Origin of the sequence: Streptococcus sp. Marseille-Q4154 (genome assembly GCF_916700545.1) — a bacterium.
Lineage (GTDB): Bacteria > Bacillota > Bacilli > Lactobacillales > Streptococcaceae > Streptococcus > Streptococcus infantis_I.
The window spans coordinates 1-57,671 of record NZ_CAKAKN010000003.1; the positions used below are offsets into that span (position 1 = coordinate 1).

At 36.3% G+C, this 57,671-nt stretch carries 51 protein-coding genes and 4 tRNA genes (1 of these 55 running past the window's edge); 31 read left to right on the forward strand and 24 right to left on the reverse strand.

The features are described 5' to 3' along the window. Positions 1–54 precede the first annotated feature (54 nt). The 16 genes from LG369_RS07540 to LG369_RS07610 all read right to left on the reverse strand — a co-directional run bounded on the left by LG369_RS07540 (position 55) and on the right by LG369_RS07610 (position 16,637). Positions 55–126 (reverse strand) — tRNA-Glu (locus tag LG369_RS07540). A 164-nt stretch (positions 127–290) separates the two neighbouring features. Beyond that, positions 291–2,249: an ATP-dependent zinc metalloprotease FtsH gene (ftsH, locus tag LG369_RS07545; protein ID WP_070677781.1), complete on the reverse strand. Its 1,959-nt coding sequence runs from the start codon at positions 2,247–2,249 to the stop codon at positions 291–293. 16 nt (positions 2,250–2,265) lie between these two features. Continuing rightward, positions 2,266–2,808, reverse strand: a complete 543-nt coding sequence (gene hpt / locus LG369_RS07550) for a hypoxanthine phosphoribosyltransferase (protein WP_004250918.1) — start codon at positions 2,806–2,808, stop codon at positions 2,266–2,268. A 4-nt stretch (positions 2,809–2,812) separates the two neighbouring features. Further along, complete coding sequence (tilS, locus tag LG369_RS07555) at positions 2,813–4,090, reverse strand: tRNA lysidine(34) synthetase TilS (protein WP_004250920.1); 1,278 nt, start codon at positions 4,088–4,090, stop codon at positions 2,813–2,815. After that, the gene (locus tag LG369_RS07560) at positions 4,087–5,355 is read right to left on the reverse strand and encodes a serine hydrolase (RefSeq protein WP_004250922.1); all 1,269 of its coding nucleotides are present in this window, start codon (positions 5,353–5,355) and stop codon (positions 4,087–4,089) included. Before LG369_RS07560 ends, tilS begins: the two co-directional genes overlap by 4 nt. Then, the gene (locus LG369_RS08510; protein ID WP_004250924.1) at positions 5,348–5,470 is read right to left on the reverse strand and encodes an SP_0009 family protein; all 123 of its coding nucleotides are present in this window, start codon (positions 5,468–5,470) and stop codon (positions 5,348–5,350) included. The genes LG369_RS07560 and LG369_RS08510 overlap by 8 nt, the downstream gene beginning before the upstream one ends. A gap of 6 nt (positions 5,471–5,476) precedes the next feature. Continuing rightward, a complete protein-coding gene (locus tag LG369_RS07565; RefSeq protein WP_004250925.1) occupies positions 5,477–5,845 on the reverse strand; it encodes a septum formation initiator family protein in 369 nt (122 codons plus the stop codon). Next, the gene (locus LG369_RS07570) at positions 5,838–6,104 is read right to left on the reverse strand and encodes an RNA-binding S4 domain-containing protein (RefSeq protein WP_004250926.1); all 267 of its coding nucleotides are present in this window, start codon (positions 6,102–6,104) and stop codon (positions 5,838–5,840) included. Before LG369_RS07570 ends, LG369_RS07565 begins: the two co-directional genes overlap by 8 nt. A 65-nt stretch (positions 6,105–6,169) precedes the next feature. Beyond that, positions 6,170–9,673: a transcription-repair coupling factor gene (mfd, locus tag LG369_RS07575; protein WP_029747255.1), complete on the reverse strand. Its 3,504-nt coding sequence runs from the start codon at positions 9,671–9,673 to the stop codon at positions 6,170–6,172. After that, positions 9,666–10,235: an aminoacyl-tRNA hydrolase gene (gene pth / locus LG369_RS07580; protein WP_070677787.1), complete on the reverse strand. Its 570-nt coding sequence runs from the start codon at positions 10,233–10,235 to the stop codon at positions 9,666–9,668. Before pth ends, mfd begins: the two co-directional genes overlap by 8 nt. A 72-nt stretch (positions 10,236–10,307) precedes the next feature. Further along, positions 10,308–11,423: a redox-regulated ATPase YchF gene (ychF, locus tag LG369_RS07585; RefSeq protein WP_074324764.1), complete on the reverse strand. Its 1,116-nt coding sequence runs from the start codon at positions 11,421–11,423 to the stop codon at positions 10,308–10,310. 84 nt (positions 11,424–11,507) lie between these two features. Then, positions 11,508–11,702 carry a DUF951 domain-containing protein gene (locus LG369_RS07590; RefSeq protein WP_004250933.1) on the reverse strand — a complete coding sequence of 65 codons (195 nt, stop codon included), beginning with the start codon at positions 11,700–11,702 and terminating at the stop codon, positions 11,508–11,510. A gap of 66 nt (positions 11,703–11,768) precedes the next feature. Further along, entirely contained in the window at positions 11,769–12,905 is a 1,137-nt protein-coding gene (gene dnaN, locus LG369_RS07595) for a DNA polymerase III subunit beta (RefSeq protein WP_225750757.1), read from the reverse strand. Positions 12,906–13,063: 158 nt separating this feature from the next. After that, positions 13,064–14,422, reverse strand: coding sequence for a chromosomal replication initiator protein DnaA (gene dnaA / locus LG369_RS07600; RefSeq protein WP_225750758.1), 1,359 nt, complete (start codon positions 14,420–14,422; stop codon positions 13,064–13,066). A gap of 212 nt (positions 14,423–14,634) precedes the next feature. Continuing rightward, on the reverse strand, positions 14,635–15,396 hold the full coding sequence (locus LG369_RS07605; RefSeq protein WP_070677793.1) for a ParB/RepB/Spo0J family partition protein: 762 nt from the start codon (positions 15,394–15,396) through the stop codon (positions 14,635–14,637). A 59-nt stretch (positions 15,397–15,455) separates the two neighbouring features. Next, positions 15,456–16,637, reverse strand: coding sequence for a S1C family serine protease (locus LG369_RS07610; protein ID WP_070677794.1), 1,182 nt, complete (start codon positions 16,635–16,637; stop codon positions 15,456–15,458). A 183-nt stretch (positions 16,638–16,820) separates the two neighbouring features. Between LG369_RS07610 and rlmH the strand changes: the two genes are divergently transcribed. The 6 genes from rlmH (at position 16,821) to LG369_RS07640 (ending at position 19,854) form a co-directional block, all read left to right on the forward strand. Next, a complete protein-coding gene (rlmH, locus tag LG369_RS07615; protein WP_070677796.1) occupies positions 16,821–17,300 on the forward strand; it encodes a 23S rRNA (pseudouridine(1915)-N(3))-methyltransferase RlmH in 480 nt (159 codons plus the stop codon). Between the two features lie 41 nt (positions 17,301–17,341). Beyond that, positions 17,342–17,415, forward strand: a tRNA-Arg gene (locus LG369_RS07620). 168 nt (positions 17,416–17,583) lie between these two features. After that, complete coding sequence (gene comD, locus LG369_RS07625; protein ID WP_070677798.1) at positions 17,584–18,903, forward strand: competence system sensor histidine kinase ComD; 1,320 nt, start codon at positions 17,584–17,586, stop codon at positions 18,901–18,903. Next, positions 18,900–19,652, forward strand: coding sequence for a competence system response regulator transcription factor ComE (gene comE / locus LG369_RS07630; RefSeq protein ID WP_004250949.1), 753 nt, complete (start codon positions 18,900–18,902; stop codon positions 19,650–19,652). The genes comD and comE overlap by 4 nt, the downstream gene beginning before the upstream one ends. A gap of 51 nt (positions 19,653–19,703) precedes the next feature. Further along, a tRNA-Glu gene (locus LG369_RS07635) sits at positions 19,704–19,775 on the forward strand. 5 nt (positions 19,776–19,780) lie between these two features. Next, positions 19,781–19,854, forward strand: a tRNA-Asn gene (locus LG369_RS07640). Between the two features lie 39 nt (positions 19,855–19,893). Here the strand turns inward: LG369_RS07640 and LG369_RS07645 are convergent. Then, on the reverse strand, positions 19,894–20,436 hold the full coding sequence (locus LG369_RS07645; RefSeq protein ID WP_070677800.1) for a TetR/AcrR family transcriptional regulator: 543 nt from the start codon (positions 20,434–20,436) through the stop codon (positions 19,894–19,896). Between the two features lie 128 nt (positions 20,437–20,564). Between LG369_RS07645 and LG369_RS07650 the strand changes: the two genes are divergently transcribed. Beyond that, positions 20,565–23,219, forward strand: coding sequence for a YhgE/Pip domain-containing protein (locus tag LG369_RS07650; RefSeq protein ID WP_225750759.1), 2,655 nt, complete (start codon positions 20,565–20,567; stop codon positions 23,217–23,219). 88 nt (positions 23,220–23,307) lie between these two features. Here LG369_RS07650 and LG369_RS07655 read toward each other — a convergent pair whose 3' ends face one another. Further along, complete coding sequence (locus LG369_RS07655) at positions 23,308–24,930, reverse strand: ATP-binding cassette domain-containing protein (RefSeq protein ID WP_004250954.1); 1,623 nt, start codon at positions 24,928–24,930, stop codon at positions 23,308–23,310. 207 nt (positions 24,931–25,137) lie between these two features. Here LG369_RS07655 and trpS point away from each other — a divergent pair, with 207 nt between their 5' ends. Together trpS and guaB are read left to right on the forward strand one after the other, a co-directional pair. Continuing rightward, the gene (gene trpS, locus LG369_RS07660) at positions 25,138–26,163 is read left to right on the forward strand and encodes a tryptophan--tRNA ligase (protein ID WP_004250956.1); all 1,026 of its coding nucleotides are present in this window, start codon (positions 25,138–25,140) and stop codon (positions 26,161–26,163) included. Between the two features lie 161 nt (positions 26,164–26,324). Next, positions 26,325–27,803 carry an IMP dehydrogenase gene (guaB, locus tag LG369_RS07665; protein ID WP_004250957.1) on the forward strand — a complete coding sequence of 493 codons (1,479 nt, stop codon included), beginning with the start codon at positions 26,325–26,327 and terminating at the stop codon, positions 27,801–27,803. Positions 27,804–27,857: 54 nt separating this feature from the next. On the opposite strand, the gene recF is transcribed toward guaB, so the two are convergent. Both recF and yaaA read right to left on the reverse strand, forming a co-directional pair. Next, positions 27,858–28,949, reverse strand: a complete 1,092-nt coding sequence (gene recF, locus LG369_RS07670) for a DNA replication/repair protein RecF (protein ID WP_004250959.1) — start codon at positions 28,947–28,949, stop codon at positions 27,858–27,860. A 2-nt stretch (positions 28,950–28,951) separates the two neighbouring features. Further along, on the reverse strand, positions 28,952–29,320 hold the full coding sequence (yaaA, locus tag LG369_RS07675) for a S4 domain-containing protein YaaA (protein WP_004250960.1): 369 nt from the start codon (positions 29,318–29,320) through the stop codon (positions 28,952–28,954). A gap of 159 nt (positions 29,321–29,479) precedes the next feature. On the opposite strand from yaaA, the gene yfmF reads away from it, so the two are divergent. From yfmF to tsf, 13 genes are all read left to right on the forward strand, one after another. Next, on the forward strand, positions 29,480–30,730 hold the full coding sequence (gene yfmF, locus LG369_RS07680) for an EF-P 5-aminopentanol modification-associated protein YfmF (protein WP_225750760.1): 1,251 nt from the start codon (positions 29,480–29,482) through the stop codon (positions 30,728–30,730). After that, positions 30,727–32,007 carry an EF-P 5-aminopentanol modification-associated protein YfmH gene (yfmH, locus tag LG369_RS07685; RefSeq protein ID WP_004250964.1) on the forward strand — a complete coding sequence of 427 codons (1,281 nt, stop codon included), beginning with the start codon at positions 30,727–30,729 and terminating at the stop codon, positions 32,005–32,007. The genes yfmF and yfmH overlap by 4 nt, the downstream gene beginning before the upstream one ends. 42 nt (positions 32,008–32,049) lie before the next feature. Beyond that, positions 32,050–32,877 carry a cytoskeleton protein RodZ gene (gene rodZ / locus LG369_RS07690; protein ID WP_006155809.1) on the forward strand — a complete coding sequence of 276 codons (828 nt, stop codon included), beginning with the start codon at positions 32,050–32,052 and terminating at the stop codon, positions 32,875–32,877. Positions 32,878–32,888: 11 nt separating this feature from the next. Beyond that, entirely contained in the window at positions 32,889–33,428 is a 540-nt protein-coding gene (gene pgsA, locus LG369_RS07695; RefSeq protein WP_004250966.1) for a CDP-diacylglycerol--glycerol-3-phosphate 3-phosphatidyltransferase, read from the forward strand. A 2-nt stretch (positions 33,429–33,430) separates the two neighbouring features. Further along, complete coding sequence (locus tag LG369_RS07700; protein WP_004250968.1) at positions 33,431–34,258, forward strand: energy-coupling factor ABC transporter ATP-binding protein; 828 nt, start codon at positions 33,431–33,433, stop codon at positions 34,256–34,258. After that, entirely contained in the window at positions 34,243–35,082 is an 840-nt protein-coding gene (locus tag LG369_RS07705) for an energy-coupling factor transporter ATPase (RefSeq protein ID WP_070677804.1), read from the forward strand. Before LG369_RS07700 ends, LG369_RS07705 begins: the two co-directional genes overlap by 16 nt. After that, positions 35,075–35,869 carry an energy-coupling factor transporter transmembrane component T family protein gene (locus LG369_RS07710; RefSeq protein ID WP_070677806.1) on the forward strand — a complete coding sequence of 265 codons (795 nt, stop codon included), beginning with the start codon at positions 35,075–35,077 and terminating at the stop codon, positions 35,867–35,869. The genes LG369_RS07705 and LG369_RS07710 overlap by 8 nt, the downstream gene beginning before the upstream one ends. Before the next feature lie 31 nt (positions 35,870–35,900). After that, entirely contained in the window at positions 35,901–36,722 is an 822-nt protein-coding gene (gene mreC, locus LG369_RS07715) for a rod shape-determining protein MreC (protein ID WP_070677808.1), read from the forward strand. Further along, on the forward strand, positions 36,719–37,213 hold the full coding sequence (gene mreD / locus LG369_RS07720; RefSeq protein WP_070677810.1) for a rod shape-determining protein MreD: 495 nt from the start codon (positions 36,719–36,721) through the stop codon (positions 37,211–37,213). Before mreC ends, mreD begins: the two co-directional genes overlap by 4 nt. A gap of 92 nt (positions 37,214–37,305) precedes the next feature. Next, complete coding sequence (pcsB, locus tag LG369_RS07725) at positions 37,306–38,514, forward strand: peptidoglycan hydrolase PcsB (RefSeq protein WP_225750761.1); 1,209 nt, start codon at positions 37,306–37,308, stop codon at positions 38,512–38,514. Between the two features lie 206 nt (positions 38,515–38,720). Continuing rightward, on the forward strand, positions 38,721–39,932 hold the full coding sequence (locus LG369_RS07730) for an aminoacyltransferase (RefSeq protein WP_070677871.1): 1,212 nt from the start codon (positions 38,721–38,723) through the stop codon (positions 39,930–39,932). Between the two features lie 270 nt (positions 39,933–40,202). Further along, on the forward strand, positions 40,203–40,985 hold the full coding sequence (rpsB, locus tag LG369_RS07735) for a 30S ribosomal protein S2 (RefSeq protein ID WP_004250981.1): 783 nt from the start codon (positions 40,203–40,205) through the stop codon (positions 40,983–40,985). A gap of 78 nt (positions 40,986–41,063) precedes the next feature. Continuing rightward, positions 41,064–42,104: a translation elongation factor Ts gene (gene tsf / locus LG369_RS07740; protein ID WP_049494452.1), complete on the forward strand. Its 1,041-nt coding sequence runs from the start codon at positions 41,064–41,066 to the stop codon at positions 42,102–42,104. A 99-nt stretch (positions 42,105–42,203) separates the two neighbouring features. Here the strand turns inward: tsf and cysK are convergent, their stop codons facing one another. Then, positions 42,204–43,130 carry a cysteine synthase A gene (gene cysK, locus LG369_RS07745; protein ID WP_049494451.1) on the reverse strand — a complete coding sequence of 309 codons (927 nt, stop codon included), beginning with the start codon at positions 43,128–43,130 and terminating at the stop codon, positions 42,204–42,206. A 155-nt stretch (positions 43,131–43,285) separates the two neighbouring features. Continuing rightward, on the reverse strand, positions 43,286–43,921 hold the full coding sequence (locus tag LG369_RS07750) for a YigZ family protein (protein WP_049494450.1): 636 nt from the start codon (positions 43,919–43,921) through the stop codon (positions 43,286–43,288). A gap of 55 nt (positions 43,922–43,976) precedes the next feature. Here LG369_RS07750 and LG369_RS07755 point away from each other — a divergent pair, with 55 nt between their 5' ends. The 9 genes from LG369_RS07755 to polA all read left to right on the forward strand — a co-directional run bounded on the left by LG369_RS07755 (position 43,977) and on the right by polA (position 54,714). After that, a complete protein-coding gene (locus LG369_RS07755; RefSeq protein WP_049494449.1) occupies positions 43,977–45,275 on the forward strand; it encodes a DEAD/DEAH box helicase in 1,299 nt (432 codons plus the stop codon). Next, on the forward strand, positions 45,272–45,934 hold the full coding sequence (locus tag LG369_RS07760) for a ComF family protein (protein ID WP_049494448.1): 663 nt from the start codon (positions 45,272–45,274) through the stop codon (positions 45,932–45,934). Before LG369_RS07755 ends, LG369_RS07760 begins: the two co-directional genes overlap by 4 nt. 79 nt (positions 45,935–46,013) lie before the next feature. Further along, complete coding sequence (gene hpf / locus LG369_RS07765; RefSeq protein WP_004250989.1) at positions 46,014–46,562, forward strand: ribosome hibernation-promoting factor, HPF/YfiA family; 549 nt, start codon at positions 46,014–46,016, stop codon at positions 46,560–46,562. Between the two features lie 278 nt (positions 46,563–46,840). Next, positions 46,841–48,688, forward strand: a complete 1,848-nt coding sequence (locus LG369_RS07770) for a DHH family phosphoesterase (RefSeq protein WP_413252028.1) — start codon at positions 46,841–46,843, stop codon at positions 48,686–48,688. Beyond that, on the forward strand, positions 48,685–49,137 hold the full coding sequence (gene rplI / locus LG369_RS07775) for a 50S ribosomal protein L9 (RefSeq protein WP_004250991.1): 453 nt from the start codon (positions 48,685–48,687) through the stop codon (positions 49,135–49,137). The genes LG369_RS07770 and rplI overlap by 4 nt, the downstream gene beginning before the upstream one ends. 42 nt (positions 49,138–49,179) lie before the next feature. After that, positions 49,180–50,538, forward strand: a complete 1,359-nt coding sequence (dnaB, locus tag LG369_RS07780; protein WP_225750763.1) for a replicative DNA helicase — start codon at positions 49,180–49,182, stop codon at positions 50,536–50,538. Then, positions 50,535–50,801 carry a Veg family protein gene (locus LG369_RS07785; RefSeq protein ID WP_004250994.1) on the forward strand — a complete coding sequence of 89 codons (267 nt, stop codon included), beginning with the start codon at positions 50,535–50,537 and terminating at the stop codon, positions 50,799–50,801. Before dnaB ends, LG369_RS07785 begins: the two co-directional genes overlap by 4 nt. 94 nt (positions 50,802–50,895) lie before the next feature. Further along, positions 50,896–52,023: an SH3 domain-containing protein gene (locus LG369_RS07790; protein WP_225750764.1), complete on the forward strand. Its 1,128-nt coding sequence runs from the start codon at positions 50,896–50,898 to the stop codon at positions 52,021–52,023. A 57-nt stretch (positions 52,024–52,080) separates the two neighbouring features. Then, positions 52,081–54,714: a DNA polymerase I gene (polA, locus tag LG369_RS07795; RefSeq protein WP_225750765.1), complete on the forward strand. Its 2,634-nt coding sequence runs from the start codon at positions 52,081–52,083 to the stop codon at positions 54,712–54,714. Between the two features lie 105 nt (positions 54,715–54,819). Here polA and LG369_RS07800 read toward each other — a convergent pair whose 3' ends face one another. Beyond that, a complete protein-coding gene (locus LG369_RS07800) occupies positions 54,820–56,268 on the reverse strand; it encodes an APC family permease (protein ID WP_225750766.1) in 1,449 nt (482 codons plus the stop codon). Positions 56,269–56,694: 426 nt separating this feature from the next. Beyond that, on the reverse strand, positions 56,695–57,671 hold the final stretch of the coding sequence (locus LG369_RS07805) for a GH92 family glycosyl hydrolase (protein ID WP_004250999.1). 1,108 nt of this gene lie beyond the right edge of the window; the window shows 977 of its 2,085 coding nt (coding positions 1,109–2,085); the start codon falls outside the window, past its right edge; it ends in the stop codon at positions 56,695–56,697.

Below are 57,671 nucleotides of genomic sequence, written 5' to 3' on the forward strand. Positions count from 1 at the left end.
AACAGGTTTTTTTAACTTTTTTAAATCCTATTTCCATCAACCGCGATACACCCATAGTCCGTACGGGATTCGAACCCGTGTTACCGCCGTGAAAAGGCGGTGTCTTAACCCCTTGACCAACGGACCTTGAGCTTTTTCAACTCTTTCTATTATACCTACTTTTAGATTCTTGTCAACTAGTTTGATTTGTTTTTTCTGAAATTTTTTTACTGGTTTTCATAGATTAGTTTTTATAAATAAGAAAGAGAGGATATAATAGTATCCTCTCTTGTATCTTGTCTACTAATATTTTAGTTTTCTTCAGCCATTTTTGATTTGACTTCATCATATGATAGGGCACGTGATTCCTCTTCTACTGATTCAGGCATTTTCCCTGTTTCGTAAAGAGATTTGATTTGTGTACTATCCAATGTTTCATATTTCAATAAGGCTTCTGCAATTAATTTATGCGTTTCACGATTTGATTGAATAATTTCAGCTGCTTTATTACGTGCTTCATTCAACAATGCTCGAACTTCTTCATCAATTTCATATGCAGTACGTTCTGAAATAGATTTTTGTGGAGTTTGAGCACCAAACATAGCATGATTACCTTCGTATTGAACAGGTCCGAGTTTTTCACTCATACCATACTCTGTAACCATTGCACGCGCCATTTGTGTAGCTTGCTCAAAGTCGTTTGATGCACCTGTTGTTTGGACATTAAAGATGATTTCTTCAGCAACACGTCCACCCATCAAACCAGCTAATTGTTCTTTCATATCTTCTTTAGATAGCAACATTTGATCTTCTTTTGGAAGAGCAATCATGTAACCACCTGCACGACCACGTGGAACAATTGTTACCTTATGAACGACACGCGCATTTGATAAGACTAACCCTACGATAGTGTGCCCGGCTTCGTGATAAGCAACCATTTCACGTTCTTTTTGAGAAACAGTTTTATCTTTCTTAGAAGGCCCTGCAATAACGCGGTCTTCTGCCTCATCAATATCAGAAGCATCAATGACTGATTTGTTACGACGGGCAGCAACTAATGCCGCTTCGTTCAATACATTTTCTAAATCAGCACCAACAAAACCTGGAGTTTGTTGTGCTACTAACTTCAAATCCACATCTTCTGCTAGAGGTTTATTTCTAGCATGGACTTTCAGAATTGCTTCGCGTCCTTTAACATCTGGACGACCAACCAATACTTTTCTGTCAAAACGACCTGGACGAAGAAGGGCTGGATCTAGAACATCTGAACGGTTCGTTGCCGCAATGACAATTATCCCTTCATTTCCTTCAAAACCATCCATTTCAATCAAGAGTTGGTTCAAGGTTTGTTCACGTTCATCATTACCTCCACCAAGACCGACACCACGTTGGCGACCAACGGCATCAATTTCATCGATGAAGATAATAGCTGGCGCTGCTTTTTTAGCGTCCTCAAAGAGTGAACGTACACGGCTGGCACCGACACCAACGAACATTTCTACGAAGTCAGAACCTGAAATACTAAAGAACGGTACTCCAGCTTCTCCTGCTACTGCTTTAGCAAGTAATGTTTTACCAGTTCCCGGAGGTCCCTCTAAGAGAACACCAGCTGGGATACGAGCACCTAATTTTGTAAAGCGTTTTGGATCTTTCAAGAATTCAACAACTTCAACAAGTTCTTGTTTTTCTTCTTCAGCTCCTGCTACATCTGAAAAGCGTACTTTGATATCTTCCTTATTAGCAGCCTTAGCTTTACTGCGTCCAAAACTCATCGGATTGCGTCCGCTGTTTCCTCCCATATTTCCCATCATAGAAAATAGGAAGAAGAATAAAATAGCAAATGGCACTACCGAAACTAGGATGTTAATCCACATACCACTTGAGCTTTCGTGCTTGACTTCAACTTGTGTTTGGTGTTCACCAGCTAGTTTTTGCAAATCTGCTACAGTAGTATCCGATGGAAGAATAATACTTGTAAATTTTTCTACTTTTGTTGCAGAAGGTGTGAAAAACTGAATACCTGTTTCCGGTTTTTCTGTTTTAGCAGTTTTATAGACACCAGACACTTCAATAATACTACCACTTGGTTGATAGGTTATTTCTTTTACATTGTCATTAGTGATTTCCTGCACCAATTCTGAGTATTTAATTTGTTGACTGTGCCCGGCAACTCTCCCAGCGAAAAAGTACTGGAATCCCGTTACTAGCAAGAAAATCATCAACAAATAAAGAAATGGATTTTTTATAAAACCATTATTTTGTTTTTGCATTCAACAACTTACCCTTCTATTTTGAGTAAACTTCCTCTTTCAATACGCCTACATAAGGAAGGTTACGATAATTTTCATTATAGTCTAAACCATAGCCTACAACGAATTCATTTGGAATTGTAAAACATGTATAATCTGCTTCAATTTCTACAGTACGTCCTTCTGGTTTATCCAGCATAGTAACAATCTTAACAGACGCTGCTTCTCTAGCAGTAAACATATCTCTCAAACTTTTTAATGTTTGTCCAGTATCAATAATATCTTCTACAAAGACAATGTGTCTACCTTTAACATCTTGAGTGACATCTTGTTTGATATTAATGACACCACTACTTACAGTTCCACCATGATAACTAGAAACCATCATAAAATCCATTTCAAGGTGAGTGTCGATATATTTGACTAATTCTGCCATAAAAGGAATAGATCCTTTTAAAATTCCAACTAAAATCGGATTTTTCCCTTCATAATCTTTTGTCAATTGAGCACCTAACTTCTTAGCTGCTTCTGTAATTTCATCTTGCGAAATCATAATTTTCTTGATGTCTTGTTCTAACATGATTTTACCTATCTATTTTTTCTATATAAAGTACAGTGTTCATTATATCATTTTTCGTTTTTATACTCAAATCACTGAGTTCAATTCCTAAAATTGAACAAATCTTTCCGAATTGCTCAACAATAATCGCATTTTTTCGTTTTTCTGCAGGAATTTTTAAATCAATAAAAAGTCGCCTTACTTTTTTTTGATGACCATTTATTATCAAATAATCACCTGGCTGTCGATGCCGCAAAATCAATGATGTTTCACGGGAAACATTTATTTGTTGAACATTTTCACCTTTTAGAGGAATTCCAAATGAAAATAGAAAACCTTCATAATAAACTTGATTTTGATAGTTTAACACACACTCACTACTTTTTTCATCAGACTTTGGTCTGATTTTACCAATTTGAAAGTGCTGGTATTCTTTTATAAGTTCATAACCATTTTTTATATTATGGCGATATTGACTCTTAGTTTTTAAAATATGATGAATTTCTTGAAATTGTTCTCTTGTTACATTTAAATCAGCAAAACGACTAAGGTATTGTTGTAGTAAAACTCCTTGCGTTGCTTCACTAAAAGATAAAAACTGAGTTAAATCTTCTACATCAACTGCTTGAGATAATTCAGCCAGAGCAATTTGATAGTCAGAAACTTCTTTTCCAAACTCTAAAATTGCTTTTTTTACCTGAACATTTTCTTTTTCTAACTGTGGCAGATAGAGGTTGCGAATACGATTGCGAAGATAGTGATTTTCTTTATTCGTTGAATCTTCAAAATGCTCAATTTCAGGAAAATCCTTCTTATAAAAAGACAACAAAGGACGAATCAACTCTCCCTTATCAAACATTTGTCTTTCTTTAATAGCTGATAAATGGTGTAGTCTAACACCTCTAATCAATCGCATAAAGATCGTCTCAACTTGATCATCTGCATGATGAGCTGTTACAAGAGCTGTAGATGAAGTTTTCTCCATCACTTCTCTAAAGAATTCATAGCGAAATTGACGAGCATTCGCTTCTGAAAAATCTCCAGTAAAACAAGCTACATAAATTGGAACTCCAGCTTGTTCAGCTAATTTTCTTAATTCATTTTCTTCATTATCTGACTCTGGTCGTTGTTTATGATTTACATGAGCTAAAAACAATTCAATACCAAGTTCTTTTTGATAGGTCAAAAGAAGTTGAAAAAGAAACATCGAATCCAATCCACCAGACAAGGCCAGCACAACTCTTGAATGTCCTTCAAAGTAACCTTTTTCTAGAAAATGATTTAAAAAATCGCGGTCTCTCATTTTAGGACCTCGTAGACATCCTTAGCAATTTTAGAAATAGTATCGTAATCAGAATTTTTGGTAAAGATTGAAACAACGAAAGGAGAATCTGTATAGACTATTCCCACATCGTGTTTAAATTCATCTGCATCCCCAATTTTATGGGCTACCTTAGCAGAAATATTCTTAGCAATCCGCTGATTATCAAAAGATGTTTGTGAAAGAGATTCTAAAACAAAACCATTCTGATTATAAATAGATTCCATAACTTGACCAGCCATTTTAGCTGAAGCCATCTTATCTGTCACATCCCATTCTTCACCTGCGATAGTAGCCATTTCTTTTTTAAAGGCTTCATCTGATTTATTCGTAATATAATAAGCGAGAATATTATGAGCTACATTGTCAGATTCTTTTGCAGTTTTTGTGATTAAATCTTTGATTGTGTATTCTTTATTGTCCGCTGTTTTAGGGAGACTTCCGCTTCCTTCCGGTTTATAAGAACCAGGGAAATCATTAACTTCGGAAACATACTTCAATTTCGTGTCAAGTTGGTAATCACCTTGATTGATTTTTTCCTGAACAGAATAAAGATAAGGTAATTTCATAACACTAGCAGCATACATTTTCTGATTTTCATTAATGCCAGCTTCCTTACCTGTACTCAATTGTTTAATATAAATAGAGAACTGTTCATTTTGATAATTTGCAGATAGCAACTCTTGTACTTTCTGAATACGATTATCATCATCGGAAATATAATCCGTCGAAATCCAGCCCGTTTGCTTGATATGTATGAATTCACGACCTTCAGCAAAAATAGACATATCTGCTTCAACTTCTTGATAAGGCGCTAAAGTAGACTTTAATTCTTGTTGATCATAAGGACTATTATAAACGACAAATCCCGGTTCTAGCCATACTCGTTTAGAAAAATCGTTTACGATGGAACTATCGTATAAAAGTCGTTTATCAGCCATTACAAATTGATTATTTGACAATTTAAAGACAGGTTGTCCTTGTTTATTTAATCGCCATTCTAAAACAGATAATTTTGTTTCTGCATTTACTTTACCCGATTCATTAATCAGGTCTTCTGTAGAATAAACTGGCGTCTCACCATAAAATTTTGGAGATTCTATAGTATCTTGATAATAAAAATGATACGGAGTATGAGTTAAAGAATAAACTTCTTGTTTTGGAATGATAACTGGATTCTCAGTGCTTACTACTTGAACGCTTTTTAGGAAAATAGGAAGTAGTAATATCACTAAAAATTTACGCATTCTTTTTCCCCTCTTCTTCTTGTAGCCGTAACAGATGATTCTTTTGAGCTAACTCATCTAATTTTTCATCTGACTGACTTAAAAATTTTTCGATAATATCTAATAAATTTTCCATTTCGCATTACCTAGGAAGTAAGTCCGGAATTGTATAAACTTCCTCCCATGTTTTTGAATAATAATATTTTGCACGGGAATATTTAGCCGCATAGGATTCATCTTTTAGCTTAGTTGCTAAACTAGCTTCTTTATCCTTTTCATCGCTCAAGTCCTGATATTGTTTTTTCAAATCAGCTAGTTGCTGGCGACGTGTTAGTAATTGTTGGTAACTTTGTGCTAAATTGTAAGTTGGTAAGATGAATAGCAACATAATCAAAATCAAAACCCAACCCATAAAACGATTACGTTTTTGACGTTCTTCCATCATGTATTTACGTCGTTGGTGTTCATTTTGAATAAATGAATTATTCATTTGGACTATTTTTTTATACATCGTCTTCTACCCTTGTTTCACTGATAATTTCATACATTCCAGCTGCATCTTCTTTTTTTGTGCTATCTTTCATTTCGAGCACCTTTACAAGCAACAATTTATTTCCAAAACGAATTTCAACCTGATCATTGATTTTTAAATCAGTTGAACTTTTAGCAAGGATACCATTAACCTTGATTCGCCCTTTATCTGCAACTTCCTTAGCTACCGTACGGCGTTTAATAATTCGTGATACTTTTAAATATTTATCTAATCTCATCTTATAATACCTCAAATTATTATTGTACCATTTTTATCCCTTTTATAGAAGAAAAAAGGTAAGCCCTAATGTGACTCTTTTAAGTCTTTTATCTTCGCTAACGATTCTCCAAAGGTTAAGAGTCCTTCTAAAATCTCATAGTCTTTTTTATTTCGAATATCAAAAACAACTTCGATTAAACCTTGATTTTCAGAAATATTAGCCTTCAAATTTGTCTGAGAAAGAGCCTGGAAATAATCTTGTGTTAAAAATAGTTGTTGGGATATCTTTTCAAATTGAATGACAAGCTTATTATTTCTTCTTTCAACACGATTGACAAAAACTTTATCAAGATAAGCTTTAGCTAATCCAATTTCTAAGAGGTAAGCAACTACATCTGGATACTCTCCAAATCGGTCTATCAACTCATCTTGTAATTCTTCGTAATTGACACGGTTGTCAATTTGACGAATTCTCTTGTAAATCTCAATTTTATGTCGTTCATCCGAAATATACTCATCTGGAAGATAGGCATCAATTTGTAGAATTAACTCAGCATTTCCTTTTTCACGTTTCTTATCAGTTCCATTCTTCTTAGCAATTGCTTCTTCCAGTAATTGAGAATAGAGTTCAAAACCAACAGAATCGATAAAACCTGACTGCGAACTTCCTAAAAGATTACCCGCTCCACGAATGGATAAATCACGCATGGCAATTTTGAAACCAGAACCCAATTCAGTGAAACCTTTAATTGCCTCCAATCTCTTCTCAGAAACTTCTGTCAATGATTTATCTGGTCTATACATAAGATAGGCATAAGCAATACGATTACTACGACCAACCCGACCTCTTAATTGATACAAGGTTGACAATCCCATATGATCCGCATTTTCGATAAACAAGGTATTGGCATTTGGAATGTCTACCCCTGTTTCAATGATTGTTGTTGTTACTAAAATATCATATTCACCTTCAATAAAGTCAAGTAGTGTATTCTCCAAACGAATTTCACTCATTTGACCATGAACAAAACCAATAGAAGCTTCTGGAATCAGTTCTTGTAACTCTGAAACCTTCTTTTCAATCGTGTCAACTTTATTGTAAAGATAGTAAACCTGACCACCACGATCAATTTCTCTCAATACAGCATCTCGAATGACACGATCATTCTGTTCAAGGACATAGGTTTGTACAGGATATCGATTGGTTGGGGGAGTTTCGATGACAGATAAATCTCGAATACCTAGCATAGACATATGTAGAGTTCGAGGAATTGGTGTAGCTGTCAAAGTTAAGACATCAACCTTCTTTTTTAATTCCTTCAAAGCTTCCTTATGTTTGACACCAAAACGTTGTTCTTCATCGATGATGATTAATCCTAAATCAGCAAATTCAACATCTTTAGACAAAACTCGATGGGTTCCTATCAGGATATCAACTTGGCCTTTTTTCAATTTTTCAAGTGTTTCAGTCTGCTCTTTTTTACTTCTAAAACGACTCAAAACATCTACATTGACAGCAAATTGCTCAAATCTTTCCTTAAAATTACTATAATGTTGCTGAGCCAAAACTGTAGTAGGTACTAAAACAACAACCTGTTTATGATTGTTGACAGCCTTAAAAGCAGCTCGCATGGCCACCTCAGTCTTACCAAAACCAACATCTCCAACTAAAAGTCTATCCATTGGTTGAGAAGCCTGCATATCTTTCTTAATTTCTTCGATACTTCGAAGTTGATCTTCAGTTTCAACATAAGGAAAAGCCTCATCAAAAGCAACTTGATCTTCATCATCTTTTGAAAATGCAAAACCTTCAAGTTGACTCCTCTCTGCATATAACTTAATTAAGTCATCTGCAATGTCTTCAACTTGATTTTTAACTTTTTGCTTAGCTTTTTTAAAACGTCCATCGTTTAATTTGTTTAACTTTGGAGCCTTACCGTCACTTGAAACATACTTAGATAAGGTTTGGATTTGTTCTACAGGGATAGAAATTCGATCTCCATTTTGATATTGGATACTTACATAATCTCGGTGAATCCCTTTGAGTTCAATCGTTTCTATTCCTAAATATTGACCAATCCCATGAATTTGATGAACAACATAATCTCCTTTTTGGAGTTCACTATAATCCTTTAATCTTTCAGCATTACTGATATTTTGTCTTCTGTATTTGCGTTTAATTTTCTTTTTGAAAATTTCATATTCAGTGATGAATACAAGATTCTCATCCACAAAATGAAAACCATGACGAAGGTTTCCTTCAACAAGATTGACAGTTCCTTTACAGATTTCACTTTGATTACTATTGTCAACTTTAATGCTATATTCATCAAGAATCGTTGACAGTTTTTTTAGTTCTGTTTGGCTACTTGATTGAAGAACAATCGTATATTTTAATTTTTTATAGCGTTCAATTTCTTCTTTCAGAAAAGAAAACTGATTGAAGAATTCTTGCATTGGATATTGATTAAATTGATAAAGATGATCAAATTTTAGATTTCCAAGTCCCTTTTGAAAATTAGAAAAGAAGCTAGCTGGTAAATATTTTTTAAACTGACTTTCTACGTCAGCAAAATATTGTAAACTTGATACAGCTTTACTGTTGTGTAAATCCTCTGTAAAGTAGCTAGCTGTTTCCTTATCAAAAATATCATACTGATTCATAATTTTTTGAAAATCATCAAAGATAATAGGCACTTGGTTCAAGTAGTCAATCAAGGTCCACTGTTTTTTATAAAAAACAGACAAAAATTTACGAATATCAGCATGAAGAACTTGCTCTTTCGCACAACTAAAAACTTCTTCTAAGTACGACTTTAATGTAGGTGAAATAGTTTTATCCATCTCATGTTCTAAGAATTGTTGACCACGATGATAATCTTCAGTAGCTAGTAAAATATCACTAGCTGGGTAGATTGAGACTTGAGATTGACTATCTTTTGATAATTGTGTATCTGCGTCGAATTCTCTAATCCCATCTATTTCATCACCAAAAAATTCTATTCGGTAAGGAGATAGTTGTGAAGTTTCAAAGATATCTAAAATATCCCCTCGAAGACTAAATTCACCTTGACTTTGAACTTGAGTAACTTTTTTATAACCAAGTGAAATCAATTGACTTTTTAATTCTCTTTGTTCACACTCTTCGCCAACTTCAAGTTTTAACACACTGTTATCAAAGACTTGAGGATCTGGTAAGAATAAACGGCTAGCTGCCATGTTACAAACTAGTATTCCTTTTTGAGATTTATCTCTTAGAAAACGCAAGGCTTCAACTCTTGAAAAAATCTTTTCTTGAGACGATACTAAAAATTCTACCATTGGTGAATCATCTACTAAAAATGGATAAACCATATCAGTACCCAGGATAGAAATTAAATCATTTACTAGACGATCAGCTTCTCCATAAGTAGATGTCATTACTATAATCTTGTTCTGATTTTTAACACTACTTGCAATAGCTAAAGACTTTGCTGAACCAGAGAGACCTAGTAGTAATTCCCTCTGCTTGAGAGATAAATGTTCACTCCATAATTGTATCTGCTTGTTCTCTAAAAAGAATTCGATTAATGACATTCCCTTACCCATTGTATTTCTGCATTATTTTTTCAAAGTTTTTCTCTTGTAAATAACAATTTACAGCATCGTCAACCTTGTCAATAGACTGTAAAATACCTATATAGTCATCCTTGTCAAATTTACTCAAAACGTGGTGAACAACAGACATTCCTTTTTTAGGTCTACCGATACCAATCTTTACACGATTGAAAACCTGTGTACCAATATGTTGGATAATTGACTTGATACCATTATGACCGCCAGCTGATCCTTTAGCGCGAAGTCGAATTTTTCCTACTTCCATGTCAAGATCATCGTAAATAATCAGTAAATCTTCGATATCTAAACCATAGTAGGTTAATAAAGCATGAACTGCTTTCCCACTTTCATTCATAAAAGTAGTGGGTTTTACCAGATAAATTTTTTCACCATTAAGGAAAAATGAAGCTAATTCAGCTTGGAATATTTTATCGTGTGTAAAAGATACATTCTGTTTTTTTGCTAGTTGGTCAATCAACATAAAACCAACATTATGCTTTGTCTCAAAATATTTATCCCCTGGATTTCCCAATCCTACAAGTAATTTTGTCATTTAAATTTCCTTTCAAAAGCTAAAAGGGTTGGAATTTTTTTCCAACCTAATTGACACTATTAAAAATGTTGATTATACGTTAAAGCGGAATTCCATAATATCGCCATCTTGAACGACATATTCTTTTCCTTCTTCACGCAAGCGTCCAGCTTCTTTTACCGCCTTTTCAGAGCCGTATTTAATCAAATCATCATAAGACATAGTCACTGCACGAATAAAGCCTTTTTCGAAGTCAGAGTGGATAATTCCAGCAGCTTGAGGAGCTTTCATGCCACGTTTAAAGGTCCAAGCACGAACTTCTTTTTCACCAGCTGTGAAGTAAGTTCCAAGTCCTAATAGATGGTAAGCTGCACGAGTCAACTTGTCCACACCTGATTCTGTCAAACCAATGGCTTCAAGAAACTCTTTTTTATCTTCATCGTCTAACTCAGAAATTTCTTCTTCAGCACGCGCTGAAATGACTACTACCTCTGCATTTTCTGTTGCTGCGAATTCACGAATTTTCTTCACATAATCAATAGAGTCTGGGTCTCCAACAACATCCTCATCCACATTTGCTACATAAAGAACTGGTTTCGTAGTTAAGAGGAAAAGACCTTTAACAACCTTTTGCTCTTCATCTGTAAATTCAATGGTACGTGCTGACTTACCGTCTTCAAGGACAGGTTTAATCTTTTGGAGAACGTTAAATTCTGCAACTGATTCCTTATCTTTTTGCGTACGTGCCATCTTTTCCACACGCGTATAGCGTTTATTAACAGATTCTAAGTCAGCAAGAATCAATTCTAGGTTAATGGTATCAATATCTGCTAATGGATCTACAAAAGCATCTTCACGACCTTGCTCACGCATGACATTCTCATCATCAAAGGCACGAACTACATGGACAATGGCATCAACTTCACGTATATTGGCCAAGAATTTATTTCCAAGACCTTCTCCTTTTGATGCACCTTTTACAATCCCTGCAATATCTGTAAATTCAAAGGTTGTTGGAACTGTCTTCTTAGGAGTAATCATTTCAGTCAATTTTTGTAGACGTTCATCTGGAACTTCTACCATCCCAACGTTTGGGTCAATAGTTGCAAATGGATAGTTTGCAGCCTCTGCTCCTGCTTTTGTAATTGCATTAAATAGGGTTGATTTACCAACGTTTGGCAAACCCACGATACCTGCTGTTAAAGCCATAATTTCTCATTCTCCGTTCACATTTCAATCTTCAATATTATAACACAAAAAGGGAAAACTTGCTAACCCTCTAACTACTTGCATTTAGTCGATAATTTTACTCATTTTTCTTTCAAAATCATAGCGACTCATCATGACAACATGATCACAATTACTGCATTTTATTTTGATATCTGCACCTAAACGTGTAATTTCCCAACGATTGGCTTTTTTACCTGTAGACTTGATTGTACAAGCGTGTGGTTTTTTCATTTCAACAAAATTTCCAACTTGATACATACTACTCTCCTTTTCATATTTCTGATTATATCATAAAAGAGGTGAGCTAGGCTCAACCTCTTTAACTTAATTTGTACGAACTGGTGTAATCAGCTGCATGAAATCTTCATCTGTATCAGCTGGTACCAAGGTAAATGGACGAACTGCTGAAATGAAACTGATTGTTACCTTTTCACTATTCAAGGCTTTTAGTGCTTCAATCAAGTAAGTTGGGTTAAAGCTAATAGTTAAATCTTCACCAGATACAGCAATTGTATCGATTTCTTCGTTTACTTTACCAACTTCTGGAGAATTTACATGAGCTGTAACTACTCCTTGTTTGATTTCTAATTTTACAGTTCCATTTTGAGTAGCACTTGATAAAAGACGTGCACGTTCCATAGATTGACGTAGATTCACAACATCAAAAGTTACTGTCGTATTAAAATCTGTTGGAATCAGACGATCTGTATCAGGATAATTACCTTCTAAGAGACGTGTATAGAAGCTAATATTTTCGCTTCTAAAGAGAATTTGGTTGTTTGCGAAGAAAATCTCTACTGTTTCGATATCGTCCGTAAAAACAGCTGAAAATTCGCGTAGAGAGCGACTTGGGATAACAACATCAAAATTATCACTATTTTTTTCAAGAGTTAATTTTTTCTGGCTGAGACGATGTGAGTCTGTTGCTACTGTTTTTAATTCTTGATGATTACTTAGGACAAAGTGTACACCAGTCAAGATTGGACGGCTTTCTTGTACACTAGCAGCAAAAGCAGTTTCATTGATAATTTTCTTAAGAAGTTTTGTTTCAAGAACTAGAGGATTACTTGCTGAAATTTCCTGAATACGTGGATACTGTTCGCTGTCTTTTCCTTTCAGAGTAATTTCTGATTTTCCACTTGTTAGTACAATTTGATGTTGTTCAATTTCTTTAAAATCAAGAGTCACATCTGGAAGACTAGAAACAACATTGATAAAGAAAGAAGCTTCTAAAAGAATTGATCCTAAAGAGTTAATCAAAAGACCTGCATTTTCATCTTTTTGAGAAATGAAATTCTCAATTGAAATTTGACCATTTGATCCAATTAATGTAATTCCTTCGTTAGTCACATCAATTTTAATAGTTGATAAAACAGGAATAGCATTTTTTGAATTAATAGCACGTTTTGTAATATTTAATGATTGCAGGAATAAATTTTTATTAATAGAAAAATGAATCATGGAATCTCCTTTATTTATTTTTATTATTAGAAGGTTAATAGTAATAGTAGGCTGTGTGAAATCTGTGGAAAACCAAGTTTAGTTTAGAAAAATCAAGAAGTTATACTTGTTTAAAATTTGTTAATAAATCAGTAAAATTTTAAAGACTTATCCACAAGTTATTTAATTTTCTTTTTGATGGTTTCGATTTCTATACGTAATTTATCATCAGTTTCAATCATAGATTTGATTTTTGCATGAGCATGAATGACGGTTGTATGATCTTTACCACCAAATTCTTTTCCGATTTTTGGAAGACTGTTATCAGTTAATTCTCTAGCTAGGTACATAGCAACTTGGCGAGCTAGAACAATACTCTGAACACGTCTAGTTCCCTTCATCTCCTTAACGCTCACATCATAAAATTTTCCGACTTCCTCTTGGATTTTTTCAATCGGAATGACGATCATGGTGCTGACGCTTTGTTTTCTAGCACGTATAGCCTCAGATGCAATATCCACAGTTATAGTGTTGATTTGTTTAACTTTAGCCATGAGACTAATATCTTTGAGCGCACCTTCTAATTCACGTACATTTGAATCAAACTGGCCAGCCAAATATTCGATTGTGTCAGGTTGAAAATGATAATCTAAATCCTCTGTTTTACTATTTAGGATAGCGATACGAGTTTCAAAATCAGGTGGAGTAATATCCGTTGTTAATCCCCATGAGAAGCGCGTGACAAGTCGTTCAGGTAGATTTTCTAGTTGTTCTGGCCTACGGTCACTCGTTAAAACGATCTGTTTATTATTACTATGAAGGTTATTAAATGTGTTGAAAAACTCTTCCTGAGTTTGCACTTTATTTCCACTGAGAGATTGAATATCATCAATAAGAAGGAGATCTATACTTCGATAGGTTTTTTTAAAATTATCCATATCATTGAGTCTTAGATGATCTAAAAATTCATTAATAAAGCTTTCAGCAGGAATATATTTTACACGCGTATTAGGATTTTTTTTGAGAATTTCGTTCCCCAAAGCATTGAGCAAGTGAGTTTTTCCTAAACCGGGTCCACCATATATAAACAGAGGATTATAAGTTAATCCAGGATCTTCAGAGACAGCTAAAGCAGCAGACTTAGCCCAAATATTTCCATCACCTTGGATAAAATTATCAAAAGTATAGATGTCTCTTAATCCTGTTTCTGAATAGGGTATAGATTTTTTAATTTCTTCCTGTTGATGATTACTGTTTTCAACATTGCTTGCTATATCGGAGGTATTAGAATCTTCTTTAGTCAATACATATTGAGCTTTTATTTCAGTATCATAGATTTGAAAACCGACAGCTACAATAATATCATTGAGTTTTGTACTCCAAACCATTTCCATTTCAGATCTGGGCAAAAATATGGTAGCTACATTTCCCTCAACCTTTATTAATTCAGCAGGTGTTGCGTAGAAATCAAACATTGATCGAGTCAATCTCTCTTTAGCTAATTCTAAAATCTGATTCCAAAATTGTTTTTCTTTCAACAACAAACTCCTCCTTTTCTAAATGGTGTAATCTTAAACACTATTTTATCACATAGAAAGCAATTTTTCCACAACTTGTGAAAAACAATCCACAATGTTTAAAAGATTTATCCACAACTTGTGGATAAAAGGTTTAGATTTTGATTTAATAGACTTTTTCTATACTAATCCAGTGGATAAGTATGTGAGTTTAGAAAAATAAAATAACAGCCTTATTTCAGGCTGTTAATAAAACGTTGGTATTCTTCTTGATTATGAAAAGAGATAGTTATTTTTCCTGCCTCTTTTTTTTGAAGGACGATTTGGACATCTAATCCCAACAATTTTTTCAAATTTTCTTCTTCTTCTTTGATAAAGTGATCTTTTTCTTTGGTTTTCTTCTTATTTTTTTCTTCTTTAAGTAGATGTTCCACCTGCCGAACTGATAAATCCTCTTTCTGAATGCGATTGAGTAAATTTTTTTGTTCTTTCAAAGGTAGTTGGATTAGAAGTCTAGCATGTGCTTGAGACAATTTTCCAGTTTCTACTTCTTTTAAAATAAAATCAGGGAGCGTTAGCAATCGAACAAGATTAGTGATATAAGGGCGTGATTTCCCCATTTTTTCAGCAATGTCTGCATGAGTATATCCTTTATCAATTAAAGATTGATAAGCTTTTGCTTCTTCAATCGGATTTAAGTCTTCTCGTTGTAAATTTTCAATGATTGAGTGAACCATCATATCCTGATCAGATAATTTTTTGATGATTACAGGAATTTCTGATAGCCCAGCTGCTATCGATGCCCGATACCGTCTTTCTCCAGCTAGGATTTCATATCCGATAACTGGAGATTGACGGACAATAATGGGTTGAATTAAACCATTTTCTTTAATAGATTGGGCAAGTTCTTGAATTTTTTCTTTTGAGAATTCTTTACGAGGTTGATAGGGATTTTTTTGAATATCACTGATACGAATTAGTTTGAGTTCTTCCATATTTCTACAGTATCATATCTTTAATATTCTGTAAAGTAGGTTTACAAATATGTAAACTATTAATTTAAATCACTTGTACTCTTATCTAGTTTGATTGTAGTTTTTTCTTCTTTACCATTACGGTAATAAGTTACAGTCATTTCATCACCAATAGAGTGACTGTAAAGTGCATTTTGTAATTCAGTAGTAGAAGAAATTTTAGTATCATCTATTTTTGTGATAACATCATATTGTTGTAAATGTCCATTTGCAGGCATGTTCTTTTGAACAGAACGAACAGCTACACCAGAAGTAACGTTGTTAGGAAGTTTTAATTTTTGAAGGTCAGCTGTGCTGAGGTTTGTTAAGTTAACCATGTGGATACCAAGCGCTGGTCGAGTTACTTTTCCATCTTTTTCTAATTGTTTAATAATATTAATAACATCATTTGCAGGAATAGCAAAACCAAGGCCTTCTACAGATGTTCCACCATTTGAGGCAATTTTACTTGATGTAATACCGATAACTTCTCCCTGAATGTTAATCAAAGGACCTCCAGAGTTACCAGGGTTAATAGCTGTGTCTGTTTGGATGGCATTTGTTGAAATGGCTTGACCATCTTCAGCTTTCAAAGAAACATGTCTGTTCAAGCTTGATACAATCCCTTGAGTAACTGTATTTGCATATTCTGAACCTAAAGGACTACCGATTGCGATAGCCGTTTCTCCAACAGCTAATTGACTTGAATCACCAAACTCAGCAACTGTAGAAACTTTTTCTGAAGATATTTTTACTACTGCAATATCAGAATAGGTATCAGAACCAACAATTTCACCTGGGACTTTTGTTCCATCAGTCAAACGAACGTCAACTTTTTTAGCGCCATTAATAACGTGAGTATTAGTAACTAAATAGGCAGATTCACCTTCTTTTTTATAAATAACACCAGAACCTTCACTGTTAATTTGTTCAGTGTTTGAATCTGTATCAGTATCATCAGTTCCAACAAAACCACCTTGAGAGTTTTCTGAATAAGTGATAATCGATACAACTGCATCTTTAACTTTATCTACAGCCTGTGTGGTAGAATTTTCATTTTTCGAAGCAGTCTGAGTGACTGCTGCACTATTTTGTTCTCCACCTCCTTGCTTTTGGTTGAACTGAAGAACAGCCAAACTTCCTAATAGACCACTAAAAAAGCTAATAAGAATAACTAGTAAAAGTTGTCCAATTGTTTTTGAAAACTTGTTTAAGTTTTTCATAGAATCCTCCATATTTGATTAATTAGTGAAAGTATAAGATTATTAACTTAATTCTAACTTAAAAAACTTAAGTTTTCAACAATCTGTGGATAATTGTTGAAAATTTGTGAATTTATTGTGTTTTTCACCTTTTTCATTTGTGAATAAGATGTGAATAGAACACGATTATGGTAAAATAGAAGCATGAAAATTAAACTTGTAACAGTTGGAAAACTAAAAGAAAAGTATCTCAAAGATGGAATTGCAGAATATTCTAAAAGAATATCACGATTTGCTGCCGTAGAAATGATCGAATTAGCTGATGAAAAGACTCCCGATCGTGCTAGTGATTCTGAAAATGAAAAAATCTTGGATTTAGAGGGAAATCGAATCCTTTCCAAAATTGGGGATAGAGAATTTGTTGTCGTTTTAGCTATTGAAGGGAAAACCTTGTCTTCTGAAGAATTCAGTAAACAGTTAGAACAAGCATCTATTAATGGTTTTTCAACCTTAACCTTTGTTATCGGTGGGAGTTTAGGACTCTCTCCTCAAGTAAAAAAGCGTGCGAATCTATCCCTTAGTTTTGGTCGTTTAACTCTTCCTCACCAATTAATGCGTCTAGTTCTTGTAGAACAGATATATCGAGCCTTTACCATCCAACAAGGTTCTCCCTATCATAAATAGGATTGACTATTTTCGATTATTTTGATAAGATAAACTAGTTAGGTCTCATAGCTCAGCTGGATAGAGCATTCGCCTTCTAAGCGAACGGTCGCAGGTTCGAATCCTGCTGGGATCATATACTAGATTTAACGCTGGGGAAACCCAGCGTTTTTTGTAAAAATTGACAGTTCAGGTACAAAAATGTGCAGTTGAGAATGATCACTTATAATATAAATCACATTTTGTATAATAGATTGGTAAGTTCATTTATAAGAAAAAAGAGAAAACATTATAGGGAGATATAATGGATTTATTGAAAATACTCATAGTTATTCTTCATATTCTTATTCTAACAAATAGCTATGAACTCATTTGTAAGGCAACAAAAAAAGAAAGATATCTGTTTATTTCTTGGGTATTTATATTACAGTTTATAGTTGAAGTTTTATTCTATTTTATTTATCTAGATGGATTTGGAATGGAAAAAATTTCATTTACCTGTATTATATTTTTTTATTTAATAGGGTTAAAAAAGTTTGATAAATACAAAGCTATTTTTATCAGTCTGCTATTGTCTTTATTATATCATAGCACTCATACTTTTTTATCCGTAACCATATCCTCTGTTACAGGTGATTCTTTTGTAACCAAATATGAAGATTTGTTTTTTGTAGTAGTTTTATTGCTGACTTATTTTGTAATAAAAAAAATTATTTTTTATTTTCACTTGGAGCTCAATTATTTTGATAAAGATTACCTCTATTCATTTTTTAAAAAGGTCATCTTTGCTTTCTTTGCTTTACAAATCCTATTATTCATTTCAGATATAGTAAGTAATTATGTGCATTTTAATAGTTTTGGTAGTATTTTAGCAACAATTGTCTTTATTTGTTTATTACTAATCTTCTTTGCAATGAATGCCAAGAAGGTCCAAGTTGAAAGAGAAATTGCTCTAAATCAGAAAAAATTTGAACAAGAACATTTACAGACTTACACAGATGAAATTGTGGCTTTGTATAATGAAATCCGTGGTTTTCGTCATGATTATGCAGGGATGCTTGTCAGTATGCAAATGGCAATTGACAGTAAAGATTTACAGGAAATTGACAGAATTTACAATCAAGTTCTAGTCAAAGCTAATCAAAAATTACGTTCAGATAAGTATACATACTTTGATTTAAACAATATAGAAGATTCAGCTTTACGAAGTTTAATTGCTCAATCTATTGTATATGCAAGAAATAAGGACGTAGAGTTTACACTAGAAGTAAAGGATATTATCACAAGGTTGTCAATTGATTTACTTGATCTTGTGCGTATTATGAGCGTTTTATTGAACAATGCTGTCGAAGGTGCTGCAGAAAGTTACTTGAAACAAATGGAGGTTGCAGTGATTAAGATGGATTTAGAAACAGTTATCGTGATTCAAAATTCGTGTAAATATACTATGACGCCTTCAGAAGACTTGTTTGAACTAGGTTTTTCTACTAAAGGTAGAAATAGAGGAATTGGTCTTAATAATGTCAAAGATATTTTGGATAAGTATGAAAATATCATTTTAGAGACAGAGATGGAAGATAGTAAGTTTAGACAGATTATTAGATTTAAGAGAGAGTTTGAATGAAAGTATTAATTTTAGAAGATGTTATTCAACATCAAGTCAGATTAGAAAGAACCTTGGATGAAATTTCAAAGGAATTAAATATTCCTATTTCTTATAAAACAACAGGTAAAGAACGAGAATTTAAGGAATATATCGAAAATGATGAAGTAAACCAGCTTTATTTTCTAGATATTGATATTCATGGTGTTGAGAAAAAAGGATTTGAGGTAGCACAGTTTATTCGTCGCCACAATCCCTATGCAATTATCGTATTTATTACTAGTAGATCAGAATTTGCTACCTTAACTTACAAATATCAAGTATCAGCCTTGGATTTTGTTGATAAAGATATCAATGATGAATTATTTAAAAAACGTATCGAACAGAGTATCTTATATACCAAAAGTATGCTGCTTGAAAATAAAGATGTTGTGGATTATTTTGACTATAATTACAAGGGAAATGATTTAAAAATTCCCTACCATGATATTTTATATATTGAAACAACAGGAGTATCTCATAAATTAAGGATTATTGGTAAGAATTTTGCCAAAGAATTTTATGGTACTATGGCGGATATTCAAGAAAAAGATAAAGATACTCAAAGATTTTATTCTGCTCATAAATCATTTCTTGTCAATGTAGGAAATATTAGGGAAATTGATCGAAAAAATTTAGAAGTGGTTTTTTATGAGGATCATCGTTGTCCAATTACCCGTCTAAAGGTACGGAAATTAAGAGATATTCTGGAGAAAAAATCTAAAAAGTGATTGACAATTAGTAAGAAATTGATATAATGGTTATATCTGCTACAGATAGATGGTCCGTTGGTCAAGGGGTTAAGACACCGCCTTTTCACGGCGGTAACACGGGTTCGAATCCCGTACGGACTATATTATCCGCCATAGCTCAGTTGGTAGTAGCGCATGACTGTTAATCATGATGTCGTAGGTTCGAGTCCTACTGGCGGAGTTAAACAAAAAGAACACCATTGGTGTTCTTTTTTTGTCTCTAATTTGCATCTCCCAACATTTTCATAAGAAAGTTTGTCATTTCTTGTGGACTTTCTTTTTTTCCATGAGCAATCCAGGTTTGGCATACACCAAATAGTGCGTTTGTTAGATAAATACTGCTATACTCTAACTCAATATTGTTTAAATTTAATTGCATAAAGCGTTTTTGGAGGTCAGTGCTAAGCATAATGTGAAGTTTATTTCTCAGGAAGTTTTGTATCTCTTTTGTACCATTTTCAGATAGAAGAGCAGCTAGTAAAGGTTCAGACTCTAAGTATTCAAACACTTCTAGAATAGCATCTCTTTTATGATTTGCGTGTTTTTGGAAAATATACTCAAAGGTATGAAAAAGCTTACTTTGGTAATGTTCAATCATATCATACTTATCTTTGTAATGAGTATAAAAACTAGAACGACTAATTCCGGCTTTTTCTGCCAGCTTAATAGTGCTAATTTGATCAAATGGTTGTCCCGTTAATAATTGAACCATGGCGTTCTCAATAGTACGTTTGGTTTTTAAGCGTTTGTTGCTCTCTTTCATAGTTCCTCCTTGTGAACAAAAATAGACTTAGTGTCTAAAAATGATAATTTTGACTTGTAAATAAGAATTTTTAATGTATAATCTATTATATCAAAATTTTAGACAATATGTGTAAAAAAGGAGACAATATGTTTAAAGAATGGAAAGCAATTTTTAAAAAACCAACCTTTATCATTGTAATGATAGGGATTTCTCTTATTCCTGCTTTATACAACATCATATTTTTATCATCTATGTGGGATCCATATGGCCAATTATCTGAGTTGCCTGTAGCGGTCGTTAATAATGATAAAGAAGCATCTTATAATGGAAACACAATGACTATTGGAAAAGACATGGTGTCCAATTTAGAGCAAAATAAATCATTAGATTTTCATTTTGTCAGTGAAGAAGAAGGTAAGAAGGGTCTAGAAGACGGTGATTACTATATGGTAGTAACTTTACCAAGTGACTTATCTGAAAAGGCTGCTTCTATTCTATCAGATCACCCAGAACAAATGAATATTAACTATCAAACTTCTAGCGGGCATAGTTTCATTGCAAGTAAGATGAGTGATTCTGCCATGACACAGTTAAAACAAAATGTTTCTGCTAATGTAACCGAAACCTATACGAAAGCTTTATTTCAAAAGATGGGAGATTTAAAATCTGGTTTAACGAAGGCAGCTGATGGAAGTGAACAATTGGCCAATGGGGCTAGTCAGTTAGCTGTAGGAAGTCAGACATTGTCTTCTAATCTTGACACTTTAGCTAGTTCAAGTTTAACCTTTTCTGATGGCACAAATCAATTTACAAAAGGGTTGACAACGTATGTAACAGGAGTAAAGCAACTGAATAGTGGCTTAGGTACATTTAATGATGGTTTACAGAACTATACAAGTGCAGTTTCACAGGTTGACACTGGACTCAATCAATTATCTTCCAAGACTCCAGAATTAGTAGCAGGTGTCAATCAGCTAAATACTGGAATGAAGTCATATGCAGGAGGAGTTTCGCAACTGAATACAGGTCTCAATCAATTTTCAGTTGGTGTCAATGCTTACACAAGCGGTGTTGACAAGCTATCTATTGGGGCAAATCAATTATCTAGTCAATCAGACACATTGAGAGACGGTATTACCCAATTAAATAAAGGAATTAAAGAAATTTCGACTCAATTGAATATTTCATCTCAACAAAAAGAGGAAATCACTCAATTAGCAACTAGTTTAGATGAATTGAATAAAGCACTTCAAGCTGTAACTATTTCAGATAATACTGAACTTAAAAGTACAATATCTAATGATTTAGCGAATATATCTACTCTTGCTCAAACTATTGTGACTAATAGTCAAACAGAGCAAGAGAAAACTCTTACCAATCTTCAAGCAACAGCAACTTATCAATCTCTTACTGATACTCAGAAACAAGAACTGACTGCAGCTGTTTCAAATAATTCTAACTCTACGATAGAGTCAGCAAAAGCAATTTTAACGACGGTAGGAGATCTAAAAGAAAATTTGGGAAGTGTAAACCAACCAGTCTCTAATCTTTCTACTTTACAGACTAAAGCAAATCAAGTATTAACTGTGGCGTCTAGTTCCTTGACATCTATGTCAAGTGGATTTACACAGTTGCAAAATGCTTTAGATAATCAGTTAGTTCCTGGAAGTCAATCGATTGAAAATGGAGTTAATGATTATACTAAAGGGTTGGATACTATTTCTTTAGGTGTAAACCAACTAAGTGAAAAGAATAAAACTTTAACAACAAGTTTGGATCAATTGGTTTCTGGATCAAGTAAGTTGACAGAAAACTCTTCAACCTTGACAACTGGTTTGGATTCGCTAGCTGGGAAAACTCCAGAACTAGTAACAGGTATCGAAAAACTCTCATCTGGTTCTAGCCAATTAAATAGTAAGAGTTCAGACTTAATTGCAGGACTTGATAAAATACAGCTAGGTTCTAGTCAATTAACAGACAAATCAAATCAATTGCTTTCAGCTAGCTCTCAGTTAGGAAGTGGAGCAGTGAAAATTGCTGATGGCGCTGGAAAACTAGCAGATGGTGGAACAACTTTAACTGCTGGTATTGAAAGTTTACAAGTAGGAGCTACTGGACTAGAACATGGATTGAACGCTGCTAGCAATCAACTAAAAATAGCATCAACAGAGTCTAGTAATGCAGAAGTATTATCTGAGCCCTTGAGTCTTTCAAAAACAGACAATGATCAGGTTCCTGTAAATGGGATTGCTATGGCTCCTTATATGATATCTGTGGCCCTCTTTGTTGCTGCGTTATCAACAAATATGATTTTTGCTAAGTTACCTTCAGGTCGTCATCCTGAAAGTCGTTGGGCTTGGGTTAAATCTCGTTTCGAAATAAATGTAGTTATAGCTGTTTTAGCAGCTGTCTTAGTCTATGGAGGAGTTCATCTTATCGGTCTAACGGCAAATCATGAAATGAGAACCTTGTTCTTAATCATCATCGCAAGTTTGACCTTTATGTCTATGGTAACCGCGTTAACGACATGGAATAGTCGCTTAGGTGCTTTCTTCTCTCTTATTTTACTATTATTACAATTAGCATCAAGTGCAGGAACTTATCCACTTGCTTTGACTAATGATTTCTTTAAGGCTGTCAATCCTTGGTTACCAATGAGTTATTCAGTTTCAGGATTGAGACAAACAATTTCTATGACAGGGAATGTTCATTATCAGGTAATTTTCCTTCTCGTAACTTTAATTCTATTCATAGGATTAGGTATGCTTGCTTATCAACCTAAAAAAATGGATGAAGATTAAAAAAGTTTCACGTGAAACAATGAATGATTTACAAGTAATTAATAAAAAAACTCAGTTGGTTAATTCAACTGAGTTTTTTAAGTTCTACCTAATCTTTCCAAAGTTCTTTGACTTTTGCTTGAACTTCAGCATTTTCTAAGAATTCATCATATGTTTCATCAATACGATCGATGACGCCGTTTTTAGATAGGACAATAATGTGGTTAGTCAAAGTTTGAATAAACTCATGGTCGTGACTGGCAAAGATGATGGACTCTTTAAAGTTTTTCAATCCATCGTTCAAGCTTGAGATAGATTCCAAGTCTAAGTGATTTGTAGGATCGTCAAGTACAAGAACGTTTGATTTTAAAAGCATGAGTTTTGAGAGCATCACGCGCACTTTTTCTCCCCCTGACAAGACGTTTACAGGTTTGTTAACCTCGTCTCCAGAGAAAAGCATACGGCCTAAGAAACCACGTAGGAAGGTGTTGTCATCTTCTTCTTTACTTGCGAATTGACGGAGCCAGTCAAGGATAGATTCACTGCCAGCAAAATCAGCTGAATTGTCTTTTGGCAAGTAAGAGCGACTAGTTGTAACTCCCCACTTGACAGTCCCTTCATAGTCAATTTCACCCATAATGGCACGAATCAAGGCAGTTGTTTGGATGTCGTTTTGTCCGATAAGAGCTGTCTTGTCACCTGGACGCAAGATGAAGCTGATGTTGTCAAGAATAGTTTCACCGTCAATCTTTACAGATAGATTTTCTACTGTTAAGAGGTCGTTCCCAATTTCACGTTCAGCTTTAAAGCTGATGAATGGATATTTACGACTAGAAGGAACAATTTCCTCTAGCTCAATCTTATCAAGCATTTTTTTACGTGAAGTTGCTTGTCTTGATTTAGAAGCATTAGCAGAGAAACGAGCAACGAATTCTTGAAGTTGTTTGATTTTTTCTTCTGCTTTAGCATTACGGTCTGCTAGTAATTTAGCAGCAAGCTCAGAAGATTCCTTCCAGAAGTCGTAGTTTCCGACATAGAGTTTGATTTTTCCAAAGTCAAGGTCAGCCATGTGAGTACAAACTTTATTTAAGAAGTGACGGTCGTGGGATACGACAATGACAGTATTATCAAAGTCGATTAGGAAATCCTCTAGCCAAGTGATGGATTGAATATCCAGACCATTGGTTGGCTCGTCCAAAAGAAGGACATCTGGTTTACCGAAGAGGGCTTTAGCAAGGAGAACCTTTACTTTGTCGCCATTTGCTAGTTCACTCATATTTTGGTAATGAAGTTCTTCTGGAATATTCAAATTTTGTAAGAGTTGTGAAGCTTCACTTTCTGCTTCCCAACCACCTAGTTCAGCGAATTCTCCTTCAAGTTCAGCTGCGCGAACACCATCTTCATCTGAAAAATCTTCTTTCATATAAATGGCGTCTTTTTCTTTCATGATGTTGTATAGTTTTTCATTACCCATGATAACAACATCAATAACACGCTCATCTTCGTAGTCAAAGTGATTTTGACGAAGTACTGAAAGACGTTCGTCTGGTCCAAGAGAGATATGCCCAGTTGTCGGTTCAATATCTCCAGCTAAGATTTTTAAAAAGGTTGATTTTCCAGCACCGTTGGCACCAATCAAACCATAGGTATTTCCTTCTGTAAATTTGATGTTTACATCATCAAAAAGTTTACGATCACTAAAACGTAGTGAAACATCAGATACTGTTAGCAAAGTTTTTCTCCTATTATATGTAATACTCTAATTCTACTAGAAAATCATCAATTATTCAAATTTTTATTTGTCAATTTTTTGTAAACAAAGTTGACAACCCCTTTACGATTGAAAGGGGTAACATCTCTATTGTTTCAATAAAAAAATTATCTGTCTTTTTATTAAAAAAATGCTATAATTGAAAGGACCATATCAAAGGAGAATAAGATGAGTAAACCCATTATTTTAACAGGAGATCGTCCAACGGGGAAATTACATATTGGGCACTACGTTGGTAGTTTGAAAAATCGTGTCTTACTACAAGAAGAAAATAAATATGACATGTTTGTTTTTTTAGCTGACCAGCAAGCACTAACAGACCATGCAAAAGATCCACAAACTATTGTAGAGTCTATTGGGAATGTTGCTTTGGACTATCTTGCAGTGGGATTAGATCCTAATAAAGCAACGATTTTCATTCAAAGCCAGATTCCAGAATTGGCAGAGCTCTCTATGTATTATATGAACCTAGTTTCATTAGCTCGCTTGGAACGAAATCCAACCGTAAAGACTGAAATTGCTCAAAAAGGCTTTGGTGAAAGTATTCCAACTGGATTTTTAGTTTATCCAGTTGCGCAAGCAGCAGATATTACAGCATTTAAGGCTAACTTGGTTCCAGTAGGGAATGATCAAAAGCCGATGATTGAACAAACACGTGAAATTGTGCGTTCTTTCAACCATGCCTATAACTGTGATGTTTTAGTAGAACCAGAAGGAATTTACCCTGAGCACGAAGGTGCGGGACGTTTACCAGGTCTTGATGGTAATGCCAAAATGTCGAAATCACTTAATAATGGAATTTACCTAGCTGATGATGCAGATACTTTGCGTAAAAAAGTAATGAGTATGTATACAGATCCAGACCATATTCGTGTTGAGGATCCAGGTAAGATTGAAGGAAATATGGTTTTCCATTACTTGGACGTATTCGGTCGACCTGAGGATGCTCAAGAAATTGCTGAAATGAAGGAACATTATCAACGTGGAGGCCTTGGTGATGTTAAGACCAAACGTTACCTACTTGAAATTCTAGAACGTGAACTTGGTCCAATCCGTGAACGTCGCCTAGAATATGCTAAAGATATGGGTGAGGTTTATAATATGCTCCAAAAAGGTAGTGAAAAAGCTCGAGAAGTTGCTGGGCAAACACTATCAGAAGTAAAAGCTGCAATGGGTCTAAATTACTTTCACTAATGGATAAAATATGAACTATAAAACTATTTCTTCTTTAAAATAAGAGGGATAGTTTTTTATTTGTTCTCTTATAAATTTAATTGACAAATTTTCATAGAATGGTATGATAGATACAATACAAAAAGCGTTAAGCTCAAAAATAAAGAAAAGAGGGAACTTCAATGTCTAATTGGGACACTAAATTTTTGAAAAAAGGTTTTACCTTTGATGATGTATTGCTTATTCCAGCAGAGAGTCATGTGTTGCCTAATGATGCGGATTTGACTACAAAATTGGCAGATAATCTGACTTTAAATATCCCAATTATTACAGCTGCAATGGACACTGTAACAGAAAGTCAAATGGCGATTGCTATTGCGCGTGCAGGTGGACTTGGAGTTATCCATAAAAATATGTCTATTGAGCAACAGGCAGATGAGGTTCGTAAGGTAAAACGTTCTGAAAATGGTGTTATCATTGATCCATTCTTCTTGACTCCAGAACATACAATTGCTGAAGCGGATGAACTTATGGGTCGTTACCGTATTAGTGGTATTCCAGTAGTTGAAACACTTGAAAATCGTAAGTTAGTTGGTATTTTGACCAACCGAGATCTGCGTTTCATTTCTGATTACAACCAACCAATTTCAAAACACATGACTAGTGAAAACCTAGTTACTGCTCCGGTTGGTACAGATTTAAAAACTGCTGAGAGTATTCTTCAAGAACACCGTATTGAAAAACTACCTCTAGTTGACGAAGAGGGTCGTCTTTCTGGTTTAATCACCATTAAAGATATCGAGAAAGTGATTGAGTTCCCAAATGCGGCAAAAGATGAATTCGGTCGTCTTCTAGTTGCTGGTGCGGTAGGAGTTACTTCTGATACATTTGAACGTGCGGAAGCACTTTTCGAAGCAGGTGCAGATGCTATTGTTATCGATACAGCCCATGGTCACTCAGCGGGTGTACTTCGTAAAATAGCTGAAATCCGTGCGCATTTCCCAGACCGTACTTTGATTGCTGGGAACATCGCTACTGCTGAAGGTGCGCGTGCTCTTTATGATGCAGGTGTTGACGTTGTTAAAGTCGGTATTGGCCCAGGGTCAATCTGTACAACTCGCGTTATTGCTGGTGTAGGAGTTCCCCAGGTAACAGCAATTTACGATGCAGCAGCAGTTGCTCGTGAATATGGTAAAACAATTATCGCTGATGGTGGAATCAAATATTCTGGAGATATTGTAAAAGCCCTTGCTGCTGGAGGAAACGCAGTGATGCTCGGATCAATGTTTGCAGGAACAGATGAAGCTCCAGGTGAAACTGAGATCTTTCAAGGACGTAAGTTCAAGACATACCGAGGTATGGGTTCAATCGCTGCTATGAGGAAGGGTTCAAGCGACCGTTACTTCCAAGGTTCTGTCAATGAAGCAAACAAACTGGTTCCAGAAGGAATCGAAGGTCGTGTTGCTTATAAAGGTGCAGCAGCTGATATTGTTTTCCAAATGATTGGTGGTATTCGTTCTGGTATGGGTTACTGTGGTGCTGCTAACTTAAAAGAATTACATGACAATGCTCAGTTTATCGAAATGTCAGGTGCGGGTCTAAAAGAAAGCCATCCACACGATGTGCAAATCACTAATGAAGCACCAAACTATTCAATGTAATAAAAAAATCTCCTGTTAAACGGGAGATTTTTTTGTTTTACAAAGATGTAAAGTTTAATTTACAGTTAATTGACCATTATCTACTGTAAAGACGCTCAAGTTATCAGGTAAGTTTTGAAGATGGTCTAAACTAGTAGTTGTAATAAAAGTTTGAATGTTATGAGAAATAGTTTCCAATAATTTAAGTTGACGAGTATTGTCAAGTTCACTCATGACATCGTCAAGTAAAAGAATGGGAGATTCTTTGGTAATGCTCTCCATCAATTCGATTTCAGCAAGTTTTATAGAAAGCACCAAGCTACGATGTTGCCCTTGACTTCCGAAACTTGCTTCCATTCCATTAATCATGAAAATCATATCGTCCCGATGAGGACCAACTCCAGTATTCTTCTTAAATAAATCTCTGGATCTACTTTTTTGAAGTGCTATATAGAAAGATTCAGCCAAATGTTTCTTGTCAACAAAGTTTACAGAAGGTTGATAACGGATTGACAGATTTTCTAACTGATCTGAGATGTCAAAATGTTTTTTCTTGCCAAAGAGTTCCATTTTCTGGATAAAGTCAGCTCGATGATTCATTACACGACAGCCATACTCTATCAGTTGGTCATCAAGAACAGATAGGAAAGTCTCGTCTATGTTTTGTGTAGATTTGAGATAGGTATTTCTCTGTTTAAGGATGTGGTTATAACTTGACAGGTCTGACAAGTAAATCGGTTTAATTTGCCCTAATTCTATGTCAATGAATTTACGACGAATGGCCGGAGCGCCTTTGACAAGTTGTAAATCTTCTGGAGCGAATAAGACAACATTCATATGACCAATATAGTCTGATAGGCGAGCTTGTTTTAAGTAATTCACTTTAGTAATTCGCCCTTTTTGTGTTAGGTCAATTTCAAGTGGAATGCTTGCTGTTTTCTTTTGTAAGATTCCAGAAACTTGCAGTTGTTCTTCTTCAAATTGAATTAAATTTTTATCAGTCTTTGTTCGATGACTTCTCGTTAAGGCTAAAAAGTAAATACTTTCGAGAAGATTTGTTTTTCCTTGAGCGTTTCGGCCAACAAATACATTTAATTTTGGATTAAAATTTACTTCAACATCTCGATAGTTACGAAATTGTTTAATGGATAGATTTTTAAGCCACATATTTATCTACCTGGGAAACGTGGTGCAGGTTTTGCTTTTGTTGACTGGTTCTTTTTTGCTGGCTTTTTTTGTACCTTTTTATTCATTTCCTTGACAAGCTTAGCTACACGTTCTTTCTCAAGTTTTTCTATACGAAACTCCTCTATTTCTTCTGATGTTGGTTTAACTAGAATAATTTGAGTTTTTAAATCAGGGATTTCAATAGAATCCCCGATTCTAATTTTCTTGCCTCGACGATTTTCTAATTTTCCATTAAAATATACAAGATGGTCCGCTAAAAAAGATTTAATAGCGCCACCACTTTGTATAACACCAAGGTCTTTCAAAAGAGCTTGGAGAGTAATAAATTCTTCAAATAATTTGTATTCCATAGTTCACCTCAATCTTTGGTATTATACCATATTTTGCACAAAATAGTTGAGAAGAAACTACTGATATGAAAACGATTTTAATTTCAAAAGAGTCAAAGAGAACAGGAAAAATTTTCGTTTTCATGGTATAATAGAACTCTATGTAAAAGGAGGTAAAAGATGGAGTTATTCCCTGGAATTGCAGTGCATTTTATCCAATCTAAAAAGTTTAAGACAAATAAAATAACCATGCGTTTCACAGCTCCATTATCTCTGGATTTAATTTCTGGTCGCATGCTAAGTGCCAGTATGCTTGAAACTGCTAATAAAGGCTATCCAACTGCTCAGGTTCTTAGAAAACATCTGGCAGCATTGTATGGAGCAGATTTATCAACTCATGCTTATAGAAGGGGGCAAAGTCACTTAGTAGACGTGAGTTTGACTTATGTTCGAGATGAATTTTTAAGTAAGAAAAACGTCTTAACTGCTCAGATTTTAGAATTATTGTATCAAGTCATATTTAATCCATTGTCAAATGAAGATGAATTTGAGAACAATGCCTTTGAAATTGAAAAAAAACAATTGTTGGCGAGATTAGAATCAGAATTAGAGGATCCTTTCTTCTTTGCCCATAAAGAATTGGATCAGTTGTTTTTCCAAGAAGAATCAATGCAGTTAGTTCCTAGAGATTTAATTGCCAGAATTTCTGAAGAGACTTCTAAATCTTGCTATTTAAGTTTTCAAAAAATGCTGAAAGAAGATAGGATTGATTTATTCTTTTTAGGTGATTTTAATGAAATTGAAGTTCTAGAAAGTCTGCAGAAATTTAACTTGACAGGTCGTAAAGAAACTGCAAACATTCAATATCAGCAAGGTACTTCAAATGTTATTAGAGAAGGAATTGCTAGGAAAAACCTGGGTCAGTCTATTCTAGAGATGGGTTATCATAGCACAATTGGTTATGGAGATGATCAAAAGATGGCCTTGCTTCTCGTGAATGGTTTGCTTGGAGCTTTCCCACACTCTAAATTGTTTACCCAAGTTAGGGAAAAGGAAGGGTTGGCCTACACTGTTTCTGGTCACTTAGATCTCTTTAGTGGATTTTTAAGATTGTTTGCTGGGATAAATCGTCAAAACCGAAACAAGGTAAGAAAATTGATGAATGATCAATTGTTAGCTATCAAAAATGGTAGATTTACAGATGCTGAAGTTAATCAAACTAAGGAAATGATTCGTAGGACGATGTTGTTGAGTCAGGATAATCAAGATTCGATTATAGATAGAGAATACTTAAGCCTCTTTTTTGGTAAATCGGTTTTAGACATGGATACTTTGATAGAGAGACTAGAGCAAGTTGACAAGGATGAAATCTGTAGGGCGGCATCTAGTTTGAAATTGCAGGCTATCTATTTTATGGAAGGAGCAGAATGACTAGAGTTACTTTTCAAGAGAAATATTATCCTGCTGTAAAGGAAACTCTTTATCAAGCAAAATTAGAAAATGGATTGACAGTTTCTTTGCTTCCTAAAAATGATTTTAACGAAGTTTATGGTGTAGTAACTGTCTATGTTGGTTCAGTTGACACTGAGTTTACAGCTAGAGATAGAAAAAAGAAAACATATCCTAAGGGAATCGCTCATTTTTTAGAACATAAACTTTTTGAAAGAGAAAATTCTGAAGATATCATGGCTGCATTTACCAAATTAGGTGCAGATAGTAACGCCTTTACAAGCTTTACAAATACAAGTTATCTTTTTTCAACCTCTGAGAATGTCGCTGAGTGTTTGGACTTGCTTGACGAGCTTGTTACTAGCTTTAACATTACTGAAGAATCTGTTGAACGAGAAAAGGATATTATTCAACAAGAACGCGAAATGTATCAGGATGATCCTGATTCTTGCTTGTTCTTTAAAACACTGGCAAATCTATATCCGGAAACTCCACTAGCTTCAGATATTGTTGGGACTGAAGATTCGATAGAAGATATTAGTTTAGAGAATCTACGGGACAATTTTGATGAATTTTACACTCCTGTCAATAGCCAAATTTTCCTCGTTGGAAATTTTGATTTAGAGTTGATGCAGAATTATTTTTCGCAAAAGGATGTTGGAGGTTGTATAGTTCAAAATCCAAAAGAACCAATCGCTTTAAACCCTGTAAAGAAGGTTGAGAGCATTCGTATGGATGTTGCATCACCTAAATTAGCAATAGGAGTCCGAACGAATTCTGATATGGGTCATCAGGATTGCTATCGATATAGCGTTCTATTAAGAGCGTTATTTACGATGATGTTTGGTTGGACCTCTAAAAGATTTCAGAGTTTGTATGAAACTGGGAAATTAGATTCTTCATTATCTTTAGAAGTTGAGATCAATCGACGTTTTAACTTTTTGATGCTGACAATGGACACTAAGGAGCCTGTGTCAATTTCGCATCAATTCCGAAAGGCGATTCAGAACTTTGTTACTGATGCAGATATTTCGGAAGAACATCTTGATTTAATCAAAAGTGAAATTTATGGAGAATTTATCCATAGTATGAACTCTTTAGAATTTATTGCGACCCAATATCAGTCACATTCTGACGAAACAACCCTGTTTGATTTACCAAAGATTATACAGGAAATGACCTTGGATGATGTTCTTGAGGTAGGACATCATTTTATCGATAATAGTGAAATAGTTGAATTTACAATTTTTCCACTATAGCTATCGAAATATAAAATAAACTAGAAAGAAGGCATGGTAAGTATGAGAAAAAAAACAATTGGTGAAGTGTTACGTTTAGCAAGAATCAACCAAGGTTTGAGTTTAGAGGAATTGCAGCGCAAGACAGACATTCAACTGAATCTGCTTGAGGCTTTAGAATCAGATGATTTCGACCAATTGCCAAGCCCTTTTTATACACGTTCTTTTTTGAGGAAGTATGCTTGGGCAGTTGAATTGGATGAAAATCTTGTTTTAGATGCTTATGATTCAGGGAGTATGATTACCTATGAGGAAGTTGATGTTGATGAGATAGAACTATCAGGTCGTAGACGTTCTAATCGCAAGAAACGTTCCTTGCTCCCTCTGTTTTACTTTATTCTCTTCTCCTTATCTATTATAATTTTTGTTTCTTATTATGTTTGGAATTACATTCAAACACAACCGACAGCAACAACTTCAGCCAACTATAATGTTGTGACTACGACAACAAGTGCAACAAGTAGTGAAACAACAACTAGCAATCAAACCACTAGCCCATCAAGTTCGAGCGACGCATCAACTGTGACGGTTTCTGGTCAGGGAGATGTTATATCGGTAGAATATAAAACTGCTAAAGATACTGCCGAACTTCAACTATCTGTGACGGATGCAACAAGCTGGATTAGTGTTTCAGATACTGAATTGGCTGGAGGAACAACTCTTGAGCCTAATAATAAGATGGCCAAAACAACAGTTTCTAAAGGCTCTCCAGTAACTATCACATTAGGCGTTGTCAAAGGCGTGAAAATCAAAATCGATAATCAGGAAATTGATACTTCGAAATTAACTGGTCAAACTGGCTGGATTACATTGAAATTAAGTTCAAATTAAGGAAGGATAACATGAAAAAAGAGAATATTCCTAACATACTTACGCTTGGTAGAATTTTATTTATTCCGATTTTTGTTCTCCTTCTATCATTTGGACAGTCTCCTGTGTTACATAAAATAGCAGCAATTATTTTTGCCATTGCCAGTATCACAGATTATCTGGATGGCTATTTAGCTAGAAAATGGCAAGTAGTTAGCAATTTTGGGAAATTTGCGGATCCGATGGCTGATAAGTTGTTGGTTATGTCGGCCTTTATCATGCTAGTAGGTCTAAATATGGCTCCTGCTTGGGTAGTAGCTGTAATCATTTGCCGAGAACTTGCAGTTACTGGGTTGCGACTACTCTTAGTTGAAACTGGTGGAACTGTTTTAGCTGCAGCAATGCCAGGAAAAATCAAAACATTTAGCCAGATGTTTGCGATTATCTTCTTGTTATTTCATTGGAATTTACTTGGTCAGATAACTCTTTATATCGCTTTGTTCTTTACAGTTTATTCTGGTTATGATTACTTCAAGGGAAGCGCGTATTTGTTTAAAGGAACCTTTCGCTAGATATGGAATCTATTATTGAAATTAAGAATCTGTCATTTCGATACCAGGCAGATCAAGAACACTATGATGTTCATAACATTTCGTTTCACGTGAAACGTGGAGAATGGTTGTCTATCGTTGGTCATAATGGTAGTGGAAAATCAACAACTGTTCGCTTGATTGACGGTTTGCTAGAAGCGGAATCTGGAGAAATTTGGATAGACGGTGATTGCCTAACTCCGGAAAACGTCTGGAAAAAAAGACGTAAGATTGGTATGGTATTTCAAAATCCTGATAACCAATTCGTGGGGGCAACCGTAGAAGATGACGTTGCTTTTGGACTAGAAAACCAAGGGATTCCACTTGAAGAGATGAAGAAGCGAGTTTCTGAAGCTCTGTCATTAGTTGGGATGGCTGAATTTTCTAAAAAGGAACCAGCTCGCTTGTCAGGTGGCCAAAAACAGAGAGTGGCTATCGCAGGCGTTGTCGCCTTGCGACCAGACATTTTAATTTTGGATGAGGCTACAAGCATGTTGGATCCAGAGGGGCGTCTAGAGTTGATTAAGATTGTCCAAAAGATTCGCCAAGATCACCAAATGACAGTGATCTCTATTACGCATGACTTAGATGAGGTGGCCATGAGTGACCGTATTTTGGTGATGAAAAAAGGAGAAATCGAATCAACTAGTACTCCTAGAGAACTATTTTCTAGGTCAGATTTAGATCAAATTGGTTTAGATCAACCCTTTGTCAACCAATTAAAAGAATCTCTACGTACTAGTGGCTTGAAATTACCAGAGCACTACCTGACCGAAGGGGAGCTCGAGGAGGCTTTATGGGAATTATTCTAGACAATGTGAGTTATACGTATCAGGAAGGAACACCCTTTGCCTCATCTGCCTTGTCCGACGTTAATTTGTCAATAGAGGATGGATCTTATACAGCAATTATTGGGCATACAGGAAGCGGGAAATCTACAATTCTTCAACTTTTGAATGGTTTGTTGGTTCCCACAAAGGGAAGTGTTCGTGTCTTTGATACATTAATTACATCAACATCCGTCAATAAGCAAATTCGTCAAATTCGCAAACAAGTGGGCTTAGTCTTTCAGTTTGCAGAAAATCAAATCTTTGAGGAGACTGTCTTAAAAGATGTGGCTTTTGGACCTCAAAATTTTGGAGTCTCTGTAGAAGAGGCAGAAGCTATTGCGCGTGAAAAACTAGCTTTAGTAGGAATTGATGAGTCACTCTTTGGACGTAGTCCCTTTGAGCTTTCAGGCGGACAAATGAGAAGGGTTGCGATTGCTGGTATTTTGGCGATGGAGCCTAGCATCTTGGTCTTAGATGAACCAACCGCTGGTTTAGATCCAATTGGTCGAAAAGAGTTAATGGCCTTGTTTAAAAAACTTCATCAGGATGGTATCACGATTGTTTTAGTGACCCATCTGATGGATGACGTGGCCGAATTTGCTGACCAAGTTTATGTGATGGAAAAAGGAAAGTTGGTCAAGAGTGGGAAGCCAAGTCTTGTTTTTCAAAATGTCGAATTCATGGAAAAAATCCAATTAGGTGTTCCAAAAATCACAAGATTTGCTCAAAGGCTAGCTGAACGAGGGGTTTCTTTTAAACAATTGCCGATAACGATAGAGGAGTTTAAGGAGTTCATCAATGGATAACATGATTTTAGGTCGTTACATACCAGGAAATTCGATTGTTCATCGTTTGGATCCTCGTAGTAAGTTAGTGGCAATGATTTTATTGATTATGATCGTTTTTTGGGCCAATAATCCAATAACAAATGTGATCCTTTTCGTTGTAACAGGTATATTTGTAGCCTTATCTGAGGTTCCCTTATCCTTTTTCATAAAAGGTTTGCGGTCTATGTTTTTTCTGATTGCTTTTACAACTCTTTTTCAACTTTTCTTTATCTCTGGTGGAGATGTCTTGTTCGAGATGGGGTTTATTAAAATCACGAGTCATGGCATTGAGCAGGCGGGAATTATTTTTTGCCGCTTTGTGTTGATTATCTTTTTCTCAACTTTGCTTACCTTGACAACCATGCCATTAAGCTTGGCTACAGCAGTTGAGTCCTTGCTTGGACCCTTGAAAAGATTTAAGGTTCCTGTTCATGAAATCGGGCTCATGTTGTCTATGAGTTTACGTTTTGTACCAACCTTAATGGATGATACGATTCGAATTATGAACGCTCAAAAGGCGCGTGGTGTTGATTTTGGAGAAGGAAATATAATCCAAAAAGTTAAGGCTATGATTCCTATTTTGATTCCATTATTCGCTACGAGTTTGAAACGAGCAGATTCTCTTGCTACAGCCATGGAGGCTAGAGGGTATCAAGGTGGGAACGGACGCAGTCAGTACCGGCAGTTGAATTGGATGAATAAAGATAGTGTGGCTTTGCTCCTTGTATGTGTGTTGGGTGGCATTCTATTTTTGTTGAAATCCTAAAGTGAAGTATAGAATACTATAAGGTAGAGGTATGAACCGTTTTAAAAAATCAAAATATATTATTGTTCTATTTGTCGTTATACTAGTAGTTTCTATTTTTTTAGTAACGACAAGATCCAGTACAGTTGTGACAAAAGCTGGAGATGGCATTTCTCTGATAGACAGAATTGTGCAAAAACCATTTCAATGGTTAGAATCTACAAAGTCAGATTTAGGAAATTTGACGAGAGCTTACAATGAGAATGAAACTCTCAAAAAAGAATTCTATCAAATGGAAAAGGAAAAGAATGAAGCAGATCGCTTAAAAGAAGAAAATGAACAACTGCGTCAATTACTAGATATGAAGTCAAAATCAAATGCGACTAAGCTAATTGCTGCGGATGTTATCATGAGAACTCCGGCGACTTGGAAACAAGAGTTAACAGTTAATGTTGGTTCGCAACAAGGTGTATCAACTAGTATGCTTGTTGTTTCTGGTGGAGGATTGGTTGGAAGCGTTGAAAACGTAGAAGACAACTCAACTGTGGTCAATTTATTAACAAATGCTGAAAATACAGAGAAAATTTCTGTTAAAATTCAGCATGGATCTAGTAGTATTTATGGTATTATCGTTGGCTATGATAAGGAAAAAGAACTACTGAAAATTAGTCAGCTAAATAATAGTGGAGATATTAGTAAAGGTGATAAAGTGGTAACTGGAGGTTTGGGGAACTTCAATGTCACAGACATTCCTGTAGGAGAAGTCGTATCTGTGACCCCTACCAATGATTATCTGACAAGAGAAGTTATGGTTAAAATGCATGCTGATCCAATGAATCTTAAAGTCGTAGAGTTAGTGGGGAATCCATCATGAGACTTTTTAAGCAAATAGGGATGTTTTTGCTCTTACCCGTAATCATTTTAATAGATAGCCACTTAGGACAATTTGTAAATAGCTTTTTTCCACATCTTCAAATTGTAAGCCACTTTATCTTCATCTTCTTATTATTCGAGACAATAGAAGTATCAGAATATCTGTTTTTGGCCTATTGCTTGGTTCTAGGACTTATATACGATATCTATTTCTTCCATCTGATAGGGATAGCCAGTCTTCTTTTTGTGATTATTGGAGCAATCGTATATAAAAGCAACTCGGTTATTTTGTCGAATAGATGGACTCGATTGCTAGCAGTTTTAATGATGACTTTTATATTTGAATTTGGTAGCTTTATCCTAGCACATGTGGTAGGATTGACTGCAGAAAATCTACCTGTTTTTATAGTTTATAGTCTGGGTCCTACTATGATATTGAATTTTATATGGATGTTAGTTTTCCAATATATTTTTGAAAAAATATATCTATAAGAAAGAAACAAAACTGTAATAAAGGCGTAATATTTATTAGGCCTTTTTTTGATATACTAGTATTGTCTTTTTAAAGAAGGAGTATTTACACTATGAAGAAAAAAATTCTAGCATCACTCTTATTAAGTACAGTATTGGTTTCACAAGGAACTGTGCTTTCAAGTGTCCAAGCCAATACAACAAATGAAAAAATTGCTGCTCAAGATAGCAAAATTAGTGAATTGACAACACAACAAAAGGAAGCTCAAAAACAAGTTGATGAGATTCAAACTAAAGTAACAGCTATTCAAACAGAACAAGAAAAGTTGCAAGCTGAGAATGAAAAACTTCAAGAAGAGTCTAAAAAACTTGAAGGTGAAATCACAGAGCTTTCAAAAAACATCGTAGCTCGTAATGAATCGCTTGAAAACCAAGCTCGAAGTGCACAAACTAACGGAACTGCTACAAGCTACATTAATACAATTATTAACTCTAACTCAATTACAGAAGCTATTTCTCGTGTAGCAGCTATGAGTGAAATTGTCTCAGCAAACAATAAAATGTTGCAACAACAAAAAGAAGATAAAAAAGCTATCTCTGAAAAACAAGTTGCAAACAATAATGCAATCAACACAGTTATTGCCAATCAACAAACACTTGCTGATGACGCTCAAGCCTTGACAACAAAACAGGCAGAATTGAAAGCCGCTGAGTTGAATCTTGCAGCAGAAAAAGCTACCGCAGAAAGTGAAAAAGCTACTTTGTTAGAGCAAAAAGCAGCAGCTGAAGCAGAAGCTAAGGCAGCAGCAGAAGCAGAAGCAGCATACAAAGCGAAACAAACAAGTCAACAACAATCACTTGCAGCTTCGGCTAACACAACCTTTGCTGCACAAGTACAAGCAACTTCAAGTTCTTCATCATCAGATGATGAATCAAGCTACACACCTGCAGCAACTACTGTAAGTCAACGACCAACTTATAGTTCAAATGCTTCAAGTTACCCTGTAGGTCAATGTACATGGGGTGCTAAGACTTTGGCTCCATGGGCTGGTGATTATTGGGGTAATGGTGGTCAGTGGGCTACTAGTGCAGCAGCAGCAGGTTTCCGTACAGGTTCTACACCACAAGTTGGAGCAATTGCTTCATGGGATGATGGAGGATACGGACACGTAGCAGTTGTTACAGCAGTTGAATCATCAACTCGTATTCAAGTTTCTGAATGTAACTATGATGGTAGTGGAACTCAACCAATCGGAAATTATCGTGGATGGTTTAATCCGACAGCATCAAGAGGTACTGTAAGATACATTTATCCAAACTAATATACTGATTATTACTAAAATTAGGGTGAGATTTTATTAATCTCACCCTTTGTATAGTGCTGAAAAATAAATTTCATTATATAATTACTTGAACTTATTCTCTATTTTTATAATTTTTTAGTTAAAGTAAAATGAAACTTAGGGATTTAGTACGAGTGTAGCATGTTGATAAAAAAATGGTTTCTAAGGGAGTCGGTGTTGGAGTTATGTTTACGTATAAAATAAATGTTGATGTCAAAGAGTGGGATTTGTTTTTAGAAAATCATCCTCAAGGAAATTTGTTGCAGAGTAGTGATTGGGCCAAGATTAAGGATACTTGGGGGAATGAGAGAGTTGGATTTTATAAAGAGAATCAATTGGTTGGAGTAGCGAATATCTTAATTCAGCCACTACCATTAGGACTTTCTATGTTCTATATTCCACGAGGTCCAGTAATTGACTATGAAGATAAAGAACTTCTGAAATTTGTGATTTTAACATTGAAAAAAATTGCTAAAAAAAGCAATGCAATAATGGTTAAATTTGATCCAAGTTTATTTATCAGTAGAGGTCTTATTGGGCAAGAAACTGTCCAAAATTCTAGGACTTTAGAAATTATTGAAGAACTGAAAAAAAATAAAGTTTATTGGACAGGCTTAACAAAGGATATGGCAGAAAATATACAACCACGTTTTCAAGCTAATATTCATAAAGAGAACTTCTCGTTGGATCAACTATCCAAGTCCACTAGACAGGCAATCCGAACTGCAAGGAATAAAGGATTGGAAGTGAAATTCGGTGGAATTGATTTATTAGATGAATTTTCATTTTTAATGAAGAAAACAGAGTCTCGTAAGAATATCAGTTTACGAGGCAAAGATTATTATCAAAAGTTACTGACTACTTATCCTAATCACTCTTTTATCACACTGAGCTACTTAGATTTACCTAATAGACTGAAAGAAGTTGAGCAGCAACTCGAAAAGAATCTTAAAATAGCGCAGAAATTTACTGATAAAACGAAAGAAGGCAAAATAAAAGAGAATCAGCAAGAGAGAAAACGATTAGAGGAAGAAATTTCTTTTCTTAAGAGCCATATTGATAGAGGGTACAGTGTCGTTCCATTGTCTGGAACTTTAACCATCGAATTTGGGAAAACTTCTGAAAACTTATATGCTGGAATGAATGAGGAATTTAGACATTATCAACCTGCTATTCCTACATGGTTTGAGACAGCTCAACATTCATTTGAACGTGGGGCAGAGACTCATAATATGGGTGGAATTGAAAACAACTTAGAAGGCGGGTTATTTAATTTTAAATCTAAGTTTAATCCCACTATTGAGGAGTTTGCTGGTGAGTTTAACTATCCAACTAGTTCATTATATTTCTTGTTTAATCTAGCTTATAAGATTCGTAAGAAACTTCGAAGTAGATAGCATAAACACCCCTACATTAAATTTTAAAAAATTAGCTATTAGAACATCTCAGCAGTATATGTTGAGATGTTTTAAATTTAGAGCTTTTAAATGGTAATTTAATAAGGAGAAAATAACAAAATCACTTGAAATAAAGCTCCAATTATGATAAAATGAAACTTGTCGTGTGAACGATAATACTCATTCTTGATGAATTGTGAAACTGTTGCCTTTTGGTTGTTTTGCAAGTTGAAATCAAGAAGAGGAAAAAACAAAAAAGGAGAAATACTCATGGCAGTAATTTCAATGAAACAACTTCTTGAGGCTGGTGTACACTTTGGTCACCAAACTCGTCGCTGGAACCCTAAGATGGCTAAGTACATCTTCACTGAGCGTAACGGAATCCACGTTATCGACTTGCAACAAACTGTAAAATACGCTGACCAAGCATACGACTTTATGCGTGATGCAGCAGCTAACGATGCAGTTGTATTGTTTGTTGGTACTAAGAAACAAGCTGCTGACGCTGTTAAAGAAGAAGCAGAACGTTCAGGTCAATACTACATCAACCACCGTTGGTTGGGTGGTACCCTTACTAACTGGGGAACAATCCAAAAACGTATCGCTCGTTTGAAAGAAATCAAACGCATGGAAGAAGAAGGAATCTTCGACGTTCTTCCTAAGAAAGAAGTTGCACTTCTTAACAAACAACGCGCTCGTCTTGAAAAATTCTTGGGTGGTATCGAAGACATGCCTCGCATCCCAGATGTAATGTACGTAGTTGACCCACATAAAGAGCAAATCGCTGTTAAAGAAGCTAAAAAATTGGGTATCCCAGTTGTAGCGATGGTTGACACAAACACTGATCCAGATGATATCGATGTAATCATCCCAGCTAACGATGACGCTATCCGCGCAGTTAAGTTGATCACAGCTAAATTGGCAGACGCTATCATCGAAGGTCGCCAAGGTGAAGATGCTGTAGCAGCAGTTGAAGCAGAATTTGCAGCTTCAGAAGCTCAAGCAGACTCAATCGAAGAAATCGTTGAAGTTGTAGAAGGCGACAACGCTTAATTCAAATAATTAATCATTACCTAGGAGGGCGGGGCTTAGCCCGGCTCTCCTATTTTTAAAAAATATAGGAGAATTAAAATGGCAGAAATTACAGCTAAACTTGTTAAAGAGTTGCGTGAAAAATCTGGTGCTGGTGTCATGGACGCTAAGAAAGCATTGGTCGAAGTTGAAGGTGATATCGAAAAAGCGATTGAATTGCTTCGCGAAAAAGGTATGGCTAAGGCAGCTAAAAAAGCTGACCGTGTTGCTGCAGAAGGTTTGACTGGTGTATTTGTTAACGGTAACGTCGCAGCAGTAGTTGAAGTAAATGCTGAAACTGACTTCGTTGCGAAAAATGCTCAATTCGTTGAATTGGTAAATGCAACAGCTAAAGTAATCGCTGAAGGTAAACCAGCTAACAACGAAGAAGCACTTGCATTGACAATGCCTTCAGGTGAAACACTTGAAGCTGCATATGTATCTGCAACAGCGACTATCGGAGAAAAAATCTCATTCCGTCGTTTTGCTTTACTTGAAAAAACAGATGCACAACACTTCGGTGCTTACCAACACAACGGCGGACGTATCGGTGTTATCTCTGTAATCGAAGGTGGAGACGAAGCACTTGCTAAACAAATCTCAATGCATATTGCTGCGATGAAACCAACAGTTCTTTCATACAAAGAATTGGATGAGCAATTTGTTAAAGATGAGTTGGCTCAATTGAACCACGTAATCGACCAAGATAACGAAAGCCGTGCAATGGTTAACAAACCAGCACTTCCACACTTGAAGTATGGATCAAAAGCACAATTGACTGATGAAGTTATCGCTCAAGCTGAAGCTGACATTAAAGCAGAGTTGGCTGCAGAAGGTAAACCAGAAAAAATCTGGGATAAAATCATTCCAGGTAAAATGGATCGCTTCATGCTTGACAACACTAAAGTTGACCAAGCATACACACTTCTTGCACAAGTATACATCATGGATGACAGCAAGACAGTTGAAGCATATCTTGAATCAGTTAACGCTTCAGTAGTTGAGTTCGCTCGCTTTGAAGTTGGTGAAGGTATCGAAAAAGCTGCAAATGACTTTGAAGCTGAAGTTGCAGCTACAATGGCGGCAGCTTTGAATAACTAATAATAAAAAGAGGAAGCAGATTTGCTTCCTTTTTCATATAGAAAAACTTTATAAAAAAAATAAAAAGCCCTTGTTAAAGGGCTTTGTGTATTTAGGAGACTAGACTTCGAACTCATAGAGCGCTGTAGATAGGTAACGTTCTCCGTTATCTGGTGCAAGCGCAAGGACTTTTTTACCTGCCCCAAGTTTTTTAGCAACTTCGATTGCTGCATAGATAGCTGCGGCAGAAGAAATACCTACCAAGAAGCCTTCTTTTCCACCAATTTCGCGACCAAGTGCAAGAGCATTGTCTGATGTCACGCGAACGATACCATCATAAGCTTCTGTATCAAGTGTTTCTGGGATGAATCCTGCAGAGATACCTTGAATTTTGTGAGGTCCTGGTTTTTCACCTGATAAGATTGCTGACTCGTCTGCCTCAACTGCAAAAACTTGAATGTCTGAATTAGCCGATTTAAGAGCGTGAGAGACACCAGAAATAGTTCCTCCAGTACCAACACCGGCAACAAAGGCATCTAAACCATCAGCTCCGAAATCAGCTAGAATTTCAGCTCCTGTTGTTCTTTCGTGAACTTCTGGGTTAGCTTGGTTATTAAACTGTAATGGTAGGAAACCATCACGTTCAGCAGCAATTTCTTGCGCTTTTGCAATCGCACCTTTCATTCCTTCACTACCTGGAGTGAGGACTAGTTCAGCACCATAAGCTTGGATGATCTTGCGGCGTTCAACACTCATTGTTTCAGGCATAACGATGACAACTTTATAACCTTTAGCAGCACCAACCCATGAAAGACCGATACCAGTGTTTCCGCTTGTTGCTTCTACAATAGTTGAGCCTAGTTTCAGTTTACCCTCTTGTTCTGCTTTTTCAATCATACTAAGAGCGATGCGGTCTTTAACGGATGAACCTGGGTTAAAAGCTTCTAGTTTTACGTAAACGTCTGCTGCACCTTCTGGTACAATGTTATTCAATTTAACAATCGGTGTTTTTCCGATAAGTTCTGTGATATTGTTATAAATAGCCATGTTAGCACCTCTTTATATAAGATGCTTCTAGTATAACGCTATCTTAAACTTTTGTAAAATATAGAAATCCTATCGAAGCGATAGGATTTTTTTATAACAATCAGAAAAATAGTCAGTGTAAATCTAAAAATTGAGGGAAGGTATTTAAAAGTACTTTACACAAGGTTTACAGGAACTTCAACTTCTCGTAACCCTTGATCTTTTAGGATAACTTTCCCGTTAAAAAATTCTATGAGGGCAGCTTTGGTATCCTCTTTATCTTCTTTATCGACAAAAATAATTGTGTCAACTTGATCTGTAAAGTTGGTTTCGAGTTCCATAAGATTATGTTCTTTAAGAAAATTCCCATACTCTTGATATTGAGCATAGCTCATTTGAATTTGAATCCCTGCTTGTTCTTTAATTTCAACAATTCCAATTTCTTTGACAGCTAAGGCAACACTACCTGCATAAGCGCGAATAAGACCTCCTGCTCCCAGTTTAATACCACCAAAATATCTGGTAACAACTACACAAACATTGGTCAAATTGTGATTTTCTAGAACTCCTAGCATAGGTATACCAGCAGTTCCACTTGGCTCCCCATCATCACTGGTTCGCTTGATTTCACTGCGCTCACCGATAATAAAAGCAGAGCAGTTGTGGGTAGCCTTATAGTGTTCTTTTTTGATAGCAGTGATAAAGGCACGAGCTTCTTCTTCACTATAGACACGTTTTGCATGACAAATAAATCGTGATTTTTTGATTTCTTCTTGGACTTGTCCGTCCTCTTTTATAGTTCTAAATTCCATATTTTTATTGTACTAAAAAATAGTCTAAAGTTCTAGATTTTACGAATAAAGAAGTATGAAAATAAATCCAAATTATCTTGGTCGACTTTTTACAGAACAAGAATTAAGCCCTGAAGAACGACAACTGGCGGAGAAGCTGCCAAGCATGAGAAAAGAGAAGGGGAAACTCTTCTGCCAACGATGTGATAGTATGATTCAAGATGAATGGTCTCTACCTATTAATGCTCATTACTGCCGAGAATGTTTGTTGATGAAGCGAGTTAGGAGTGATCAGGCCTTATATTATTTCCCTCAAGAAGATTTTCCTAAACAAGATGTTCTTAAATGGAAGGGACAATTGACTCCATTTCAAGAGAAAGTATCAGAAGGATTACTTCAGGCAGTAGAGAACCAGCAACCGACTTTAGTTCATGCAGTGACTGGCGCTGGGAAGACAGAGATGATTTATAAAGTTGTTGCGAAAGTTATTAATGATGGTGGCGCAGTTTGTCTAGCAAGTCCACGGATAGATGTTTGTTTGGAATTGTATAAGCGATTGCAGAATGACTTTGCTTGTGAAATAGCTTTACTGCATGGTGAGTCTGAACCATACTTTCGGACACCACTAGTTGTTGCAACAACTCATCAATTATTAAAGTTTTATCACGCTTTTGATTTACTAATAGTAGATGAAGTAGATGCATTCCCCTATGTTGACAACAAGATGCTTTACAAAGCTGTAAAGAATTGTGTAAAGGAAAATGGACTCAGAATTTTTCTCACTGCAACTTCTACAGATGAGTTGGATAAGAAGGTTCGCTTAGGGAAGCTAAAACGACTAAGCCTGCCAAGGCGGTTCCATGGAAATCCTTTAATTATTCCAAAACCCGTTTGGTTATCTGGTCTGGATAAATGTTTGGATAAGTTTCACCTACCACCAAAGCTAAAAAGATATGTTGAAAACCAGAGAAGAACTGGCTACCCCTTACTAATATTTGCATCAGAAATTACAAAGGGAGAGAAGTTGAAGGAAATCTTACAAGAGACATTTCCAAATGAGAAAATTGGTTTCGTATCCTCAGTTACTGTAGATAGATTAGAGCAAGTTCAAGCTTTTAGGGATAGGGAATTGACCATATTGATAAGCACAACAATATTGGAGCGCGGAGTTACCTTCCCTTGTGTGGATGTCTGTGTCGTAGAAGCAAACCATCGTCTTTTTACAAAATCAAGCCTCATTCAAATTGGAGGACGTGTAGGTCGTAGCATGGATAGACCTACAGGAGATCTAATTTTCTTTCATAATGGATTAAATCGTTCGATTAAGAATGCTATAAAGGAAATTAAACTGATGAACAAGGAGGCAGGCCTATGATTTGTTTACTATGTGCCCAACATTTGAAGAAAACTCTAACTTTTGGAGAGCTTCTTATTTTGAAAAAGGAGGAGGGCTCACTTTGTTTAGCTTGTTACTCAAGTTTTGAAATTATTGGGGAAGAACATTGCCCAAATTGTTATAAAAAAGGATTGTCAACTTTGTGTCAAGATTGTCAACTTTGGTGTAAAGAAGGGATTGAAGTAAGCCATGAAGCGATTTTTAGTTATAATCAAGCTATGAAAGACTTCTTTAATCGTTACAAATTTGATGGCGATTATATTCTCCGAAAAGTTTTTGCAATGATTTTAAATGAGAATTTAAAAAAATACAAGGACTATCATTTTATTTTAATACCGTTAAGCCCTGAGAGGTATGCAAAAAGAGGTTTTAATCAGGTTGCAGGCCTAATAGAGGCTGCAGGGCTTTCTCATCAGGATATATTAGGGAAAAGAGAAGAGAAAGCAAGTTCTTCTAAAAATCGTTCGGAGCGTTTGGCCACGGAACTTCCGTTTTTTATTAAAGAAGGCATTAGGATTCCAAAGAAGATTTTATTGATTGATGATATTTATACGACTGGAGCTACTGTTAACCGTGTTAAAATACTGCTCGAGAAGGCAGGAGCAGAAGAGGTTAGAACATTTTCCCTCGTAAGATGAGGAAAAAGATTGCAATAATTTTTTGAAAGCGTTATAATAAATATAGAAAAACAAATATGTTTAGAAAGAAGGTACTTATATGATTAAATATAGTATCCGTGGTGAAAACCTAGAAGTAACAGAAGCAATTCGTGATTATGTAGTTTCTAAACTCGAAAAGATCGAAAAATACTTCCAAGCAGATCAAGAATTAGATGCGCGTGTAAATTTGAAAGTGTATCGTGAAAAGACTGCTAAGGTAGAAGTAACAATTCCACTTGGATCTATTACTCTTCGTGCAGAAGACGTTTCTCAAGATATGTATGGATCTATTGATTTGGTGACAGATAAGATTGAACGCCAAATCCGTAAAAATAAAACTAAAATTGAACGTAAAAACAGAAATAAAGTTTCTACTAGCCAACTATTTACAGATACCTTGGTAGAAGAGACAGATGCTGCTCAACCTAAAGTTGTTCGTTCAAAACAAATTGATTTAAAACCAATGGATCTTGAAGAAGCACTTCTTCAGATGGACTTATTGGGTCATGATTTCTTCATTTACATCGATGTTGAAGATGAAACTACAAATGTTATTTATCGACGCGAAGATGGAGATATTGGTCTTCTTGAAGTGAAAGAATCATAATACTTAATATGCTTAGACTAAAAAGGTGGTTTACACTAGTGTAAACCACCTTTTGTGTTCCTACATGCTACATTTGAGCACAAGTGCTATTCCTTCTTTAAAGGTCGCTTTTTCAGTGCAAATATGGTATAATATTGCGCAAGAGGTTTGTAATGAAAAAAAATGAAATGAATCCCTTTTTTATATTCTTATTTGTTGGGATTTCCTTTATAATCATGACTGTATTGGTTATTTTTCTTCAAAATAACCTAGTCACAATAGCATGCTTATTTTTCTTAATGGTGACATTTCTTTTGCTATTTTATTTTCAGAAGAAATCTTATCAAAAAACAGAAATTGAACAAATCCAATACGTAAACCATCAGGCAGAAGATAGTTTAAGTTCACTCTTAGAACAGATGCCTGTTGGAGTTGTCAAGCTAAACATGGAAAGCAGTGAGATTGAGTGGTTCAATCCCTACGCAGAGTTAATGTTGACAACGGAAGATGGAGAAATTGACCTTCCTCAACTTCAAGAAATTATAAAAACATCCATATCTTCGCCTGGAATTTATGCAAATGTGGGGGAAAAACGTTATGCAGTGCATCTAGATAGAAATTCTGGCGTGCTCTACTTTTTTGACGTTTCTGGAGAGTACGAAGCCACAGTAGAATTGGTTACAAGTCGCCCTGTTATTGGTATTATTTCGGTAGATAATTATGATGATTTAGAGGACGAAACATCTGAATCAGACATCAGTCATATTAATAGTTTTGTCGCAAATTTTGTATCAGAATTTACTGGAAAATATCAGATGTTTTCTCGTAGAGTGACCATGGATCGTTTTTACTTATTTACCGACTATACGGTATTAGAGCAATTGATGCAGGATAAATTTTCTGTAATTGATACCTTCCGTGAAGAAGCTAAGCAGAGAGATTTAGCCTTAACCATGAGTATGGGCTTGTCATACGGTGATGGCGATCATGAGGGTATTGGTAAAGTTGCTTTATCAAATCTCAACCTTGCAGAAGTTCGAGGGGGAGACCAGGTCGTTGTAAAAGAAAATGATGAGACGAAAAATCCAATTTATTTTGGTGGTGGTTCTGCAGCTTCTATTAAGCGAACAAGAACACGTACAAGAGCAATGATGACGGCAATCTCTGAAAAGTTGAGAAGCGTTGACCATGTCTTCGTGGTTGGTCATAAAAACTTAGACATGGATGCTTTAGGCTCTGCTGTTGGTATGCAATTGTTCTCGAGTAACGTCTTGGATGATAGTTATGTGGTCTATGATGCAGAACAAATGTCTCCGGACATTCATCGTGCCATTCAATTTTTAGAGAATGAGGGAGTAACAAAACTCATCCCTCTAACTCAAGCTATGGGAATGGTCACTAATCGTTCCTTGCTAGTGATGGTGGACCACTCTAAGACAGCTTTAACCTTGTCAAAAGAGTTTTATGATTTGTTTACACAAACCATCATTATTGACCACCATAGACGAGATCAGGATTTCCCGGAAAATGCTGTTATCACCTATATCGAGAGTGGAGCAAGTAGTGCGAGCGAGCTTGTAACAGAGCTAATTCAATTCCAAAACTCTAAGAAAGCACGCTTAAGTCGTATCCAAGCTAGTGTTCTTATGGGCGGTATGATGCTGGATACTAAGAATTTCACCTCTCGTGTAACTAGCCGAACCTTTGACGTGGCAAGTTATCTAAGAACACGTGGTAGTGATAGTATTGTAATTCAAGAACTTGCGGCGACTGACTTTGAAGAGTATCGATTGGTTAATGAGCTAATCTTGCAAGGACAGGCCGTACAACCTTCTATTCTTGTAGCTCAGGCCAAGGATGGTAAGGAGTATGATATTGTAGTGATTAGTAAAGCAGCTGATACTATGTTAGCTATGTCAGGTATTGAAGCTAGCTTTGTCATTGCTAAAAACAGCCAAGGTGATATTTCCATTTCTGCACGAAGTCGAAGTAAGATCAATGTGCAACGGATTATGGAAGAGTTGGGAGGTGGAGGCCACTTCAACCTGGCAGCTGCCCGACTGACAGATATGACTCTGCAAGAAGCAGGTGATAAACTAAAAACCGTTATTTCTAATGAAATTAGAGAAAAGGAGACAGAAGAATGAAAGTAATCTTTTTAGCAGATGTAAAAGGCAAAGGAAAAAAAGGCGAAATCAAGGAAGTGCCAACAGGTTATGCACAAAACTTTTTGATTAAGAAAAACCTTGCTAAAGAAGCGACTTCACAAGCAATTGGTGAGTTGCGCGGGAAGCAAAAATCTGAAGAAAAAGCACATGCTCAACTTCTTGCAGAAGCACAAGAAATTAAGGCGAAACTTGAAGCAGAAGAAACAATTGTTGAGTTTGTTGAAAAAGTTGGTCCAGATGGAAGAACTTTTGGTTCAATTACTAGCAAGAAAATTGCGGAAGAGCTCCAAAAACAATTTGGAATTAAAATTGATAAACGTCATATTCAAGTTCAATCTCCAATTCGAGCAGTTGGTTTGATTGATGTACCTGTAAAAATTTATCAGGATGTAACTAGCGTCATCAATCTTCGTGTAAAAGAAGGCTAAGCTAGATTTGAGTAATGATTTTGTAAAAGGAAGGAAAGTCTGATGGCAGAAGTAGAGGAACTACGAGTTCAGCCCCAGGATATTTTGGCAGAACAATCGGTATTGGGAGCTATATTTATCGATGAGAGTAAACTCGTATTTGTTCGAGAATATATTGACTCTCGAGACTTCTTTAAGTATGCTCACCGTTTGATTTTTCAGGCCATGGTTGATTTGTCAGATCGAGGCGAAGCCATTGATGCAACGACTGTTCGTACGATATTAGATGATCAAGGTGATTTGCAAAATATTGGTGGCTTGTCCTACCTTGTTGAGATTATCAACTCTGTACCAACCTCTGCAAACGCTGAATACTATGCAAAAATTGTAGCAGAGAAAGCCACGCTTCGTCGTTTGATTGCTAAGTTGACAGAGTCTGTAAACTTAGCTTACGAAGCCTCTAGTCCAGCAGATGAAATCATTGCAAGAGCAGAAAAAGGTCTGATTGATGTCAGTGAGAATGCGAATCGTAGTGGTTTTAGAAACATTCGTGACATTTTAAATCTTAATTTTGGGAATCTGGAAGTTCGATCACAACAAACGTCAGATATTACGGGGATTGCAACTGGTTATAAAGATTTGGATCATATGACAACTGGTTTGCACGAGGAGGAGTTAATCATTCTTGCTGCTCGTCCTGCGGTTGGTAAGACTGCTTTTGCCTTGAATATTGCTCAAAATATTGGAACCAAGCTTGACAAGACCGTTGCAATTTTCTCGCTTGAGATGGGTGCTGAGAGTCTGGTTGACCGTATGTTAGCTGCCGAAGGGCTAGTGGAGTCTCACTCTATCCGTACAGGGCAATTGACTGAGGAAGAATGGCGCAAATATACGATTGCTCAAGGCAATCTTGCAAAAGCAAGCATCTATATTGACGATACCCCTGGAATTCGAATTACGGAGATTCGTTCACGCGCCAGAAAATTGTCTCAGGAAACAGGCAATCTTGGATTGATCTTGATTGACTACCTGCAACTAATCACAGGGACTGGTCGTGAAAACCGTCAGCAAGAGGTGTCAGAGATTTCACGTCAGTTGAAAATTCTAGCCAAGGAACTGAAGGTGCCTGTTATCGCGCTAAGTCAGCTATCACGTAGTGTTGAGCAACGTCAAGATAAAAGGCCAGTATTATCAGATATTCGTGAGTCTGGATCTATCGAGCAGGATGCGGATATCGTAGCCTTTCTCTATCGAGATGACTATTATGAACGTGGTGGCGAAGAAGAGGAAGGTCTTCCAAATAACAAAGTAGAAGTTATTATTGAGAAGAACCGTAGCGGTGCACGTGGAACGGTAGAATTGATTTTTCAAAAAGAGTATAACAAGTTTTCAAGTATTTCGAAGAGAGAGGAACAAAGATGACAGATGCATTTACAGATGTAGCCAAGATGAAAAAAATCAAAGAAGAAATCAAGGCGCATGAAGGACAAGTCGTGGAAATGACCTTGGAAAATGGTCGTAAACGCCAAAAGAATCGTTTGGGAAGACTTATTGAGGTTTATCCATCACTCTTTATCGTTGAATTTGGAGATGTAGAAGGAGACAAACAAGCCAACGTCTACGTTGAATCCTTCACCTATTCTGATATTTTAACGGAAAAGAATTTGATTCACTATTTGGATTAAGATTGAAAGTGGGAGTTTTCTCACTTTTTTCTTTTTCTTTCGAATGATATAAATGAGGTCAACCTCAAAAATTTATCTATTCGAAGGAGAATGAATGACATATAGTAAAAAGGGAGCTTTTCTTAAGAGAACGACAGTGGGGACAGCTTCCCTACTGTTAGCAGGTGCTTTTTTGTTTGGTGGAGGAGCTGTTCATGCCAATCAGGCAAACAATGGCTCACTGGCACGTGGAGATGATTATCCTTATTATTATAAAAATGGAAGTCAAGAAATCGATAAATGGCGTCTATACTCCAGACAGTGTACATCTTTCGCTGCCTTTCGTTTAAGTAGTGTTAATGGATTTGAACTACCAGCTGCTTATGGGCATGCGAAGGAATGGGGATACCGTGCTCAAAAAGAAGGATATCGTGTAGATCAGAGACCAGCGATTGGAGCTATTGCTTGGAGCACGAGGGGAACACATGGCCACGTAGCTTGGGTTTCTAACGTGATTGGAGACATGGTTGAAATTGAGGAGTACAATTACGATTATACAGAAACGTATTATCGTAGAATAGTAAAAGCAAGTTCTATGACTGGTTTCATTCATTTTAAAGATGTGGGGAATGCTAGTGTAGGGGATCATCAATCTGTACTAGCTTCTAGTGGAACTCATTACTTTACAGAAAAAGTAGCTATTATGAATCAGCCATCATTGACATCTACTATTATTGATTACTACGAATCTGGAATGAGTGTTCATTATGATCAAACTCTTGAAAAGGATGGCTATAGATGGATTAGTTATATTTCAAGAAGTGGGAACAGACGTTATATCCCCTTAATTAAAACGGTAACCTCGAAGAATGGATGGGAAAAACAGGGAACAATCTGGTACTACTATGAAAATGGCAAAGTCGCACTTGGATGGAAAAAGATAAACGGCAGTTGGTACTATTTCCAAACTAATGGTTCAATGAGAACAGGTTGGCTAAAAGACGGTTCCAAGTGGTACTACTTGAAATCATCTGGAGAAATGCAGACAGGATGGTTGAAGGATAAGGGCATTTGGTATTATCTCGAAAGCTCGGGTGCTATGAAAGCTAGTCAGTGGTTCCAGGTTTCAGGGAAATATTATTACGTGAACGCATCTGGAGAATTGGCAGTAGATACGACTATCGATGGTTTCCAAGTTGATAGCAATGGTGCGCGAGTTGAAAAAAATCCCAATAAGCCTTGACCGATAATCTAACTCTTAGCAATGGTATTTTTCCCTGCTTTCCTTTATAATGGGTGTATGGACAAGAAAAAATTATTATTGATTGATGGATCTTCAGTTGCTTTCCGGGCATTTTTTGCACTTTACCAGCAACTGGATCGTTTTAAAAATGACAATGGACTACATACCAATGCAATCTACGGATTTCATCTGATGCTAAATCACCTACTGGAGCGTGTCCAACCGAGTCATATTTTGGTTGCTTTTGATGCGGGGAAAACGACTTTCCGTACAGAGATGTATGCTGATTATAAGGGTGGTCGTGCTAAGACTCCAGATGAGTTTCGTGAGCAATTTCCCTTCATTCGTGAGTTGCTAGACCATCTTGGGATTCGCCACTATGAATTAGCTCAGTATGAGGCGGATGATATCATTGGAACTCTTGGTCGCTTGGCTGAAAAGGATTCTTTTGATGTGACGATCGTTAGTGGAGACAAGGACTTGATTCAGCTGACGGATGATCATACAGTGGTTGAGATTTCTAAGAAAGGTGTGGCTGAGTTTGAGGCCTTTACTCCAGAATATCTCATGGAAAAGATGGGAATCACACCAGCTCAGTTTATTGATCTTAAGGCCCTTATGGGGGATAAGTCAGATAATATCCCTGGGGTGACCAAGATTGGTGAAAAGACTGGTATTAAGCTCTTGTTAGAACACGGCTCGCTGGAAGGTATTTATGAAAATATCGATGGCATGAAGGCTTCTAAGATGAAGGAAAACCTCGTCAATGACAAGGAACAAGCCTTTCTGTCTAAAACACTAGCTACCATCGACACGAAAGCGCCAATCGAGATAGGTCTAGATGATTTGGTCTATAGTGGACCAAATGTGGAAAACCTTGGGAAATTCTACGATGAGATGGGCTTTAAGCAGCTCAAACAAGCCTTGAATGCTTCTCAGACTAATCAAGCTGAGACTTTGAATTTTACCATGGTGGACAAAGTGACTGAAGATATGCTGAGTGCCGACTCTATCTTCCACTTTGAACTTTTTGGTGAAAATTACCATACAGATGATTTGGTTGGTTTTGCTTGGTCATGCGGAGACAAGCTCTATGCTACAGATAAGCTGGAACTTCTGCAGGATCCGATTCTTAAGGGTTTTCTAGAAAAAACACCTCTGAAAGTATATGATTTTAAGAAAGCTAAAGTTCTCTTAAATCGCTTTGGTTTGGACTTGCAGGCTCCTGCTTTTGACAGTCGATTGGCCAAATACCTTCTCTCTACTGTAGAGAATAATGAAATTTCAACCATTGCTAGTCTCTATGGTCAAACTTACCTAGTTGATGATGAAACCTTCTATGGTAAGGGGGTCAAGAAGGCTATCCCTGAGAGAGAAACCTTCTTGGAGCACTTGGCTCGCAAGGTTGCTGTATTGGTTGAGACAGAGCCTGTCTTACTTGAGAAATTAAGTGAAAACGGACAATTGGACCTCCTCTATGATATGGAGCAACCTCTGGCTTTTGTTCTTGCTAAGATGGAAATCGCTGGGATCAAGGTAAAAAAAGAAACTCTACTCGATATGCAAGCTGAAAATGAGCTAGTCATTGAAAAGCTAACTCAAGAGATTTATGAATTGGCTGGTGAGGAGTTTAACATCAACTCGCCTAAGCAGTTGGGCGAACTACTTTTTGAAAAGCTAGGTCTCCCTATAGAATACACCAAGAAAACCAAGACAGGTTACTCAACAGCAGTGGATGTGTTAGAGCGCCTAGCTCCTATTGCCCCAATCGTCAAGAAAATTTTAGATTATCGTCAGATTACCAAGATTCAATCAACCTATGTGATTGGTTTACAGGACTGGATTTTAGCGGATGGCAAGATTCACACGCGCTATGTGCAGGATTTGACTCAGACAGGGCGTCTGTCTAGTGTGGATCCAAACTTGCAAAATATTCCTGTTCGTTTGGAACAAGGCCGCCTCATTCGTAAGGCTTTTGTACCAGAGTGGGAAGATAGCGTACTTCTCAGCTCTGACTACTCACAGATTGAACTACGAGTTTTGGCCCATATCTCTAAGGATGAGCACTTAATCAAGGCCTTTCAAGAGGGAGCGGACATCCATACCTCGACAGCTATGCGGGTCTTTGGAATTGAACGTCCTGAGGATGTAACTCCAAACGACCGTCGCAATGCCAAGGCTGTAAACTTCGGAGTGGTCTACGGAATTTCAGACTTTGGTTTATCGAATAATCTAGGCATCAGCCGTAAAGAAGCTAAAGCCTACATCGATACCTATTTTGAACGCTTCCCAGGTATCAAAAACTACATGGATGAAGTGGTTCGTGAGGCGCGTGATAAGGGTTATGTAGAGACTCTCTTCAAACGTCGTCGTGAGTTACCAGATATTAATTCGCGCAACTTTAATATTCGTGGTTTCGCAGAGCGGACAGCTATCAACTCACCTATCCAAGGATCGGCTGCAGATATTCTCAAAATTGCTATGATTCAGCTAGATAAAGCCTTGGTAGCAGGCGGTTATCAAACTAAGATGCTGTTACAAGTACACGATGAAATTGTTCTTGAAGTGCCTAAGTCAGAATTGGCTGCCATAAAAAAACTCGTCAAACAAACCATGGAAGAAGCCATTCAACTCAGTGTGCCCCTGATTGCTGATGAAAATGAAGGCGTAACTTGGTACGAAGCTAAGTAGAAATGGCCTATCAGACAAAAAAGAAATCCCCTTGAACATTATGGTTCAAAGGGATTTTTCTTTCAGGAAAAGACAAAAGTAAAACTATCTAGCTAATAGTAAGATTTATTTGATTTGTTTCTTTTGTTCTTTTTTTGCAAGGATTGGTAGAATAACACCTAAACCAATCAGAATAATTGGGGTCAAGATATTTGTAAGAAGAGAGAATTGCCAAGCAGTTGGATTCTCAGCATAGCTAATTTTTGGAACCATACCTAGGATACAAGCAAAGGCAGTGAAGAGGAAGCACCAAGTACCAATCACAAAGCCAAGTTTAGGATTATTCACAAACTTGTATTCGGCATTTTTGTATGTTTTCCAAGCGCGATTAAGCATCATATAGGCAAGGAATACCCAGAGATAACGCATTGGCATTACGATAGAATTGAGGTTGGTCATCCATTTTACAAGTCCATCAATTTCTTGGATACCAAAAATTGGAAGGATGATGATAAGGCTAACGAGGACGCCTGTAAGGAGGTAGCCATTAATGAGGACACCTTTTTCAGTACGTTTACGAAGCCAGCTTGGGATGTAGTTTTCGTCAGCGTTATTGAGTAGGATTTGTAATGGTGCGTCAATAGAAAAGGCAAGCGCAGCAATTTGTCCGACCATATTTGTAAGAGCGTAAATCACAACGAAAAGATTTCCAACTCCCCAAGAATTTCCTAACATTTGGAAGGCTTGATAAGCACCATTACGCATGAGGTCTTCAGGGATGTTATTACCATCAAATAGCATTCCCATGGCAACTGAACCAAGGATAGCAGAGAGTCCTACCATGATGGCCATGACAATCATACCTTTTGGAAATTCTTTTGCAGGATTGCGAGTTTGATTCACATAAGGGGAAATTTTTTCACAACCACCAACGGCAAAGACCAGTAATGAGATTGTTGTGAAATAAGAAAAATCAAAGTTTGGAATGTAGGTGCTCAGTTGATCCATGTGCGGTGTCGCAAACTGGATGTCTGGCTTAATGAAAGGCAGACCGACAGCCAAAAGCACAAAGAGTAAAGACATAATCAACATGGCACTTCCTGCCAAGCTACCGATGACTTTCAGTGTTGTCAATCCTTTTGTAGAAAGGTAGAGGAAAAGTCCAAAGATTAGCAAGCAGAGAATAACGATCCAGTGGATGTCGATTTGTTTAAGGAATTGTCCGTTACCTTGCAAGGCCCAACCAAGCGGAATTAGAATTCCTTGAGGTTTTTGTGCGAGATAAGGGATATGCACAACCCAGTAGGTCCAAGCAGCAAAGTAGGCTAAACGTTTGGTTGATGTTTTTTCAACCCAGTCACTAACACCGCTTCCGCTTTCCTTGAAGGTAGAACCTAGTTGTCCGACGATGAGGGAATAGGGGATAAAGTAGAGTGCGAGGATTAAAATCCAAGATACGACGACTGAAATTCCCTGTTGAGAATAGTTGTTGACGACGTTTCCTAGCCCCCAAACCATGTTGAAGGCAATCAGAGAAACCATCAGCCAATTAAGTTGGTGTTGATCTTTTTTCATAATGTCTCCTTTTCTGATAATTTCAGTATATCATGATTTTTTGAAAGCGCCTAACAAAATTTGAAATTTACTATAAAAAAAGTAAAAGCTAGCTAACAGATAGGCACTAGGATTGCTTAGTTGAAAAAACTTATCCACAACTTGTGGATAAGTTGACACCATCCTATCAAAAATATTTTTATAGCTATCGTTTGTAAAGGGGACAAGAAATTTAGGAATTATAAGAGAGGAGAACCTGGGGTAAAGCCTGATTGGACAAGGATTCTAACAGCATTTCTATTGTAAATCCTATGAACTTGGATTGGAAAGACATTTTGGAAAAACTTGAAAATCTTTTCCGAAAAAAAGTTGAAGGTTATTCACAGTCTGTGGATAACTTTATATGGATAAGAAGACCCCTTTGTCATGCACAAAGGGGTCAGGTTATTAATGCTTTGGCAACCAGCTGAGGGTAAAGTCAAGAGTCTTAGCATTGAGCAATTCCTGATGGCTGATGCTTTGTTTTTCTTTCCCGTCCAGTCGACAGTCTTGTACAAAGTGGAAGTGTTCATAATTTTGCTGAGTACGAACATCCAACCACTGATTTTTTTCTGTCAGATAGACACGAAGGTGATTAAAGAGAGGAATTCCAAGATCATAGCTTGCTTTCCCTGGGCAAGTCGGGTAAAGTCCGAGAGCAGACCATATATACCAAGCCGATAGACTACCATTATCCTCATCGCCTGGATAAGCATCCCAGCTAGCTCGGAAGGCTTTTTGACGGAGGGTCTTGATTAAGAGACTGGTATATTGGGGATAATTACTGTAGCGGAAGAGATAAGGGATGTGGAAGCTTGGTTGGTTGGAAATGGCTAGTTGACCAAATGGTGCTGTTGCCATTTCGCTCATCTCATGTATTTCATAACCATAGCCCGTCGTTTCAAAAAGTGGGAGGCTTTGACAAGCTTTCAAAAGATAGTTGCTAAAGGCTTTTTTTCCACCCATTAGTTGGCTAAGTCCAGAAATATCGTGTAAGACACCGAGACTGGCTTGAATAGCTGAACACTCAGCGTAGTCACGACCCCAACTATAGGGAGAAAAGTCAGGACGGAAGTTGCCATCTACATCACGCGCCCTCATGTAACCCGTCTCAGAGTCAAAGAGGTTTTGATAGTTTTTAGAATATTGAGCATAGGTTTGAGCTAGCTCTTCTTGACCTAATTTTTCTGCACAAGTAGAGATACAAAAATCGCTGTAGGCATAATCTAGCGTATGACTGACACTTTCGTGGTAGTCTGTGGATAAATAGCCCAGTTCTTGGTATTGGCTTAGGCCGTGTCGCCCGTTGATAGCTTTTGGATCTTCCTTAGTAGCAGTTTCAATCATGGCTTTGAGGAATTCTTCTTCAAACTCAGGTGCCATAT

What these genes read in the sequence shown, in the direction of transcription:
- ftsH (WP_070677781.1), bottom strand. Translation starts at nt 2,249, where the DNA reads ATGCAAAAACAAAATAATGGTTTTATAAAAAATCCATTTCTTTATTTG.
- hpt (WP_004250918.1), bottom strand. Translation starts at nt 2,808, where the DNA reads ATGTTAGAACAAGACATCAAGAAAATTATGATTTCGCAAGATGAAATT.
- tilS (WP_004250920.1), bottom strand. Translation starts at nt 4,090, where the DNA reads ATGAGAGACCGCGATTTTTTAAATCATTTTCTAGAAAAAGGTTACTTT.
- LG369_RS07560 (WP_004250922.1), bottom strand. Translation starts at nt 5,355, where the DNA reads ATGCGTAAATTTTTAGTGATATTACTACTTCCTATTTTCCTAAAAAGC.
- LG369_RS08510 (WP_004250924.1), bottom strand. Translation starts at nt 5,470, where the DNA reads ATGGAAAATTTATTAGATATTATCGAAAAATTTTTAAGTCAGTCAGAT.
- LG369_RS07565 (WP_004250925.1), bottom strand. Translation starts at nt 5,845, where the DNA reads ATGTATAAAAAAATAGTCCAAATGAATAATTCATTTATTCAAAATGAA.
- LG369_RS07570 (WP_004250926.1), bottom strand. Translation starts at nt 6,104, where the DNA reads ATGAGATTAGATAAATATTTAAAAGTATCACGAATTATTAAACGCCGT.
- mfd (WP_029747255.1), bottom strand. Translation starts at nt 9,673, where the DNA reads ATGGGTAAGGGAATGTCATTAATCGAATTCTTTTTAGAGAACAAGCAG.
- pth (WP_070677787.1), bottom strand. Translation starts at nt 10,235, where the DNA reads ATGACAAAATTACTTGTAGGATTGGGAAATCCAGGGGATAAATATTTT.
- ychF (WP_074324764.1), bottom strand. Translation starts at nt 11,423, where the DNA reads ATGGCTTTAACAGCAGGTATCGTGGGTTTGCCAAACGTTGGTAAATCA.
- LG369_RS07590 (WP_004250933.1), bottom strand. Translation starts at nt 11,702, where the DNA reads ATGTATCAAGTTGGAAATTTTGTTGAAATGAAAAAACCACACGCTTGT.
- dnaN (WP_225750757.1), bottom strand. Translation starts at nt 12,905, where the DNA reads ATGATTCATTTTTCTATTAATAAAAATTTATTCCTGCAATCATTAAAT.
- LG369_RS07605 (WP_070677793.1), bottom strand. Translation starts at nt 15,396, where the DNA reads ATGGAAGAACTCAAACTAATTCGTATCAGTGATATTCAAAAAAATCCC.
- LG369_RS07610 (WP_070677794.1), bottom strand. Translation starts at nt 16,637, where the DNA reads ATGAAAAACTTAAACAAGTTTTCAAAAACAATTGGACAACTTTTACTA.
- rlmH (WP_070677796.1), top strand. Translation starts at nt 16,821, where the DNA reads ATGAAAATTAAACTTGTAACAGTTGGAAAACTAAAAGAAAAGTATCTC.
- comD (WP_070677798.1), top strand. Translation starts at nt 17,584, where the DNA reads ATGGATTTATTGAAAATACTCATAGTTATTCTTCATATTCTTATTCTA.
- comE (WP_004250949.1), top strand. Translation starts at nt 18,900, where the DNA reads ATGAAAGTATTAATTTTAGAAGATGTTATTCAACATCAAGTCAGATTA.
- LG369_RS07645 (WP_070677800.1), bottom strand. Translation starts at nt 20,436, where the DNA reads ATGAAAGAGAGCAACAAACGCTTAAAAACCAAACGTACTATTGAGAAC.
- LG369_RS07650 (WP_225750759.1), top strand. Translation starts at nt 20,565, where the DNA reads ATGTTTAAAGAATGGAAAGCAATTTTTAAAAAACCAACCTTTATCATT.
- trpS (WP_004250956.1), top strand. Translation starts at nt 25,138, where the DNA reads ATGAGTAAACCCATTATTTTAACAGGAGATCGTCCAACGGGGAAATTA.
- guaB (WP_004250957.1), top strand. Translation starts at nt 26,325, where the DNA reads ATGTCTAATTGGGACACTAAATTTTTGAAAAAAGGTTTTACCTTTGAT.
- recF (WP_004250959.1), bottom strand. Translation starts at nt 28,949, where the DNA reads ATGTGGCTTAAAAATCTATCCATTAAACAATTTCGTAACTATCGAGAT.
- yaaA (WP_004250960.1), bottom strand. Translation starts at nt 29,320, where the DNA reads ATGGAATACAAATTATTTGAAGAATTTATTACTCTCCAAGCTCTTTTG.
- yfmF (WP_225750760.1), top strand. Translation starts at nt 29,480, where the DNA reads ATGGAGTTATTCCCTGGAATTGCAGTGCATTTTATCCAATCTAAAAAG.
- yfmH (WP_004250964.1), top strand. Translation starts at nt 30,727, where the DNA reads ATGACTAGAGTTACTTTTCAAGAGAAATATTATCCTGCTGTAAAGGAA.
- rodZ (WP_006155809.1), top strand. Translation starts at nt 32,050, where the DNA reads ATGAGAAAAAAAACAATTGGTGAAGTGTTACGTTTAGCAAGAATCAAC.
- pgsA (WP_004250966.1), top strand. Translation starts at nt 32,889, where the DNA reads ATGAAAAAAGAGAATATTCCTAACATACTTACGCTTGGTAGAATTTTA.
- LG369_RS07700 (WP_004250968.1), top strand. Translation starts at nt 33,431, where the DNA reads ATGGAATCTATTATTGAAATTAAGAATCTGTCATTTCGATACCAGGCA.
- LG369_RS07705 (WP_070677804.1), top strand. Translation starts at nt 34,243, where the DNA reads ATGGGAATTATTCTAGACAATGTGAGTTATACGTATCAGGAAGGAACA.
- LG369_RS07710 (WP_070677806.1), top strand. Translation starts at nt 35,075, where the DNA reads ATGGATAACATGATTTTAGGTCGTTACATACCAGGAAATTCGATTGTT.
- mreC (WP_070677808.1), top strand. Translation starts at nt 35,901, where the DNA reads ATGAACCGTTTTAAAAAATCAAAATATATTATTGTTCTATTTGTCGTT.
- mreD (WP_070677810.1), top strand. Translation starts at nt 36,719, where the DNA reads ATGAGACTTTTTAAGCAAATAGGGATGTTTTTGCTCTTACCCGTAATC.
- pcsB (WP_225750761.1), top strand. Translation starts at nt 37,306, where the DNA reads ATGAAGAAAAAAATTCTAGCATCACTCTTATTAAGTACAGTATTGGTT.
- LG369_RS07730 (WP_070677871.1), top strand. Translation starts at nt 38,721, where the DNA reads ATGTTTACGTATAAAATAAATGTTGATGTCAAAGAGTGGGATTTGTTT.
- rpsB (WP_004250981.1), top strand. Translation starts at nt 40,203, where the DNA reads ATGGCAGTAATTTCAATGAAACAACTTCTTGAGGCTGGTGTACACTTT.
- tsf (WP_049494452.1), top strand. Translation starts at nt 41,064, where the DNA reads ATGGCAGAAATTACAGCTAAACTTGTTAAAGAGTTGCGTGAAAAATCT.
- cysK (WP_049494451.1), bottom strand. Translation starts at nt 43,130, where the DNA reads ATGGCTATTTATAACAATATCACAGAACTTATCGGAAAAACACCGATT.
- LG369_RS07750 (WP_049494450.1), bottom strand. Translation starts at nt 43,921, where the DNA reads ATGGAATTTAGAACTATAAAAGAGGACGGACAAGTCCAAGAAGAAATC.
- LG369_RS07755 (WP_049494449.1), top strand. Translation starts at nt 43,977, where the DNA reads ATGAAAATAAATCCAAATTATCTTGGTCGACTTTTTACAGAACAAGAA.
- LG369_RS07760 (WP_049494448.1), top strand. Translation starts at nt 45,272, where the DNA reads ATGATTTGTTTACTATGTGCCCAACATTTGAAGAAAACTCTAACTTTT.
- hpf (WP_004250989.1), top strand. Translation starts at nt 46,014, where the DNA reads ATGATTAAATATAGTATCCGTGGTGAAAACCTAGAAGTAACAGAAGCA.
- LG369_RS07770 (WP_413252028.1), top strand. Translation starts at nt 46,841, where the DNA reads ATGGTGACATTTCTTTTGCTATTTTATTTTCAGAAGAAATCTTATCAA.
- rplI (WP_004250991.1), top strand. Translation starts at nt 48,685, where the DNA reads ATGAAAGTAATCTTTTTAGCAGATGTAAAAGGCAAAGGAAAAAAAGGC.
- dnaB (WP_225750763.1), top strand. Translation starts at nt 49,180, where the DNA reads ATGGCAGAAGTAGAGGAACTACGAGTTCAGCCCCAGGATATTTTGGCA.
- LG369_RS07785 (WP_004250994.1), top strand. Translation starts at nt 50,535, where the DNA reads ATGACAGATGCATTTACAGATGTAGCCAAGATGAAAAAAATCAAAGAA.
- LG369_RS07790 (WP_225750764.1), top strand. Translation starts at nt 50,896, where the DNA reads ATGACATATAGTAAAAAGGGAGCTTTTCTTAAGAGAACGACAGTGGGG.
- polA (WP_225750765.1), top strand. Translation starts at nt 52,081, where the DNA reads ATGGACAAGAAAAAATTATTATTGATTGATGGATCTTCAGTTGCTTTC.
- LG369_RS07800 (WP_225750766.1), bottom strand. Translation starts at nt 56,268, where the DNA reads ATGAAAAAAGATCAACACCAACTTAATTGGCTGATGGTTTCTCTGATT.